The sequence below is a fragment of the Actinomadura sp. NPDC048394 genome, assembly GCF_040651755.1.
GTDB classification, from domain to species: Bacteria; Actinomycetota; Actinomycetes; order Streptosporangiales; family Streptosporangiaceae; genus Spirillospora; species Spirillospora montaniterrae.
Genome location: NZ_JBEZJL010000081.1, coordinates 1 through 51,203, shown reverse-complemented (window position 1 = coordinate 51,203; position 51,203 = coordinate 1). Strand labels below are relative to the sequence as shown.

Sequence of the window (51,203 nt, the reverse complement as noted above, 5' to 3'; positions counted from 1 at the left end):
GCCCCCCACATCGGGGGTCCGGGGGTCGCCCCCCCGGGTCAACACAAAGAGGGAGTGGCAGGCCCGCGCTTTCCGCGGGCACACCACTCCCCACTCGATCGTGGGCGATACTGGGATTGAACCAGTGACCTCTACCGTGTCAAGGTAGCGCTCTCCCACTGAGCTAATCGCCCGTGCACGTGGTCTCCGGGGGGAGTCACGGCGGTTGAGGTGGAGACGGGATTTGAACCCGTGTACACGGCTTTGCAGGCCGTTGCCTCGCCTCTCGGCCACTCCACCAGAAGAGACCTTCTGGGTCACAGCCTGAAAGGCCCCTCAGAGCGGAAGACGGGATTTGAACCCGCGACCCTCACCTTGGCAAGGTGATGCTCTACCCCTGAGCCACTTCCGCCTGTGCTGCTCGGTGCCTTGCGGCCCCTTGCGGCGACGGGGAAAACATTAGCGCGTCCGGGGCCGTTCCCCAAACCGGGTTTCCCGGCGGGGCGTGCCGCGGATGCTTCGGTGCCGGTCGAAGGGTGCGGCGCCTAGGGTCGAGGTATGGCGGAACTTGCTGTTACTTCGGACATCGCCCCGGTGGCGGCGCTGCTGGCGGATCGGGCGCGGGCGGCGATGCTGACGGCTCTGCTGGACGGGCGTCCGCTGGCGGCGGGGGAGTTGGCGCGGACGGCGGGGGTGAGCGCGCCGACGGCGAGCGCGCATCTGGCGAGGTTGCTGGAGGCGGGGTTCGTCACGGCGGTGAAGCAGGGGCGGCATCGCTATTACCGGTTGCAGAACGCCGAGGTGGCGCAGGTGATCGAGGCGCTGTCGCGGATCAGTCCGCCGGTGGAGGTGCGGAGTCTGCGGCAGTCGCGGGACGCGCGGCGGTTGCATGAGGCGCGGACGTGTTACGACCATCTGGCGGGTGAGGCGGGGGTGGCGTTGTTCGCGGCGCTGCTGGACGGCGGTCTGATCGAGCGGGACGGCGAGGAGTCGTACGAGGTCACGGAGAAGGGCGAGGACCGGCTGGGGGCGCTGGGTCTGGATGTGCCGGCGTTGCGGCGGGCGCGCCGCAGGTTCGCGTGGCATTGCCTGGACTGGACGGAGCGGCGGCCGCATCTGAACGGGGCGCTGGGTGCGGCGCTGACGGACCGGATGATCGAACTGGGCTGGTTCGAGCGGGGGGCGACGCGGCGGGCGCTGCGGGTGACGGACGACGGCCTGAGGGGGCTGGCGGATTCGTTCGGCTGCGTGCTCGTCTGAGAACGGGCGGCGCGAAGCGCAGTCTCGCGGCCGCGTCTGGAAGTGTTCGCCATGCCGGTTCGTCCTGCTTCGGCAAGATCTGCGGTGAGGCCCGGGGCGCCGGTCCGGGCGGATGAACTCGAAACCCGTGCCCTGGGGGTCGTACTGTGGGGCCATCGGCCGGGTGGACGCGGAACGGTGCGAGGCCGGGCTGGAGGCGCCCGGCCATGGGGAGGTGGCTTCGGGTGACGGGGCAGGCCCACGACGGGCGGGCCAGGATCTGGCTGAACGGCGAGATGGTCGATCCGGAGCGGGCCGTGGTGTCGGTGTTCGACCACGGCATGCTGGTGGGCGACGGGGTCTTCGAGACGGTGAAGGCCGCGCACGGGGAGCCGTTCGCGCTGACCCGGCATCTGCGGCGGCTGGCGGCGTCGGCGGCGGGGCTCGGGTTGCCGGAGCCGGATCACGACGCGCTCGCGCAGGGGGTGCTGGAGGTGCTGGCGGCGGCGCCGAGGTGGCCGCTGGCGCGGATCCGGATCACGTTCACGAGCGGTCCGGGGCCGCTGGGCTCGGCCCGCGGCGACGCGGGCCCGACGGTGTCGATCATCGTGGACGAGCAGGCGCCGTTCCCGGCGGCGGGTGATGTCACGGTGGTGCCGTGGCCGCGCAACGAGCGGGGCGCGCTGTCCGGCCTGAAGACGACGTCGTACGCGGACAACGCGCTGGCGCTGGCGTACGCGAAGGAGCGCGGCGGCGGTGAGGCGATCTTCGGGAACCTCGCGGGGAACCTGTGCGAGGGGACGGGCAGCAACATCTTCGTCGTCCTCGGCGGGCGGCTGGTGACGCCGCCGCTGTCGTCGGGCTGCCTGGCGGGGGTGACGCGCGCGCTGGTGCTGGAGTGGTGCGGCGGCGAGGAGGAGGACGTCCCGCTGGAGGAGCTGTACCGGGCGGAGGAGGCGTTCCTGACGTCGACGACCCGGGACGTGCAGCCGATCCGGGCGGTGGACGGAACGGTCCTGCCGGAGGCCCCGGGCCCGATCACCGCGAAGGCGATGGAGGCGTTCGCGGCCCGCTCCGCCGAGCTGATGGACCCCTGACGAAGAAAACGATCTCCTGGGTCTTTACGTGATCGCCTTCTTCGGTGACGTTAAGTGGTGACGCTGTAGGAGGTCACCCGTGGTCAGCTCCCGTAGGGACTTCTCCAGAAGGCGGATCGGCGCGGCGGCCGCGCTCGTGCTGGCGGGCGCGGCGCTCGCCGGCTGCGGCGGCGGCGGATCGTCGACCGATCCGAATCGCGGCAAGGACGCCAAGAGCTTCACCCTCACCATCACCCGGAACGCCATCGCGGGCGGCAAGAACGCCGGCGAGGCCGAGTGGCTCACCAAGACCGTCATCCCGAGGTTCGTGGCCGCCGAGAAGGCGAAGGGGATCACCGCGAAGGTGACCTTCCGCGGCCAGGGCGTGGACGACGAGGCCTACAAGACCAAGCTCGCCCTGGACCTGAAGTCGCGGTCCGGGGCCGACGTCATGGACATCGACGGCATCTGGGTGGGGGAGTTCGCCCAGGCCGGGTACATCACGCCGCTCAGCGAGGGGGTGGGCGCCAAGGCGGACGCCTGGGACGGCTGGGCGCAGATCCCTGGATCGGTCCAACAGCTGGCGCTGTTCGACGGGAAGAAGTACGGCATCCCGTCCGGCACCGACGGGCGCCTCCTGTACTTCAACAAGAAGCTGTTCGCGCAGGCGGGCCTGCCGGCCGACTGGCAGCCGAAGAGCTGGCAGGACATCATCGCGGCCGGCCGCGCGCTCAAGAAGCTGCCGGGCGTGACCCCGATCCAGCTGGACGCGGGCACCGCGATGGGCGAGGCGACGAGCATGCAGGGCGTGCTGCCGCTGCTGGCGGGCGCGGGCGCGCAGATCTACCAGGACGGCAAGTGGACCGGCGGCGGGCAGGCGCTCAAGAGCGTCCTCGGCCTGTACGCGCAGATCTACGGGTCCGAGAAGCTCGGCGACCCGAAGCTCCAGGAGGAGGCGAAGGGCCGCGACAAGTCGTTCGAGGAGTTCGCCGCCGGCAAGATCGGGATCCTGGCGGAGGGCGACTACCTCTGGCGCGACGTGCTGAACCCCAAGGACGGCGTCGCGAAGATGAGGACCCGCGACACCGACGTGGGGTTCGCGCTGATCCCGGCGGTCTCGCCGGGCAAGGGCGTGCGGGGCCAGTCGTTCGTGAGCATGTCGGGCGGCCCGCTGACCGTGATGAACCCGAACACCAAGTACCCGCAGCAGGCGTTCGAGTTCATGGAGTTCATGAACTCCGCGGACATGGTCAAGGCGCGCACCGCGGGCACCCCCGAGATCACGTCCCGGACGGACGTGAACAAGCAGATCCTCGCGGGCGACCCGCTGCTGACGTTCGTCTCGGAGAAGGTCCTGCCGGTGACGTCCTACCGTCCGGGCCTGGCGGTGTATCCGCAGGTGTCGACGGCGTTGCAGGAGGCCACGGCGGCGATCGTCTCGGGCAAGAGCCCCGACGAGGCCGCCGCGCAGTACACCAAGAAGCTGGAAGGGATCGTCGGTGGCCCCTCTCACGTCTCCGCCCAGTGAGGCGGCGCGCCGCGGCGGCGCGGCGCCCGCCGGCGGGGACGCGGCGGGGCTCGGACGCGGGCGCGCGGCGGCGTTCGTCGCGCCCGCGCTGGTCCTCATCGCGGTGTTCCTCGTCTTCCCGGCGCTCTGGACGCTCTACCTCGGCACGACCGACTACCGGCTGACGGGGATCGCCGCCAGCGAGCCGAAGTTCGTCGGCGTGCGCAACTACGGCGACGTGCTCGGCGACGGCGACTTCCACCATTCGCTGTGGCTGACGCTGCAGTTCGTGCTCGGCTCGGCGGTGATCGGGCAGACCCTGCTCGGGTTCGCGATCGCGTGGGTGATGCGCGACCGGAAGGGGATCGTCCGGCGGGTCGTCGAGGCGCTGGTGCTGCTGGCGTGGATCCTGCCGGGGTCGGTGATCGCCTTCCTGTGGATCGCGCTGCTGGACCGCGACGGCGGCACGCTGAACGCGCTGCTCGGCACGCCCGGCACGGCGTGGCTGATCGACCATCCGATGGCGTGCGTGATCGTGTTCAACGTCTGGCACGGCACCGCGTTCTCGATGATGCTGTACGGCGCCGCGCTCGGGAACGTTCCACCGTCGCATCTGGAGACCGCCCGGCTGGCCGGCGCGTCCACGCTCCAGACGCTGCGGGACGCGGTGCTGCCGCGCATCCGCGGGCACGTGCTGACCAGCCTGCTGCTGATCAGCCTGTGGACGTTCAACGACTTCACCCCGTTCCTCATCACGGCCGGTGGGCCGGACCGGCGGTCGGAGATCATGTCGGTGTACGTGTACCGGACCGCGCTCGGCGACGGCCGGCTCGGCTTCGGCGCCGCCATCTCGCTGGTCATGATCCTGATCAACCTCGTGATCGCCCTGGTCTACCTGCGCGCGCTGCGCGAGCGGGGGCGCCGCGAGCGGGGCCGGGGCGAGCGGGGCCGGGGCGAGCCGCGAGAGGCGGTGGCGGCGTGAACACGGTCGTCCGCGAGACGCTGCGCAGGATCGGCCTGGCCACGTTCGTGTCGGCCGTCCTCGGGTTCTTCGCGCTGCCGCTGCTGTGGCTCGCGTTCACGCCGTTCGACGCGAACCCCGGCATCGCGGCGTCCCTGCCCGACTTCACCCTGCACAACTTCAAGATCCTGATGGACAACCCGTACGCGCTGGAGTCGATGCGCAACTCGGTGCTGCTGGCCGCCGGGACGGCGCTGCTCGTGGTCGTGTGCGCGGCGCTCGCGGCGTACGCGCTGAGCCGCGTCCGGGTGCCGGGACGGGACGCGCTGCTGTACGTGCTGCTCCTGCTGTCGTCCATCATCACCGGGACGGCGGCGATGGTGCCGATCTTCCTGCTGGCCTTCAACCTGCACCTGATCGACTCCCGGCTCGGCGTGATCCTGGTGCTGACCGGCGGGCTGCTCCCGGCCGCGATCTTCCTGCTGAAGGACTTCACGGACGCGACGCCGACGTCCTACGAGGAGGCCGCGCGGGTGTTCGGCGCGTCCCCGCTGCAGATCCTGCGGCACGTGGTCGTCCCGGTGATCCGCCCCGGCCTCGCCACGGTCGGGGTGTGGACGGTCGCGCAGGTGTGGGGCGACTTCCTGATGCCGTTCCTGCTGCTGCGCAACCCGGACAAGGCGCCCGCGTCCGTGATCATGTACACGTTCTACACCGAGGGCGGCCAGCCCGACCTGCCCCTGATCTCCACGTTCTCGCTGCTGTACTCCCTGCCGGTCGTGGTCATGTACCTGTTCGTGAGCCGCCGGTACGGGTTCCGCTTCCACGGAGGGATCAAGCGCTGATGGCGGCCATCACCATTCGGGAGCTGACCAAGGTCTATCCGGGCGGCGTGCGGGCCCTGGACGCGCTCGACCTCGACGTGGCGGACGGCGAGTTCTTCGCGCTGCTCGGCCCGTCCGGCTGCGGCAAGACCACGCTGCTGCGGACCGTCGCGGGGCTGGAGTCGGCGACGTCCGGGACGGTCGCGCTCGGCGGCGCCGACGTCACCCGGCTGCCGCCGGGCCGCCGCGACGTCGGCATGGTGTTCCAGGACTACGCGCTCTTCCCGCACATGAGCGTCCTGGACAACATCGCCTACCCGCTGAAGATCAAGAAGCGGGGCAAGGCCGACCGGCACGCGCGCGCCGCCGAGGCCGCCGACTATCTGGGCCTGGAAGGGCTCGGGAAGCGGCGTCCCGGCGAGTTGTCGGGCGGCCAGCAGCAGCGGGTCGCGCTGGCCCGCGCGCTCGTCGCCGAACCGCGGATCTTCCTGCTGGACGAGCCGCTGTCCAACCTGGACGCCCGGCTGCGCCTGGAGGCCCGCACCTTCCTCAAGCGGCTGCAGAAGGAACTGGCCGTGACCACCGTGTTCGTCACCCACGACCAGGCGGAGGCGCTCGCGCTCGCCGACCGGATCGCGGTGATGGAGAAGGGCCGGATCCGGCAGCTCGGCACGCCCACCGAGGTGTTCCGGCGCCCCGCGAACCTGTTCGTCGCGTCGTTCATCGGCTCCACGCCGATGAACCTGCTGCCCGGACGCGTCGAGGGGGAGCACGTCGTCGCGGCCGGCGCCCTTCTGCCCCTGCCGGACGAAGCGCGCGCGCTCGCGGCGGGGGAGGAGATCGTCTGCGGGGTACGACCCGAGTACCTCGACTACACCGACCTGCCCGCCGACGGCGCGTTCGCCGGGCGGGTGTCGGTGGTCGAGCACCTGGGCGGCAGTGCCCTGGTGACGCTGGACGTGGAGGGCGAACCGGTGCACGTCGTCGTGGGGGAGGGGCGCGAGCCCGCGCCCGGCGACGAGGGCTGGGCGCTGCCCCGGCCCGGCCGCGTCCTGCTGTACCGGGACGGCGAGCTGGTGGCCGCGCCCGACGAGTCCGATGTGCCCGAACCGAGGATGGCCCCGACCGGGAAGGAGAACGGATGACCGTTCATCGGGGGAGATGGACCCTGGAAGACCGCCTCGAGCAGGGGCTGCGGGAACTGCCGTTCGACGTCCCGGCCGGGACGGCCGCGGTCACGGTGGAGCTGTCGTTCGACGGCGGCGTCATCGACCTTGGCTGCGGCGGGCCCGGCGGGTTCCGCGGCTGGTCCGGCGGCGCCCGCCGCACCTACACGGTCGCCGCGGACTGGGCGACGCCCGGCTACCTGCCGGGCGAGCTGGAACCCGGCACCTGGCACGTCTGGCTGGGCCTGCACCGGATCCCGCCCGAGGGCGTCCCGTACGAGGTCACGGTGACAACGTCGTCGTCGCTGCCGCCGCGTCCGGACGTCCCGGCGCCGCCGCCCCGTCCGGAACGCCCGCCGCGCCGCGACCTGCCCGCCCCGTCCGGAATGCGATGGCTCGCCGGGGACCTGCACTCCCACACCGTGCACAGCGACGGGACGCTCACCGTCCACGAGCTGGCCTGCCTCGCCGCGTCGCGCGGCCTGGACTACCTCGCGGTGACCGACCACAACACCGTCAGCCACCACCCCGAGCTGCCCGCCGCCGGCGCGCACGCGGGCGTCCTGCTGCTGCCCGGCCAGGAGGTCACCACCGACCTCGGCCACGCCAACGTGTTCGGCGACACCGGCTGGGTCGACTTCCGCCGCCCGAGCGCCGACTGGGCCGCGTTCGCGGACGCGCGCGGCGGCCTGATGTCGATCAACCATCCGCTCAGCGGCGACTGCGCGTGGCGCCGCCCGCTGCCACCCGAGTCCCGGCCGAGGTTCGCCGAGATCTGGCACCCGTCCTGGTGGGACCGGCGCTGGGGCGCCCCGCTGGCCTGGGCGGACGTGTGGCGGCCCACCGGGGTCGTCCCGCTCGGCGGCAGCGACTTCCACGACCCCGGGCAGTTCAAGAACCTCGGCGAGCCCGTCACCTGGGCGCTCGCCGAAGACGACCGGGTCCTCGACGCGCTCGCCGCCGGACGGGTGGCGATCTCCGCGGGTCCCGACGCCCCCGTCCTGCTGCGCGTCGAGGACGAGCTGATCGCGCTGGACGCCGACGGCACCGTCCTGTGCCGGCCGGACGGGCGGCGCGTCGCCGTCCGCGGCGACAAGGTCCGGATCCCGGCCGAGGGGCCGGGGATGCACCGCCTGGAATCGCACGAGAACGAGGTGATCGCACTGTGCGGCTGAACGACGGTGCGCGGCTGAACGACGGTGCGCGGACGGACGCCCCCGAGATCGTCGTCGTCCCCCACACCCACTGGGACCGCGAGTGGTACCTGCCGTTCCAGCGGTTCCGGCTGCGGCTGGTGTCGCTGATGGACGGCGTCGTCGACCGCATGGAGGCCGACCCGCGCTGGCGCTTCACCCTCGACGGCCAGATGGCCGCCGTCGACGACTACCTGGAGATCCGCCCCGAGCGGCGCGAGCGGGTCGCCGCGCTGGTCCGGGACGGGCGCCTCGCCGTCGGGCCATGGCAGATCCTGCACGACGAGTTCCTGTGCTCGGGGGAGAACATCGTCCGCAACCTGGAGCTCGGCATGCGCCGGGCCGAGGAGCTGGGCGCGGCGATGATGGTCGGCTACCTGCCCGACCAGTTCGGGCATTGCGCGCAGACGCCGCAGATCCTCCGGCTCGCGGGAATCGAGCACGCGTGCGTGTGGCGCGGCGTCCCCGACCGCGTCCGGACCAGGTCGTTCGCGTGGGAGGCGCCGGACGGCACCGCGATCCGCACCCAATACCTGCCCGAAGGCGGCTACGGCAACGCCGCGTCGATGTTCGAGGACTTCGCGGACGGCGCGTCGCTGCTGCCCGGCCGCGCCGCCGGGTTCGCCGAGGCGATGGGCCGCTGGTACCCCGACGGCGGCCCGCTGCTGGCGATGTACGGCGCCGACCACACCGCGCCCGCCGCCGACCTCGCCGACCGCGTGGGCGGCGCCGGCGTCGAGATGCGGCTGGACACCCTCGCCGGGTACTTCGCCGAGCAGGACCCGTCCACCGACGGTCTGCCGCGGGTGCGCGGGGAGCTGCGCTCGCACGCCCGCGCCAACATCCTGCCCGGCGTGATCTCGGTGCGGCCCCGGCTGAAGCAGCTGATGGGACGCGCCGAGCGGCTCGTCGAACGGTACGCCGAACCGCTCGCCGCGCTCTGGTACGCGGACGACGCGCAGCGGTTCCTGGACCTGGCGTGGCGGCGGCTCATCGAGGTCAGCTGCCACGACTCGGTCACCGGCTGCGGCAGCGACGAGACCGCCGAGCAGGTCGCCGCCCGGATGGCGGAGGCCGAGCAGCTCGGGCGGGCCGTCTGCGACCTGGTGACCGCCGAGTGCGCCGCGGCCGTCCCGCTCGGCGCGCACCTGGTCTTCAACCCGACCCCCGACGTCCGGGCCGGTCTGGTGTTCCTCGACGTCCCCGGCGACGGCGGGGCCGGGCTGGAGACGGGCGACGGGCGCCCGGTGCCCGTCCAGGTCCTGGAGACGGCGCCGACCGTGCTGGACGACGCCGTCCACCCCGCGTCCGCCCTGCCCGTCCTGCTGGAACGGGTGTACGGGCGGGTGCTGTTCGGGCAGGAGATCCGCGACTGGTCGGTGTCGCGGGACGACCGGACGCTCACCTTCCACGTCACGGCCCGCGCGGCCACCCCGTTCGACATCGGCGACGTGCGGGCGGCGCTGGACGGCGCCGACGGCGAGTGGCGGGTCCGGATCCTGGCCGACCCGCGCCGGACGGTCGCCGCGCTCGTCGAGGCGCCGCCGCTGGGGCTCGTGACCGTCCGCCCCGGCGGGCCCGCCGCGTCCCCCGACACCCCGGTCACCGCTGACGGGAACGCCCTGGACAACGGGCTGCTGCGCGCCGAGGTCCGCGACGACGGCACGGTCAGGCTGCGCACACCAGGCGGCGTCGTGGTCGAGGGCGTCGGCCGGATCGTGGACGGCGGCGACCTCGGCGACTCCTACAATCACGCCCCGCCCGCCGCCGACCGCCTCGTCGGCGACCCGGTGTCGGTGCGCGTCGACCCGGTCTGGGACGGGCCGCTCGCCGCCGCGCTCGACATCGTCCGGACGTACCGCTGGCCCGCGTCCGGCGACGTCGCCGCCGACGCCCGGTCCGCGGAGGAGGAGGACGTCACCGTCGTCACCCGCGCCGAGCTGCGCGCCGGCGAGCCGTTCCTGCGGCTGCGCGTCACCTTCGACAACCGGTGCGCGGACCACCGCGTCCGGCTCCACACGCCGCTGCCCCGGCAGGCGGAGTCGTCGTTCGCCGAAGGGCAGTTCGCCATCGTCGAGCGCGGGCTGACCGCCGAGGGCGGGTTCGGGGAACGGCCGCTGCCGACCTACCCCGCGAACGGTTTCGCCGCCGCGGGCGGCCTGGCCGTCCTGCTGGAGCACGTCACCGAGTACGAGGTCACCGGCGGCGGGCGCGAGATGGCGCTCACGCTGATGCGTTCGATCGGCTACCTGTCCCGCGACCGCAACGCCTACCGCGACCAGCCCGCCGGACCGCAGCTGCCGACGCCGGGCGCCCAGTCCCGCGGCGAGCGGACGGTCGGGCTGGCGATCATGCCCTACGACGGCGACCGGCCCGGCGACGACGTCGTCGCGGCCGCCGAACGCTACCGGCACGACCTGCTCGCGGCCGCCGGCTACGGCCCCGCGGACGCGCCCGCCCCGCCCTCGCGGGACGGCATCGCGATCACCGGCCCCGGCGTCGCCATGACCTCCCTGCGTCCCCGCGGCGACGGCTGGGTCGAGGCCCGGATGGTCGCCGAGACACCCGAACCCACCACCGCGGTGCTGCGCGGGACGTTCACCGAGGCCGCCCGCACCGACCTGCGCGGACGCCCCGGCCTGCCGCTCGACGTGCACGACGGCACCGCCACCCTCGCGCTGCGCCCCTGGGAGATCGCGACCGTCCGCCTCCGGCTGCGTTGACCGGCGGCGAGTCGTCGTTACGGCGTCGGCCGCAACGACGACTCGCCGCGGCTCACCGGGTGATCGGATGCGCGGCGGCCGCGGCCATCGCCGCGCCGACGATCCCGGCGTTGTTCACCAGCCGCGCCGGGACGATCGGCGCCCGCACGCCCTCGATCAGCGGGACGAACCGGTCCGCCTTCTTGCTCACCCCGCCGCCCACGATGATCAGCGACGGCGAGATCAGCGCCTCCAGGCGCGCCATGTACTCGCTCAGCCGCCTCGCCCACCGCTCCCAGCCGAGGTCGTGCTCCTCGCGGGCCTTCGCCGACGCCCGCACCTCGGCGTCCTTCCCGCGGATCTCGATGTGCCCGAACTCGGTGTTCGGCACCAGCACCCCGTCGGTGAACAGCGCGCTGCCGATGCCCGTCCCGAGCGTCAGCACCACCACCGTCCCCTTGCGGCCGCGGCCCGCGCCGAGCCGCATCTCCGCCACCCCGGCCGCGTCCGCGTCGTTGAGCAGGGTGATCTCCCGCCCGGTCGCGTCCGCGATCAGCGCCGCCGCGTCCAGCCCCACCCAGTGCTCCGACACGTTCGCCGCCGACAGCGTCACCCCGTCGATCACCACGCCCGGGTAGGTGACGCCGACCGGACCGTCCCACCCGAAGTGCTCCACCACCTCCGCGAGCACCTTCGCGACCGCGTCGGGCCTGGACGGCTGCGGCGTCGCGACCCGGTACCGGTCCGCGGTGAACTCCCCGGTGGACAGGTCGACCGGCGCGCCCTTGATCCCCGACCCGCCGATGTCGATTCCCAGCATCCGCATCCTCATGACCTACCCCTGCCCCCGGCTCATGACCGGTCTGTGCCCGCTCGACGGCCAGGGTAGGCCGTGAAGATCATGATTCGTCCGCGGGAAACCCTTATGCCGGGCGCGCGCCCCGGTCAGACTGGGGACGTGAATGACTTCGATCTCCTCGTCCTCGGTTCGGGGCCCGGCGGGCAGCGCGCGGCCATCGCCGCCGCCAAACTCGGCCGGAAGGTGGCCGTCGTCGATCGCCGCGAGATGCTCGGCGGGGTCTGCATCAACACCGGGACGATCCCGTCCAAGACCCTCCGCGAGGCCGTCCTGTACCTCACCGGCCTCAACCAGCGCGAGCTGTACGGCCAGAGCTACCGGGTCAAGGACGACATCACGGTCGCCGACCTCGGCATGCGGACCCAGCACGTCATCGGCCGCGAGATCGACGTGATCCGCAGCCAGCTGGCCCGCAACCACGTCACCGTGCTGCCCGGCACCGGCCGGTTCGTCGAGCCGAACGCCGTCGCCGTCTCCGGCGGGCGCGAGCCGGGCGGGCGGGAGCAGAAGGTCACCGCCGACAGGATCGTGATCGCGACCGGCACCCGCCCGGCGCGGCCGGAGAGCGTCGCGTTCGACGAGAAGACGATCATCGACTCGGACGGCATCATCCACCTCGACCACGTCCCCGAGACGATGGTCGTGGTCGGCGCCGGGGTGATCGGCATCGAGTACGCCTCGATGTTCGCCGCGCTCGGCACCAAGGTCACCGTGGTCGAGCGGCGCGACCGGATGCTCGAGTTCTGCGACCTGGAGATCGTCGAGGCCCTCAAGTACCACCTGCGCGACCTCGCGGTCACCTTCCGGTTCGGCGAGACCGTCGCGTCCGTCGAGCGGATGGCGCGCGGCGCGATCACCGTCCTTGAGAGCGGCAAGCGCATCCCCGCCGACACCGTGATGTACTCCGCGGGACGCCAGGGCATGACGGACGACCTGCAGTTGGAGGCCGCCGGGCTCGCCGCCGACCACCGGGGCCGGATCAAGGTGGACGAGCACTACCGCACGGAGGTCCCGCACATCTACGCGGTCGGCGACGTGATCGGCTTCCCGTCCCTCGCCGCCACCTCGATGGAGCAGGGGCGCCTCGCGGCCCACCACGCGTGCGGCGAGCCGGTGTCCGACATCATCGACCTGCAGCCGATCGGGATCTACACCATCCCGGAGATCAGCTTCGTCGGCCGGACCGAGGACGCCCTGACCGAGGCCAAGGTGCCGTTCGAGGTGGGAGTGTCGCGCTACCGGGAGCTGGCCCGCGGCCAGATCATCGGCGACTCCTACGGGATGCTGAAGCTGCTGGTCTCCCCGGAGGACCGCAGGCTCCTCGGCGTGCACGTGTTCGGCACCGGGGCCACCGAACTGGTGCACATCGGGCAGACGGTCATGGGCCTGGGCGGCACCGTCGACTACCTGGTCAACGCGGTGTTCAACTACCCGACCCTGGCCGAGTCCTACAAGGTCGCCGCCCTGGACGCGATGAACAAGATGCGCCACATGGCCCGGCTGAGCGAGTGATCACGACGGCCAGAGCAGGTTCTCCAGCTCGTCGTCGATGTCGATGAACTCGCTCTCCTCACCGGCCGGGACGGCCTGGTAGGTGCGGTGCAGGAAGTCGGCCAGCGGCGGGAGCGGCACCTCGAACAGGGCGTTGCCGAACGGCGACGACAACGCGATGTTCAGCGTGCCGTCGTCCCGGGCCGGCCAGACCTCGACGTCCCCGTCCCCGACCTTGCGCACGATCCCCACGGTGAGCAGCTCCCGTGCGAAGATCCACTCCACCGGCTCGTCGTCGCCCACGTAGAACGCCATCCGGATCGCGTACGGGTCGTCGGCCGCGTACTCCAGCCCGGCGAGCAGGGGGACGCTCGTGCGGTCGGGGACGACGAGACGAAGGCCCAGCTCCGCTGAGACTGTGGTACTGCTGTTCATGGCCATTCCCTCTTACGTCGGTCCCGCTGGCTCGCGGGGTGCTCCGGTGAGTGCTTCTCCCTCACACGGATGTCCCCCCGATCTATGACGCCTAACTGCCGCGGCGCGGTCCGACATTCCAAGCCCCCCGGCCATTGTGATCCATCTCACTCTCGCAAAACCGCCTTCTGACCTGCGCAAAAGCCGATCTTCGCCAGAAGATCGACTTCTGCCGGCGGCCCGCTCGGGGCGGGTAGGCTCGCAGGGTGAGGCGGCGATCTCCTGGCCAAGGGTAAAACTGTGACAATTAATGACGAAAAGGATGCTCCACCCGGCGAACTCGGCCCCGTGAAGCGCTTCCGCGAGTCCATCCGGCGCAACCCGATCCTCAACACCGCCTGGCGCGCGGGCGTCTTCGCCGTCGGCGCGACCGTCCTCGCCGGCGGCCTCGTCATGATGGTCACCCCGGGGCCCGGCATCGTCGGGATCATCCTCGGCCTGGCCATCCTCGCCACCGAGTTCGCCTGGGCCCAGACCGCCCTCCACCGCGCCAAGGCCGCCGCCGAACGCGCCAAGGAGAAGGCCCTCGACCCCCGCAAGCGCCGCCGCAACACCGTCCTCGGCGCCACCGGAGGCGTCCTCGCCGGCGCCCTCGTCGTCGGCTACCTCGCCGCCTACGGCTTCGCCCTGCCGTGGAACGTCGAGGACCTCACCTTCTGGAACTGACCGCCGATCACCTAGCGTGATCACATGGATCACGCCCGACACCGGACGGCCCGCGAGCACTGGACGGCCTTCCGGGAGTCCCCGTTCCTCCCCGCCGTCGTCCTGCTGTTCATCCTCGCCGCCGCCGCGGGCCTGTTCGCCGGCTCCTACTGCTACGCCATGGCCAACCCGGCCCCGCGCCACATCCCCGTGGCCGTCACCGGCCACGGGGAGTCCGCCCACCTCGTCCAGGCCCTCGACGCCGGCCTCGACACCTCCCTGTCCGTCCGCCACTACGCCGCCTACGCCTCCGCCCGCGCCGCCGTCGAGGAGCAGCGCGAGTTCGCCATCCTCGTCCTCCAAGGCGACCGGGCCCAGCTGGACGTCGCGGCCGCCGCCGGCGCGTCCGTCTCCCGCCTCCTCGCCCAGGCCGCCCCGATCGCCGGCAAGAAGACCGGCGTGCCCCTCACCGTCCTCGACATCAAGCCGCTCCAGCCCACCGACCCCCAAGGCCTGGCGATCTTCTACATCTCCCTCGCCTCGGTGATCATCGGCTTCGTCGGCGCGATCCAGCTCTCCGTGCACGCCCGCGCCCTCAACGCCGGCGAGCGCATCTGCTTCATCGCCGCCTACGCCGTCCTCGGCGGCTTCGCGATCTGCGCCGTCGTCGACTGGCTCCTCGGCGTCCTCGACCTGCCCTTCCGAGAATCCTGGGCCATCTGCGCGCTCACCATGTTCACCAGCGGCATGGTCTTCACGATGTTCAACACCCTCGTCGGCCGCTGGGCCATGATCCCCACCTGGGGCCTGATGGTCCTGATCGGCAACCCGTCGTCCGGCGGCGCCGTCTCCTGGCCCCTCCTGCCGTCCCCGCTCGGCGTGATCGGCCGCTGGCTCCCGCCCGGCGCGTCCGTGAACGCCCAGCACACGGCGATCTACTTCCACGCCCACCAGCACGCCCTGCCGTTCATCGTCCTGGCCGCCTGGTCCCTCGCCGCCACCGCCGTCTTCCTCATCTGGCGCCACCGCCACCCCGGCGGCCGCGACACCACCCCCGCCCACGCCCGCTGACCGCGCCGCTCGAGGAGCGAGCACCCCCCGACATGCGCTAGAGTTTCCGACGTCGGAACACCCCACACCACGTTCCGCCGGGGCGATTAGCTCAGTGGGAGAGCGCTTCGTTCACACCGAAGAGGTCACTGGTTCGAACCCAGTATCGCCCACAAAACCCCACCTCAGAGGCATGCTCTCACCGAGAGCATGCCTCTTCGTGCATCCAGCCCCCGCCGAAGAGGTCACACGTTGTCCACGCGCTTTTTGCCCTGGTGTCATGGGCTCGCGGGTGCCGCCGGACGTGTTCGTGCTCGTGGTGGGAGGGATCTGGGAGATCACCTACCTCCCACACGCAAGTGAGGTCACAAGTTCCCTTCAACGTCGTTGCTGTCCGTGGTCGTCACCGTAGGTCCCATGTCCCGCTCCGGCTGTGGCCGGCTCCGCGTTATTTGCGATCGATCCCGTGCTTGCTGGAAGGACGTGTTGGCCCTATGGCTCGGGCGCTGGGTGGATGCGGTGCGCCACGCCGTGGCCGCGGGACTATTCGCTTTTGTCCACATCCTCTGGACTAGTCCTACGAGTTGTGCGAAGAGCTCGAGGGAGGCGAGGTGAGATTGAGAGCTACGGAGTTGATCGTGAGGCCGCTGTTGCGGATGTGGTGATGAGTGACGGACGCGGGACCGCAGGCCTGGATGAGCCAGCCGCGCTTTAAGTGCCTGTTCGAAAACCCGCTGCTGGTTGAGGGGTCTGGCGGTCAGGGCAGGGTGAGCGGGAAGGATGCGCGGAGGTTGTGCCCAGGGGTGCGGGCAGCCGTTGCCGGCGCGGCTCGCAAAGATCGGCCGGACCCACCACACGCGGGCGCTCGTCGCGACGGCGCTTGAGCAGGTGATTCCGCTGGCGGTGCCCTCGACGGCGCTCACGCTGGCGTGGGCGCAGGCTCCCCCGGTCGGACGGCAGACCCTGGCCACTCTCGTGGAACAGCGCATCACGCTCTCATTCGCCACGACGTACCCGCCGCCGGCGTCGTCGGCGAGCTCCTCGAACGCTCCTCTGGCCCGCCCGATCTGGTCGCCGCTCACGTCGCCGTGATCGCCGCTGATCGCGGCTGGCCGGTGGTCACCGATCGCGGCCCGAAACTGCGCGCCCTCACGCCCGCCCTCGACGTGGGGTCCCTCCCCTGAGCTCACAGGTTGTTGTGGGTGTCGTGCCTCGGGCGGGTGGGGGTGGCCGGGGCGTTTGCGGTGGGGTTGCTGGGCGGCCGGTGGGGAGTGCGGCGGGAGAGCGGGATGTAGAGGAGCATCAGTGCTCCTGCGGCGAGGAGGGTCAGGCCGGATGGAAGGAGGAAGGCGAAGCGGAGGCCGACGGAGGCGTGGATGTCGAGGCCGGGGGAGCCGTCCAAGCGCATCACTGCGACGGACCAGGTGCCGTGTGTCTTGTTCCAGTTCAGCGTCCGGACGCCTGGTCCTGAGGACGCCGCTACCCAGAACGTCTGGTGCGAGGGTTCGGATACCGCGCGGGGGGCGCCGGGGTGCCGGGTGAAGGCCGCCCGGAACGGAGACAGGTCCGCGGAGGCGAACTCGTCGTGCGCGACGGTGCGCAGGTAGGCCTCGACCTCCTGCTTCGGTCCGATGCCGACGAACAGCCGGGTGCGCGGGTCGGTGGGACGCACGACGATTCGGACCTGCGCCAGTTCTCCCACGTCGGGATTGGGATCCGCCGGACGGGCCGTGTCCGCACTGACATCGATCTCGTCGGTCTTCAGGGCCGCGGTCGGCGTGGTGAAGCGGTGTTCGGCGGTGCCGAAGCGGCCGCCTGAGTCCGCTTGGAACGCGCCGCCGGTGGTGAGGGCGGCGCCGGCCGGCACGGCTATGGCGGCGGTGATGGCGAGTGTGATGCGGACGGGGCGCGAGCCCGCGGGGAGACGAGCCATGCTCTTCCTCCTTTGAGTAGCACAGTCGTGCTAATCGCAAAGTAGCACGACTGTGCTAGAAAGGGGAGATGGTGAAGATGGGTCCCGAACAGCGCAAGGCCGATGTGGTGGAGGCGGTGTGGCGAGTCGTCCGTCGCGACGGTTTGCCGGCGGCCTCGGTCCGCAACGTGGCGCAGGAGGCCGGCCTGTCGATGGGATCGCTGCGGCACTACTTCGCGTCCCAGGCGGAGTTGCTGTCCTTCACCCTGTGTGCGGTCATCGAACGGATCGAGGCGCGGATCGCGGCACTGCCGTCAGAACCCGATCCGCGCCGCCGCGCCGAGCGCGTCCTATTGGAACTGCTGCCGCTGGATCCCGAACGCGCCGCCGAGAACGAGGTGTGGCTGGCCTTCACAGCGCGCGCGCAGGTGGACCCCAAGTTGCGCGCCGTCCATGACCGGGGCTACGACGTCTTACGGAGCGGGTGCCGCCGGCTGGTCGAGGGGCTCGCCGGACAGGTGACGGGTCTGGACGTGGAACTCGAGACCGACCGCCTCCACACGCTGCTCGACGGCCTCGCGGTGCACATCGCCATGCGGCCCGACGCCCTCACGCCCGACCGGGCGAGGCTGATCGTCGCGCGCCACCTGGACGAGCTGATACGGTGAGCGCGCTAAGACCGATCTCTCTCCTCGGTTCCTCGCCGCCCCAGCCCACATCGCCGGCCACGTCCCGGCCAACGATGGCGTGCTGACCTGTACCGGCGCCCCCGCCGCCGTCCTGTAGCAGCGTCTCCGAGGGCAAGAAGATTCGGAGCGCACGGCCGCTTCGCGGCCCGAACACCGGAAGCTCCGCGGCAGCCGATTCCCTCAGCCCGCGACCGGGCCCGGCCACGCCGGGAATCGTCAGGGCTCCACCCCGCACGCGCCCTACCGTAGGACACCGCTCCGTGCTCGGCTCTCCGCGCTTGATCTGCGCGCCTGCGTCGGCGGTCGCGGAATGGCCTAACGCCGGATGATGTCACCCAGCGGGTTCAATACGCAGAACGGCGGTGGTGTCCACGATCTTTACGACCTTGAGGCTCATGGCCTGGTTGATGGTCGCGGCGGGTCCCTCGCCGCAGCTGAGCTCGACACCGCCTCCTTCGTTCGACGACACGCCGCCGCCACCGGAACAGCCCGAAACGCTGTAGCCCGACCCCGTCAGCGGCGCGGCCATCTCGACCCTGCCGTCGGTGATCGCCGTTACCTTGATCGGCCCCAGACCGTCCTTCCCGGCACCATCACCACGTCCCCCACGGCGACCTTGATCTCGCACGTCCCGTCAGCGCACGACCCGGTCGGCGAGGGCGACGCTGACCCGGAACCAGACCCGCCGGGCGCCCGGCCCCTGGCGGGGGACCCGTCCGAAGAATCCGAGGAACACGACGTGACAGCGGCGAACACGCAAGCGGCAACGACGGCGACGACGGCGGTGGATGACGTTCCGGTACGCATCATGGTCGCCATTGAACCCCGCCATCCGCCACGCAGTTGGCACAACGACGCTCCGCGCGAGGCGCCACAGCTTTTCGGTCAGGGACACCTCGAGCATCCGCACCGTGCCCCACTACACCGCCCAGCCTCGTCGACGGCCGCCGCCGCTTGTCCACCTGCTCCAGCGCGACCCGGTCCACGGGCGACCTGAAGACCGGCTGTTGTATCCCGCCCCGCCTCCACCATTACGGGACAGCCTTGGGACCGTCATCTGGAGGTGAGCGCCCGCACTTGATGGCGCCCGCTGCGGTCGCAGAAGTCGATGTCAGCAGGTTCGGGGAACGCGTCAGTTTTCACCGGTCGCGGTGTCTGCGGCGGTGGTGGCGGTGAAGGCGCGGATCAGAGGGTTGGTGTTGGTGGTGTGCCAGGCGAGGGCGAAGCGGGCGGGTGGGGCGTCGCGGACGGGGCGGTAGACCAGGTTGGGCCATGGGTAGAAGTCGGCGTTCTCGGCGGCGAGGGGGATGACGGCCTGTCCGCTGCTGACCACTCTGAGTATGTCGTACCAGCTGGCGACGGTCGGGCCGCGGGGGATCAGGCGGCCCGACGGGGTGCGGAAGGGCTGGAAGGTCTCCTCCATGGACGCCGGAAGTGGCGATGGGGTGGCCATGAAGGTCAGGTCGCCGTAGTCCTCCATGCTGATCGATTCGCGGTCGGCGTACGGGTGGGTGGCGGCCATGGCGAGGACCATTGGTGAGGTGTGGGTGACCGGACCGACGCTGATGTCGGGTTCGCGGACCGGAAGCCACAGGTGGGCCACGTCGATCTCACCGTCGCGTAGCGGGGTGAGCGGGTCGACGGGGTTGAGGTCGCGGTGAACGAGTTCGGCCGCCGGGCGGCGGGCCTGGAACCGTTCGATGATGTCGTTGATCATCCAGGCCTGCGGGCCCATGGTGCCGAGGACGAGGGTGCCGGCGGTCTCACCGGCGGCGGTCGAGACCTTCTCGATCCCGTCGATGATCTCTTGGTAGGCCGGCCGCAGGGCCTGGTAGAGCTGCTCGCCGGCGGGCGCGAGGCGCACGGTGCGGGAGGTGCGCTCGAACAGCGGCGCGCCGATGCGGCGTTCCTGCTGCTTGATGGCGTGGCTGACCCGCGACCGGGTGACGTGCAGCCGTTCCGCGGTGCGTCCGAAGTGCAGCTCCTCGGCCAGCGCCAAGAAGATCTCGATGTCTCGAAGCTCCATCACCCCTCCCTGGTTCGTCAACCTATATGTCACCTGTGGGGTGCCCAAACGCGCACCGGTGGCCTCCTGGTCACCGCTGTGTTGCCGACATCGCCGTTGTTCGGCGGGAGCGGTGCGGCCAGGCTGAAGCCGCTGAACTTCCACCAGGAACGAGGAACCTCCGAACGACCGAGGTTCATAGAAGGGCCCGCCATGCGAATCGACGTACACGCCCATCTGTGGACGGACGGGTACCTCGACCTGCTCGACTCCTATGGCCGCACCGACACCGCCACCCAACGCGGCACCGGCGCCGGTGCCACCGCCCAGGAGCTGGAGGCCCGGTTCGAGCTGAACGACTCGGCCGCCATCACCCATCAGATCCTCTCGATCTCGCCCCAGGTCCCCCATTTCGAGGAACGTGCGCACGCGGTCCATGCCGCCGCCTACGCCAACGATCTGTACGCCGGTGTTGTCGCCGACCATCCCGACCGGTTCTCCGCGTTCGCCGCGCTACCGCTTCCGCATGTCGACGCCGCTTTGACCGAACTCGCCCGTGCCCTCGACGACCTCGACATGGCCGGCGCCGCGGTCACCACCGACGTGCTCGGCGCCAGCCTGGCCGACCCGGCCTTCACCTCGCTGTTCGAAGAACTCGACCGGCGTCACGCCGTCCTGTACGTACACCCTTCCGGCCACGACGCGGGCACCCCGCTCATCGCCGACCACCACATGCGGTGGATGGTCGGCGCCCCGATGGAAGACACCATCGCCGTCATGCACCTCATCCTGGCCGGCATCCCATCCCGCTACCCCAACGTGAGGATCATCAACTCGCATCTGGGGGGAGCACTGCCGATGCTGCTCCGGCGTGCCGACGACCAATACCAGTGGGAGTCGCCCCAAACGCCCGACAAGCCCAGCGCCGCCGCCCGCCGCATGTGGTACGACACCGTCTCCCACGGCCACCTCCCCGCGATTCGCGCCGCCGCCGAAACCTACGGACCCGACCGCCTCCTGCTCGGCACCGACTTCCCCTACCAGAACGGCGACCTGCTCCGCCGCGCCGTCACCTCCATCCACGACGCCCTCCCCGGCCAGGACGCCACCACCGTCCTCGACCGCAACGCCACCGCTCTCCTCAACAAGGCGTAGGGCCTTAGGCGCCCTTGACGAGCAGGCCGAGGTTCGAGTTCTCCCGGGTGTTCGTGGGCGTGAACTAGCACCGCCAGAGGCCAGTCCACCGCCCCCGCCGCCACGCGGGCGGGGTCCCCTACGCCGGGTCGCTGAAGGTCACCGCTCAACCAGCTAGGAGAAACCATGTCGCCACGCCCTCATGCCGTGCTGCCCTGGGTTGTTCGCCGGACTAGGCTGCCTCTGCTGTCGCTGCGATGCGTGGACTGCGGATCGAAGTCGGCCACCACCGGCGACGGCAGGTTCCGCGTCAACGCCAACGGCAAGCTGCTGGACGTGTGGCTGCTGGTCCGCTGCCTGTCCTGCGATCGAACCGGCAAGCTCACCGTGCACGAGCGAACACCGGTCAGATCCCTCGCCCCCGCCGCGCTCGGCGGCTACCACGCAGGCGACCCGGAACTGGTCGCGACCACGCTGCTCGATCCGCTGCTCGCCCGGCGCAACCGCTTCACCCTGGACTGGACAGGCGCCTGGCGGCTGCACACCCCATCGGCATGGCCCGACCAGCCGTGGCCCGTCGAGGTGGAGGTCGTCTTCGACGATCCGGTGCCGGTGCGCCCGGACCGGCTCATCGCGCAAGGGCTCGGCCTCAGCAGGAACGGCGTACGGCACCGCATCAAGAGCGACACCCCGCTGCACCGCCCAACCAGCGCGAGATTCACTTTCACCGTGCTGCCTGGCGCACCAACCGGTTTGGCCCTCGCCGGGTAGTTTGCGGCACCGATGTGGCCAGAGCATCTCGGCTTGATCCCGGGTCAGCAACCCCATGCACCGATCGCATAGCGCACCGATCACCGATGTAGCTGAACGTGAGTAATTCGTTTCCTCTTCGAACTCGGGCTCGCCGATCGGCGCCTTCGCAGTGGTGCGGCCGTATTAATCGCCACTGACAAAGGCCTCGTAAATGACGACTTCGAAGTTTTTCCTGGTAGGCGACGGTCCATCGCGGCCGTCGGCGTGCAGGGCGTCCTACGACAATTGAGGGGGACTGATGGTCACTGTGGATGACAGATTCCGTCGAGCTGAGCCGCCCCGGTCCGATCCCGTGCGGCCGACGAGGCCCGTTTGGTGGACGGTGCGGGCGGTCGTCAGTGTGCACGCGGTCGCGATCTTCGGTCAGCCCGTGTTCGCCGGGGTATTCCTGAGCGGCGACTACGACGGGCTACGCCTGCATGAGGCAGGCGCCAACCTCACCACCTCCCTCGGCTGCATACAGCTGATCGTGGCGATCGTGGTCTGGGTCCGGCTTCGCCTGGTCCAGCCGTTCCTGGCCACGCTGGCCGTGGTGGTGGCCGAGACGGTGCAGTACTTCGCCGGGATGGCAGGCGCGTTGTGGCTGCACCTCCCGCTGGGTGTGGCGACGGTGACCGGGGTCGTCGTGCAGTTCATCTCGGTGTGGCGGCGCTCGCCCTCGCCGCGAACGATGCGGGCCCTGGGAGAGGAGGTCGGCGATGCCTGAGCAGGGCTTGACCAGGCGCCGGGTACTGGGTGTCGGCGGGACGCTCGGCGCGGTGGCGGTGACCGGGCTGGCGGCCTCGGCCAAGCTGTCGCGGCACCCGGCGACGACCGGTGAACAGTTGCGCAGCGGCGTGCCGCTGCCGCCCGCGTTCCAGGTGCCGCTGCCGGTCCCCGCGGTGGCGAAGCCGGTCAGCACGTCGGGGGGTGTGGACCGCTACGAGATCGCCCAGCGTGAGATGACCCTGGAGATACTGCCCGGCGTCAGGACCTCGGCGTGGACCTATGGTGGAACGTTCCCGGGACCGACGATCGAAGCGCGCCGCGGCCGGCCGGTCACCGTGACGCACCGCAACGAGCTGCCCGTGCCGACCGTCGTGCACCTGCACGGCGGACACACCCCGGCGGTCTCCGACGGCTACCCCACCGACCTCGTCCTTCCCGACGGCTGGCGGGAACCAGCCCCCATGACGCACGGCATGGCGGGGATGGGCGGGATGGACGATCCGCGGGCGGTGAAGTCCACGCTGACGCGCGACTACACCTTCCCGATGAACCAGCGGCCGACGCTGCTGTGGTACCACGACCACCGGATGGACTTCACCGCTCCCGCGATCTGGCGCGGCCTGGCCGGACTGCACATCATCCGCGACGACGCCGAGGCATCGCTCGGCCTGCCCGCCGGGTCACGCGAGCTGCCGCTGATGATCACCGACCGGGCGTTCGACGAACACGGCGAGCTCACCTACCCCGCGCTCGACGGCACGTTGCGCGAACATCCCGGCGTCCGCGCGGCCTATCTGGGCGGCGTCCTGGGTGACGTGATCCTGGTCAACGGCGCGCCCTGGCCCGTCCATGAGGTCGAAGGCGCCCGCTACCGGCTGCGGATCCTCAACGCCTCCAACGCCCGCCACTACGACCTCCAAGCGATCACCGACGAAGGGCGGCAGCTCGACCTCGTTCAGGTCGGCGCCGACCAGGGCCTGCTGGCCGCGCCCGTCACCCACCGGAGCCTGCCGATGGGACCGGCCGAACGCTACGACGTGGTCATCGACTTCGCGAAGATCCCCGTCGGCGGCCGCGTCCGCATCGTCAACCGGCTCGGCACGGGCCGCACCCGCGACGTCATGGCCTTCCGCGTCACGCGCAAGACCACCGACGACACCCGCATCCCCCGCAGGCTCTCGACCGATCTGCCGGACTGGCGCCGCTCGGACGCCGTCCGGACGCGTGATCTCTCCTTCCGCGCCGGCCGGACGCACGGCCGGCACGGCTGGCTGATCGGCGGGAAGGCGTTCGACCCGGACCGCGCCGACGTCACCACCCGGCTCGGGGACGTCGAGGTCTGGCGGCTGATCGCCGACGTCCACCACCCCGTCCACCTGCACCTGGTCGGCTTCCGGGTGCTGTCGCGCGGCGGCAAGGCCCCGCGGCCCCACGACGCGGGTCTCAAAGACACCATCTCGCTACGGCCCGGCGAAGCGGCCGAGATCATCACCCGTTTCGACGGCTACCGGGGCCGCTACCTGTTCCACTGCCACAACGCCGAACACGAGGACATGGGAATGATGGCCAACATCGAGGTCATCTGACCACACTAAATGAAAGGAATGGATCGCGATGTCCAAGCAATGCGAGGCGGACGAAACCGACCTCAGAAAGCATATGGACAGGCTAGTGCAAGGTGTCCAGGGCAAAGGGTATCGAGAGCCTGAGGCGGCTCTACGCCACGGATGTCGTCTCCCTCGACGTCGAGCCGCCGCAGGTCACCGTGGGCGGGGATGTGGCGTTCGGGTATTGCTTCGGCCGACATCCCGAGCGGCAATGGAGTCACCGACCTCCGGCCCTGGCCGATCCCGGAGACCTCGGAACACCCCTGCCGGCGCGCGGTGTCGACCACGACGCCGCGCGCCAGCAGGCGCAAGCGGCCAGAAGCGACAAAATGACTACCACGGCCGGCGTCGGCGACTACGCCTCCGGCCCGGCCCGACCCGGATCGGCTTCGCCGCACGGCACACCACCGGCCCCCTGGCTCGCGGTCCTCGCCGCCATCCACCCGCCACGGTACGGAAGGGCTCAATGTGTGATGTAGACCACGTCCTGTCACGTGGCCGCGATCCCCGGTGTCCTGAGGGCATGACTCAACACAACGCACTTCACAAGGTCGTGGTCATCGGCGGCGGGTACGCGGGAACGGTCGCGGCCAACCACCTGCGGTTGCGCGACGACGTCGACATCACCCTGGTCAACTCCCGTCCGACATTCGTCGAACGGATCCGGCTGCACCAGTTCGTGGCCGGCGATTACGACGCCTCGGTCGACTACGGCACCCTGCTCGGCGACGGCATCAAGCTGGTGGTCGACAACGCCACCCGTATCGACACCGCCTCCCGCACGGTGGAGCTGGCCTCGGGCGCTGCGCTGGACTACGACTACGTCGTCTACGCGGTCGGCAGCACCGGCGCGGTCCCCTCCTCCGTGCCGGGCGCGGCCGAATTCGCCTACTCCATCGCCGAGCTCGAGTCCGCCGAGCGGCTGCGCGCCAGGCTGGCGGAGCTGCCGGCCGATGCCGCGATCACCGTGGTCGGCGGCGGGCTGACCGGCATCGAGACTGCCGCGGAGCTCGCCGAACAAGGGCGCAAGGTCACTCTGGTCGCCGGGCGAACCCTGGCCCCGACCCTCAGCGCTCCTGGCCGCCGATCCATCGCGACGTGGCTGTCGGAGAACGGTGTCACTGTGGAGTACAGCGCGGTGGCTGAGGTCCGGCGAGACGCGGTCGTCCTCACCGATAGAGCGGTACGGCACAGCGCCCTCACCATCTGGACGGCGGGCTTCGGCGTCCCGGCCCTGGCGGCGGCCAGCGGATTGCGCGTGGACGAGCTGGGTCGGCTGCTCACCGACGAAGCGCTCGCCAGCGTCGATGACGACCGCATCGTCGCGGCGGGTGACGCCGGTTCACCGTCGGGCCGGCCGCTGCGGATGAGCTGCCAGGCCGCGATACCGCTCGGCGTGCAGGCCGCCGACACCGTGCTGAGCCGCATCGCGGGAACCGCGCCGCCGGTGCTCGACCAGGGCTTCAAAGGAGTGCTCATCAGCCTGGGCCGGCATGCCGGTATAAGGCAGCTCGTCCAAGCGGATGACACCCCCTTGGACACCTACGTCGACGGGCACGAGGGCGCGCAGATGAAGGAGGAGCAGTGCCGCCAGACGGTGATGGGCATCGGCATGGAGGCACGCAACCCGGGCACCATCGTGTGGTACAAGCCGGGACCGCGGCTCGAGCAGATGGCGACGGCCCGATGACCACCGACGAGCATGCCGAGCGGTTCACCCTGCTGCGGCCGCTGCTGTTCACCATCGCCTACGAGATCCTCGGTTCGGCGACCGAATCCGACGACGTGCTGCAGGACAGCTACCTGCGGTGGGCCAAGGTGGACCTCGCGACGGTCCGGGACACCAGGTCGTACCTGGCGCGCCTGGTAACCCGTCAGGCGCTCAACGCCCTGCGTGCCAGCGCGCGCCGGCGCGAGGAGTACGTCGGCTCCTGGCTGCCCGAGCCGCTGCTACTGGAGGAGAACGACGCGTCGGCCGATGTGGTGCTCGCCGAGTCGGTGTCGATGGCGATGCTGGTGCTGCTCGAAACGCTCACCCCCGACGAGCGCGCGGTTTTCGTGCTACGCGAGGTGTTCGGGTTCGACTACGACGAGATCGCCGCAGCGGTGGGCAAGTCCGCGGTTACGGTGCGCCAGATGGCGCACCGCGCCCGCGGGCACGTACACGCGCGGCGCAGGCGTTTCGCCCCCGTCGGCGCTGGGACGACCACGCGGATCACCGAGCAGTTCATGTCCGCGGCGGCGACCGGTGACCTGCAGGAGCTGCTCTCGCTGCTCGCGCCGGACGCAACCTGGACCGCCGACGGCGGCGGCAAGGTCACCGCGGTGCGCCAGCCGGTGGTGGGCGCGGCAAAAGTGGCCGCGCTCGCCATGGAACTGTTCCGCGCGGGACGAGTGCCGGACTTGCGGATCGAGATGGTCAACTGCAACAACACACCCGCGATGGCCGCCTACAGCGGCGACCGCCTGGAGGGCGTCTTCCTGGCCGACGTCGTCGACGAGAAGATCACCCACTTCTACGCCATCCGCAACCCGGACAAACTCCTCGCACTGACTTCGCCACGTCAGATCAGCCGGTAGGAGTCGGCAAAGCCGCAGCGCAGTAGGCAGATCCGCGCGGGGGACCTCGTCCCGGACATTCATCGAGAACGCCACAACACACTGCTCCGGCATAGGCCCCTCCAACGAAAACAAATGAACAGCCGGCTGAGCGCGCAGGGTAATAGTCGGGTTCCTGATGCTGAACAGCGGCCCTCGACTCCAGGGCCTGGGAGCGGTGCGACCGGGCCCCAGGGGCCAATTCACTGCTCTGTCCGTCGCGCCCTCCGGCAGCCCCGACCGGCCGTATCAGACGACCCGCGCCCATGTGCTCGAGGTGCTCCCCGACAAGGCGCCGAACGCGCACAAGGCGTTCCTGTGGCTGGGCATCTCATGCGTCATCGCCGGCGGCGACGAGCCGAGCGTGGTCATCGCCCCGGCCGCCGACGGCTCCGCTGAGGCCCCGACGCTGTTCGAGAGGGCCGGCCGCACCGCCGGCGACCCGCGCGACTTCAGACTGCAGACGGCCGAGGCCCAGGACGGCGGCAGCGTGGGGTGCGTGCGGTACGCGGTCATGACGATCCTGAACGAGACCTACACCCTGTCCAACTCTTCCAGCGGTGCAACGCCGCCGGATCCGGGTGTGGGCCGACATCGCGCGGGTCAAGGAGCTGATCGGCGTGCTGCCCGACTGGCTGTCCATGCCCGAACGGCTGACCGGTTGCGAACTGTTGCGCTTCACCGGCCTGTTGCGCGACATGGATCTCCGCAGTCTCGGCGGCGTTTCCCAGGACCGGCATCGAGTAAGGGTTATAGAGCTACTATGATCATTACCTGGAGGTGTCGTGAAGATTCCCATTGATGACTACAGCTGGGGGATGGTGGTCGCCAACGACCTGGTCGCCACCTCACCCACCGTGCGGACCAGCGGAGACGCGCTGCCCGATCCGATCGCGCTGGTGGCCTTCCTCGCCGAGCACCGGCTGCGACACGACGGCCCGCTCACCGATGAGGACGTCCGGCAGGTGCACTTCCTGCGCCGTGAGGTGCGGGGGATCATCGAGACCGAGACCGCCGACCAGGCGGTCGCGGGCGCGACCGTGCTGATCCGCCGCGCCGGGCTGGCCCCGACGCTGGAACGGCGGGACACGGGCCGTTGGGAATGGCTGATCCCCATCGCGCCGGGAGCCGGCCTAGCCGACGAACTCGCCACGCTTGTCGCCATCGGCATTATGGGCGTCGTGCGAACGCTGGGGCACGGGCGTTTCCGTTCGTGTGCGGCCCCTGGCTGCCGAGGGGTGTTCGTCGACATCAGCCGGGCCGGAAGGCGCCTCTACTGCATGCCCGACCTGTGCGGCAACCGCGTCAACGTCGCCAACCACCGCGCACGCCACCATGAAAGGGGCCTGATCCGATGAGCACTTCCCTGCTGCAGGGGGCCGTCCGCCTGCCCGACGGCACCTACATCCGCGGCCGCGGCCTGCGCCGTCCGCTGCCCGAAGGGCCCACGCCCGACGTCGGCCTCTACCTCGGGTCCGGCCGGTTGCGCGGCCGCCACGAGGCCGCGCTGTCCTGGCCCCACGTCTGGATCGACTGGCCCGACTTCCTGCTGCCCCGCGACTCCGACGTGGCAGTCCGGCAGATCCATCACCTGCATGAACAGGCGCGTTCCGGTCTGTCGGCCGAGGTCGCGTGCGGCGGCGGCGTCGGCCGCACGGGCACGGTCATCGCCTGCCTGGCCATCCTGTCCGGGGTGGACGCCGCCGTCGCGACCGACTGGGCCCGCGCGCACCATCACCCCAAAGCCGTGGAAACCCCCTGGCAGCGCCGATGGGTGAGCCGTTTCCCGCAGGTCGTCCCCGACCGCTGACAAGGCCTCGGCCACGGTCCGCGTTTCCGGGCCCGGGCGGCAAACAGGCGCGCCGCTCCGGTCTGTTCGCCCTCGGATCCGAGCGTGCTGCAGGACGACGGCTGGGGCTCCGGTGCATGTCAGCGTGCCATCGTCAGGCCCGCATGGGACCGGGGATGCGGGCCGTCCGAAAATGCCCGCCGAAGACCTGTCGCCCCCAGCGCCCTCGGCCCCCCGGGCGACCGGCTCTGGCAAGTGCCTGACGGATCGGAAAGTAGAAAGTCTTTCTCGATCGGAAAGTACTTCTTGAGGAGGCAGGCCTCCCATGAGCGACCAGTACACCGACGCCGCCGAGGCCCTCGCCGCGATCGAGCGGACCCGGCAGCGCGCCTACGCTGACCGGCGGCTGCTGGTCTGGTACGTCCCGGGCGTCATCGGTCTGGGCACGGCGTCCGCGGTCAGCACCGAGCTGGACGGCGCCGCCCAGGCCGGCCTCGCCTCCGCCGCGGTCGCCGGGCTGCTCGGTCTCGTCGCCGCGGTGTCCGCCCGCACCCGCAGCAAGTCCGGCCGCGCATCTGGACGCCAAAGGCCGGTGCGCTGATGGCGCTGTGGATCGCCTCGATCTTCATGGTCTGGGGCGTCGCCCCGCCCCTGGTCGGCCTGGTCACCGACTCGGGAGTCTGGCAGAAGGCCGTCGCGGGCGCCGTCGCCGCCGTCTACAGCGCGGCGACCCACCGCCGGGCGGAGACCATGGTGTTCGCGCGGCTCTCCGGAAAGGTCGCCCGATGAACCTGGACCCGGTGATCCACACCCGCGCGCGGCTGCAGATGGTCTCCCGGCTGGCGACGGTGACCGAGGCCGAGTTCGGCTTCATCCGCGACGGCCTCGGGCTGAGCGGCTCGGTGGTGTCCAAACACGCGAGCGCGCTGGAGACGGCCGGCTACGTCGAGATCCGCAAAGGCTACGTCGGCAAGTGCCCCCGCGCCTGGTTCAAGCTCACCCGCCAGGGCCGCCGCGCGTTCGACGAGTACGTCGCCGCGCTCCAGCAGATCGTCGGCCGGCCCCTCGCCGACACCCCGGCCGAGAACGACCACTGATCGTGCGGGCGGGCCGGGGAATCTGGCCCGCCCGAGACAGCTGAGGTTCGCAGGATTCAGGAGCAGATCAGGGGAGAGGTTCGGGTGCGCAGTGCGGCGTCAAGCGCCAAGAGCGCGGCGGCGTTGCGCTCACCGAGGTGACCCTGGTCGCGCTCGGCCCGCGCGTCATCACCCGCACGACCCCGACGAGCTCCAGGACCAGCGGCGACGAGCACGCCGGCGGGCCCGACCGCCCATGGCCCCGACGAGCAGGAGCGGCCCCCGCCCTGCCACCGGGTGACCCGCACCTTGACCCCGTGCACCACCCGGGGCCGGGTGACGCCCCCGCGCGCATGGTCGGTGAGCTCGGCAAGTGCGTCCTCCCGGACATGCAGCCGCCACGGTCGACCACCGGTGCCGTAACCGAGCAGGCGGTGCGTTCACAGTCGTCCGCCGATCCGAACGGCCCATCGATTCGCAGGCGAGGGGCGGACATCGCCGCCGGTTCGATCCGCACCCTTGAAATGGTCAATATGAACGGGGATGTGGAAAACCGCAGCCCGACGGGGTTGCGCACCCCATTCCGGGCCTGCACGAGCGGGCCTAGCGTCAGGGCGCGTGACGGAGAAATCGCTCGACGCACCACGCCGCGTACTCGCCGGCGTTCTCGGATTGCCGGCCCTCGGGGTGGTCATGTTCGCCGCGACGATGGCGGACGGCCCACCGCGTCCGCTGCCCGTGGACGCTCGGCCGGAGGAGTTCAGTGCCGCGCGGACCCTCGGCCGCCTCGGCCGGTTCGCCACCGAGCCGCGGTAGCGAGCTGTGGGGCCGCGTCACCGGGGCGCTCAAGGGTCGCCCTGCCGTGGGGGTCACCTCGGAAGCATGCGAATCGGGAGGGCTTGGAGGCCGCGCAAGACGAGGCGGTCCCGGCGAGTCCGCGGTGTCTCGGGAACGGAGGAGATCGTCGGGAAGCGGGTGAGGAGGCGGGGGAGGGCGATGGCGGCTTCGAGGCGTGCCAGGCTGTTGCCGAGGCAGATGTGCGGGCCGGCGCCGAAGCTGAGGGGTTTGATGTCGGGTCGTGCCGGGTCGAAACGGTCGGGGTCGTGGTAGCGGGCGGGGTCGCGGTTGGCTGCGCCGATGAGCAGGACCACGTTGCCGCCAGGCGGGATGGGCATGCCGTCGATGGTGAGGCCGTCGGTGCGTGCCGTTCGGGTGGTGACCTGGACCGGTGCGTCGTGGCGCAGGACCTCTTCGATGAATCCTGAGATCGCGATCTGGCCGGTCCGCAGCCCTGCCATGACGTCGGGGTGGTCGAGGAGGGCTGCGAGGCCGTTGCCGAGGAGGTTGGCGGTGGTCTCGAATCCGGCGACGAGCAGCAGGATGAGGTTGGCGAGGAGTTCCTGGTCCGACAGGCGCCCGTCACCGGTGTCGCGGGCCGCCACCAGGGCGCTGAGGAGGTCGCCGCGCGGGGACGTGCGGCGTTCGTCGATCAGTTGGGTGAAGTATTCGGCCAGTTCGCGGGCGGCCGCGCCGATCGGGCTGTTCGGGTCGAGGGCGGCGGGTGGGGAGGTCAGAGCCGAGAGTTCGAGTGCTTGGGTCAGGTCGGCGGCCAGTGGACGGAAACGGTCGCGGTCGGCCACCGGGACCCCTGCCAGTTCGCAGATCACGGTGATGGGCAGGGGGAAGGCGAACCGGTCCATGAAGTCGGCCGGACGTCCGTCCGCGGCGGCCAGGGCGAGTCCGTCGAGCAGGCCATCGACTGTTTCCTCGATCGCCGGTCGCAGTGCGGCGACCCGCCGGGCGGTGAACACCCGGGAGATCAGCGAGCGCATCCGTCCGTGATCGGGCGGGTTGGCCCACAGGATCGACCGGCTCATCGACGGCAGGTCGCCGGTCATGCCGTCGGGGTCTTGGCGCTGGCGTTCGGCCGGTCCGAAATCCGGGTTGCGCAGTACCTGGTCGACGGCTGCGTAGCCGCAGGCCAGGAACCAGCCGCCGGTGATCGTCGAGACCGGTCCCGCCTCGTGGGCCTGGGCGTAGAGGGGGAACGGGTCGGCGCGGCCTTCGGGCGTCATCAGGGCGCTGAGGATCGCTGCGGCTTGCGAGCCGGGTTGCATCGGCTTCCAGGTGACGGCCAGCGCGTCGCGGCGGCCGATGACGTGCAGGCGACCGGCGATGGAGTCCTGGAGTCGCCGCAGGGATCGTTGGTCTTCGGCTTCGGCGTGGAGCCTTAGTTCCTGGCCGTCCGCCTGTAGAGTGCAGCGGCCCCAACCGAAGTCGATAAGGCCTTCGGCGTCGGAGTAGGTGATCTGCCGCGCCGCAGGGGGAAGGCCGGCGCCGTCATGGTGACCGTTGTCGCGGCCTTTGATGTGGTCGGCGCTGTCCCCGTGCCGGAAGGGGAACGCGATCATCTGGTTACCGTGCTCGCAGAGCTGCTTGAGGTAGCGGCCCGCGCGATCAGTGCGGATCCGGGCTTGGGAAGCGAACATGGCGGTGGTCCTTCCGGGTCAGGGCCTCAGAGGCGGGTGCAGACCGCCAGCCAGGCGGTGACGCCGTCGGCGTGGATGTTGGAGGCGGACACCGCGGCCTGGACGAAGTCGAGGGCCCAGCCGTCAGCGAACGCTGACTCGAGGTCTTCGCGGGAGAGCTTGTGCGGGACGTCGGGCTCAGCGGTGTGCAGGTTGCTGTAGCACAGGAGGAGCAACCGGCCCCCGGGTCGCAGAACCGAGCGCAGCCCGTCCAGGTAGGCGGCGCGGTCGGCGGGGGTGAAGGCGTGCAGGACCAGCGAGTCCAGCGCGGTGTCGAAGGATTCGCCGAGGTCGGCCACTCGCAGGGCGTCCAGGCGCAGGAACCGGGCGGTCAAGCCCCGTTCCTGCGCCTTGCTTTCGGCCATGCGCAGGGCGCCGTCGGCGAGGTCGATCCCGGTGGCGTCCAGCCCGTGGGCGGCGGCCAGCAGTGTGTGTTCCCCGGTTCCGCAGCCGATGTCCAGGACGCGTCCGCGCATCGCTCCGGTTTGAGCAAGGGCAGCGAAAGCCGGTTGCGGTGCACCGATATCCCAAGGCGGGCCACCGGCGTACATCTCGTCCGGCTGGCAGCTCCTGTGGTGAGAGCCACCTGTAGGTGCCTCAGACATCGCGGCGGCCGGTGAGGAAGAAGCCAGCGGCCAGGGCCGCCGCGGCGTAGATGCAGAACACACCGAAGCCGGTCCACGGGCCGAGGCTGGCCGCTTCGCGATGGGCGGCGACATAGATCTGGTCGCCTGCTTGCATCGGAATGTAGGGCCCGACGGTGTCCTTCCAGGATCCCGGCAGCAGATTCAGCAACAGCGGGGGGATGAACAGCAGCCCGAACAGGGTGGCGATCGCGCCCGCCGAAGAGCGCAGCACTGCGCCGAGGCCGAGGCCGAGGAGGCCGAGCGCAGTCAGGTACAGCCCGCCCCCGGCCACCGCACGGGTCACACCGGGGTCGGTCAGCGACGTCCTCGTCAGCGTGTGCGCCGGCAGAGTGGCCTGGAAGACCAGGTAGGCGGCGAATGTGGACACCGTGGAGGCGACCAGCGTCACGCCGGCGAAGACCAGGGCCTTCGCGGCGAGCACGGCACGCCGCCGCGGAACGGCGGCCAGCGTCGTGCGGATCATGCCGTTCCCGTACTCGCCGGTGATGACGAGGGCGCCGAGCACTCCGAAGGCGACCTGGGACAGGTGCAGACCTGCCAGCGCGAGCTGGACGACGTCGACGCGGGCGCGCTCACCGGTGCCGAGCCGGGGCGCCAGGACCGTCGCGGTCAGGACGGCGAACCCGATGTTGGACGCGAAGGCGACCAACAGGACCCAGTAAGTGGAGCGGACGGTGCGGAGCTTGCACATCTCCGCCCGCAGCACGTTGATGAAGTCGCCGCCTCGCTCCCAGGACCGGCCGACCGAGGACGGGGAAGATGCAGTGGTGACGGTCATGGCAACGTCCTTCAGTTCACGGGGATCGTCGAGGTCGGCGCCGCATCGGCGGACCGGTACTCGGCGGCGTCGCGGGTGAGTTCCATGTAGCGCTGCTCCAGCGACGCCTGCTGCGGCGATAGCTCCAGCAGGCCGAACCCGCGGCCGCGGGCGAGGTCGCCGATCTGGTCGGCGGTGACGCCCGTGACCCGCAGCGCGCCGTCCGGTTCCCGCCCGACGCTGGCGCCATGCTCCGTGAGCAGGCGCGCCAGGTCGTCGGCCTCGGCGGAGCGGACCCTGATGTGGTTGCCGCCGCCCTCGGCGAGCAGACCGGAGACGGTGGTCTCGGCGATCAGCCGGCCGCGCCCGATGATGACGAGCCGGTCGGCGGTCAATGCCATCTCGCTCATCAGATGGCTGGACAGGAACACCGTGCGTCCCTGCGCGGCCAGCGACCTCAGCAGCGTGCGAATCCAGGCGACGCCGTCGGGGTCCAGGCCGTTGACCGGCTCGTCGAACATCAACACCGGCGGATCGCCCAGCAGCGCGGCAGCGATCCCGAGCCGCTGCGCCATGCCCAGGGAGAAGCCGCCGACGTTCTTGCGTGCCGCCGAGGCAAGACCGACCTGTTCGAGGACCTCGTCCACCCGCGACCGGGGGATGCCGTTGCTCAGCGCGAGCCACATCAGGTGGTTGCGTGCGGACCGTCCGCCGGCCACCGCCTTGGCGTCCAGCAGCGCCCCGACCTCGCGCAACGGACGGCAGTACCCGGTGTAGGGACGGCCGTTGACCGTGACCGATCCCGCAGTGGGCGCGTCCAGCCCGAGGATCATCCGCATCGTCGTCGACTTCCCAGCACCGTTCGGCCCGAGGAACCCTGTCACCGAACCTGACGGAGCGGTGAACGACAGGCCGTCCACCGCTGTGACGTCCCCATAGCGCTTGACGAGCGCTTCGGCCTCGATCATCAGTGCTCTCCCATGCTGATGACGCCGGTCAGGTGCAGGACGACGACCAGGACGACCACGGCGACGGCGAGGGCGATGGCGAGCAGTCGGCGGCGGCGCGATCCCCCGGCGATCGCAGGTTCGCCCTGCTGGTCTGTCTCAGGATGCGAAGGAAGATCGGGCATCGAGCTCTCCCTGGATGTTCTGGGTGGGTGTGCCTCAGTACGAGCACCGGCACTCAGTTTTTAGAGACAGAGTGTCTATGTCAAGTCATGATGTGTCTTCAGGTGTCAAGATGTATTGGTAACTGTTGCCGAGTGACGGTTGGTATCGGGGCACGGGAAGGGATGCTCGCTGGTGCTCCGCGCTCGGGGGGCGAGGATTCGCGGCATAGTGCCGCTATTGGAGGCAGGTGTCTGCACCAGAGGCACGGCGTACCATGGCCGACATGCCGAGGATCTGGAGCCAGACGATCGAGGCACACCGCGACGCCGTCCGGGCGGCGACCCTCGACGCCACCGCGGCCCTGGTGGCCGAACGCGGGCTGACCGGCGTGACGATGTCGCAGATCGCTAAGGACACCGGCATCGGCCGCGCGACGCTGTACAAGTACTTCCCCGATGTCGGGTCCATCCTGCGCGCCTGGCACGACCGCCAGGTCGACCACCATCTGCAGGAACTGCTCCGGATCCGCGACGAGGCCACTGGCGCAGCCGAGCGACTGGAAGCGGTCCTCACCGCCTACGCCCAGATGATCTTCCATCGCCGCCACCACGACGGCGACCTCGCCGGGCAACTCCACACCGGCGAACACGTCGCTGCAGCCCACCAGCGACTGCGCGACTTCCTCGGTGATCTGATCGACGACGCCGCGGCGGCAGGGACGGTGCGCCGCGACGTCCCCGCCACCGAACTCGCCCTCTACTGCCTGCACGCCCTGACCGCCGCGAGCGGACTGGACGAACCCGAAGCGCTCCACCGCCTCGTCAAGACCATCCTCACCGCGCTCGGTCCCATGGCAAGCACCGGCTGGACCACCGACAAAGCTGAAGACACGGACGCCTGGCGACCAACGGGCTAAACGTCGAAAGTCATCAGCGAGGAATGCTCTGGACGGTGGCTGCACCGGCCTGTGTCGCAATGGCGGCCAAGATGCGGCACAGGGCGGTGGTGGTCGCCGAGGTGGGGAGAGAGCCGCGCCCGCAGCGGGAGCGAGATGCCGACCAGAATAATCCGCGGTTCGGCCGGATTTGCAGGTGGAGTCCGTCCATAAATGCAGAATCTGGAACCTTCGCGCTAGGTCTGCGGTCTCATGGATGGCCCTGGGCATCGCTGACAAAGCCCCGGTCGGAGCGCCCCGGGTGAGCGCGCGCATCGACGCCGTCCGCACCGGCCTGGCCGCCGGAGGCGGAGCCGGTGCGGCCGTCGGGTTGATGCTGGCCTTTCGTCGTCAACGTCACCAGGAGATCGCCACTGCGCTGAGCGACCACGACGCCGGCGAACGCCGCATCACCGACCTCTACACCAAGGCCGCCGACCAACTGGGCAGCGATAGAGCACTCGTCCGTCTAGCGGGCCTCTACGCCCTCGAACGCCTCAGGCCGCCCGGCGCGGTCTGGCCCTCGCGTCGACCCCTCCGGCACCCGATGCCAACGAGGAACGCCAAGTGCGGCTCGCCGCCCAACGCATCCTTGGCGCTCACGTTCAGCCGAAGCAGGCCGCCCAGTTCTGGTACGACATGCAACTCGACCTCAACGGCGCAGTGCTCATCGATTTCCGGATGCGCGGCTGCTCCGTCGGAAACGCGACGTTCAGTGGCGTGTCGTTCTCCGGCGATTCCACGCGAACTTCGTCGGCGTGACCTTCTCTGGTAGCGCTGACTTTGGCGGCGCTACCTTCTCCAGCTATGGCGCCTTTGACCGAGTGACCTTCTTGGGTGATCCCATCTTCAGGGAGATAACCCTCAAGGGCCTTTCCGGAGAGGGGGCACTTTCCTGTTCGCCTCCTTCCATGGAAGGGTTGACTTCGAGGGGCATCGCGGCCACCCGAACTGTGGCGGGGCGGACGCGAGAGCTCACGTTGCGGACATCGGCCTGCCGCACATCTGGCCAGAGAACTGGACAGCGGAACGACGGGGCCAGGTGCGGCCGGTCGGCTGACTCACGCGAGGGTTGAGCGCTCCGCGAGTTGAAACCTCAGTGAGTGCCGACGCCACTGAGCGCAGAAGACTCTGTGAGCTCGGCGTTGTTCCGGCAGACGGCAAGGGAGATGGCCTGACCATGAGTGCTGACTTCGCCATCGGCGAGTGGCGCAAGAGCAGCCGCGGCAACTCCGAGCAGGACTGCGTCGAGGTCGCGCAGGTGCCGGCCGCCATCGGCATCCGCGACAGCAAGAACCCGCAGGGCGGCCACCTGACCCTCGACCGAGCCGCGTTCAGCAGTCTGCTCGACCGCGCGAAGGCCGGCATCCTGGACCTCTGACACTGCGACGGCGGCGATTCCGGGCATCAAACAGAGTTACCGGGCCTGCTGTTTGTCGATCGGCTCGTCCCCAGGTGCACGGCATTGCTGTCCGTGCAAGCAAATGACGTGATCGGCGGCGGAGTGGTATGCCGCCGCCGCTCACGTAGGTAGGCGACAACACCAGCCGTCGGATCGGCCGGCTGCCCTACTCTCTACCTTCCTGGCCATACCTGTTCGGCGGTCCTGGCGGGTCACGGCAGCTCCGCAGTCTCCGACCCGCTACAGGCGGAGGCTCTACGCCCAGGTGTGGCGGGCGGTGATCTTGCCGTCTCCTTTGGGCGGGGAGATCGGCGTGGCCGGCGCGGGACGTCCCATGGCCAGATCGGTGGTGGTCGGGAAGCGTTCCGCGCACGCGGTGCTAATCCGGTAGAAGTGAATGTGCCGTGCTGATCGACCAGGACGAACCGGACTTTGGCCAGGGCCTTGAGCCGGGGGGCGCGGCTGGCCGCGCTTACCCGGTGGGCGGCTGGGGCGGGGTGCGGTGGTGCCGGACCAGCCATCGTCCTGCCAGGCCGATGGCGAACATGATCAAGCCGGCCGCGACCGACGGCCAGGGCAGGGTGGTGACCAGGGTGAGGCATCCGGCGGCGCCGAGCAGGTTGAGCGGGCGGGGCCAGCGGCGGTCGGACGGCGGTTGGGTGAACGCCGAGGCGTTGGCGATGGCGTAGTAGATCAGGACGCCGAAGGAGGAGAAGCCGATCACGCCGCGCAGGTCGACGGTGGCCGCCAGGGCGCTGACCGCGACCGCCAAGGCGATCTCGGCGCGGTGCGGTACCCGGTGGCGAGGATGGACGGCGGCGAGCCGGCCCGGCAGGTCGCGTCGGCGGGCCATGGCCAGGCCAGTGCGTCCGACCCCGGCGATCAGCGCCAGCAGCGCGCCGAGCGCCGCCAGCGCCCCGCCCGCTCGCACGACCGGCGCCAGGCCGCCGGCGCCTGCGGCGTCGACGGCGGTGGTCAGCGGCGCGGTCGCGGAGGCGAGCCGGTCCGGTCCGGCGGCCAGCAGCGCCGCGACCCCGACGACCAGGTAGACCGCCACGGTGATGAGCAGCGCGATCGGGATCGCCCGGGGAATCGTGCGGCGCGGGTCGCGGACCTCCTCGCCCATGGTGGCGATGCGCGCATAGCCCGCGAAGGCGAAGAACAGCAGGCCGGCGGCCTGAAGGATGCCGTAGGCACCGCCGCTGCCCAGCGACGACCAGCCGCCCAGGCGCGCGGTACCGGCGTGACCGCCTGCCGCGATGCCCGCGACCACGACGGCCAGGGCGATCAGGCTGGTGGTGACGAGGAGGCGGGTGAGCAGGGCGGTCTTGGTCACTCCGTGGTAGTTGAGCGCAGTCAGGCCCAGCACCGCCGCGACCGCGACAGCGCGTTGCGCCCACCAGGGTCCGGGAACCGCGTAGGAGGCGAAGGTGAGCGCCATGGCGGCGCACGAGGCGGTCTTGCCGACCACGAACCCCCACCCGGCGGCGAAGCCCCACCAGTCGCCGAGGCGTTCGCGGCCGTAGATGTAGGTGCCGCCGGACGTCGGGTAGGCCGCCGCCAGCTGCGCGGAGGCCACCGCGTTGCAGTAGGCGATCACCGCGGCGATCACTAGCCCGATCAGGAGCCCCGTCCCGGCGGCGCGCGCGGCCGGGCCGAACGCAGAGAACACCCCCGCCCCGATCATCGACCCGAGCCCGATCACCACCGCGTCCCCGGTCCCCAGCCGGCGCGCCAGAGCGCCGCCGGGCGCGGGCGCCGCCGTCCCGGGAGCCCTGGATCCGGAGCGTGGTTCAGACGGCATCGCCGGCCCTCCGCCCGCTATTCCATCAAACCGGTTTGATGTATCGTCCCGAGTGTGGTGTCACCGAGTCAAGCCACCTCGAGCAGCGGCACACGCGACGTGCCGGAGTTCGTGCGCCTGGCCGCCCATCCGGTGCGCTGGCGGCTGCTGACCGCCCTCGCGGGTGGTGACCTGCGGGTCCGGGAACTCATCGCGCTGGTCGACGCGCCGCAGAACCTGGTGTCCTACCATCTGCGGCTGCTGCGCGACGGCGGCCTGGTCACCGCCGCCCGCAGCAGTTTCGACGGGCGCGACAGCTACTACCGCCTCGATCTGGACCGCTGCGCGCAGACCCTCGCCGCGACCGGAACCGCCCTGCACCCGGCCCTTCGCGGCATCACCGCACCCCCGGCAGCCCCGGACGGCGGGCGACACTGGCCTCGGCACGGGGTGCTGTTGGTGTGCACGGGCAACAGCGCCCGCTCACCGATCGCCGAAGCGCTGTTGCGCCACCACTCCGCCGGACAGGTGACCGCGATCAGTGCCGGCACCCGTCCCAAACCCGCCCTGCATCCCCGTGCGGTGCAGGTCCTCGGCGAGCGGTATGGCATCGACATCGGCGGACAGCGGCCCCGTCACCTGGACACCCTGCACGGCCGCCGCTTCGACTACGTGATCACCCTGTGCGACAGGGCCCGGGAAGCCTGCCCGGAGTTCCCCGGCGACGCCCGGCGGATCCACTGGAGCATTCCCGACCCCGCCACCCCGTCGGATCTCACCACTCCGTCCGACCCCACCGGCCCGGACGGCCGCGGACGCAAGGCCGAGGAGGCCGCCTTCATCCGGACGGCCGCCGACATCGACACGCGCGTCCGCTACCTGCTGCCCGTCCTCACTCTCCTACCGGAGGCTCACCCATGACGGCACCCGACCAGCACGCCGGCGTCCGCTACCTCGTCGACGACGTTCAAGCAGCCATCGACTTCTACACCACACACCTCGGCTTCACCCTCAACCACGATGCCGCGCCCGCCTTCGCTGACGTGGTCCGCGGACCGCTGCGGCTACTGCTGTCCGGCCCCGCCAGTTCCGGTACCCGCGCCACTCCCGCCGACGCCGCCGGCGCCGGCCGCAACCGCAACCACCTGATCGTCGACGACCTGGACACCGAGATCACCCGCCTGCGCGCGGCGGGCGCCGCCTTCCGCAGCGACACCGTCTCCGGCCCGGGCGGTCGCCAGATCCTGCTCGCCGACCCCGCCGGCAACCTCATCGAGATATTCCAGCCCACGTCCCGGCCCTAGCTCGACCGCTGCCGTTCCTTCCGGCAGAAAGGTTCCGTCTTCCTTCACGACTTCAACGCATCGTCAAGAACAGGGATGGTGGCTCCAGCGGGCCACTCGTGCGCCGTGGCTGCGCCGTTACTGCCTTCCTAGCCTGGGCGGCGGGCGGTTCCGTGCACCGGGTCCGTCCTCTCACGAGACAACTGCGGTGGTGTGCTGCGCCGGCACTGGTCAGCGGGGACGAGAGCGTGGGAGGTTAGGGAGAAGTTGCTGCGTCTCGGGCTCGGGATCGGCGTCGAGGTCGTCGAGGTGGCGGGACAGGAGCTGACAGGTGCGTTTGACCGCATCGCGGTTGCCGAGGCGGGCCTCTAGCTTCATGAGTGAGCGGTAGTGAGGCTCCGCGCAGGGATCAAGGCGGATGGCGTGTTCCAGTGCTGGGATGGCCTTGTCCGGATGTTCTTCGAGGCGTTGCGCGAGACGGGCTAGAGCGTTGATGGTGGCGCGGCGCAGATGTTCGCGATGGTTCGCCGCCCATTCATGAGTGAGGCCGTCGGCGAAGTCGGCGGTATAGAGATCGACGACGGTGTCGATTGCCCGGGCGTGCTCAGCGTCGTCCTCTGTCTGCCGAGCCCCCTGCAGGCTGGCACTGAGGCGCCAGGGTCGACGTCGATGAGGTTCGGGTCGAGCTGGTAGCGGCCGCCGGTCAGGATGATGGACATGGGCTCGGTGAGTCCGGTGGCGGTCCGCAGGACTTTGCGGATCTACCACGCCCGCCACGTCCTCCTCCTTCCCAGTCCCGGCGAACAGCGACGCCCCGCGCCCGGCCCGGGCGCCGCTGCCCCGGCGCCCGCTCACGCGCCTGCTGGGGGCGCAGCGCCGGCGAAGCGTTCGCTCGCCAGGACCCGGTGCTGCAGGCGCCCACGATCGCTGTGTCCGGAGCGTGGAACATTGCCGTGCAGGTGGGCGGTCGGGCTACGCCGCGTGTTCTGACGCGAAGCGCTCCTACTGCTTCCGCTCTTGCACTTCTTGCACGATCTGCGGGCGGCGCATGTTCGACAAGACCCGCCGACAGATCGCCTGCTATGCCCGCCAGCCTCCTGCGGTGGATCGCCCGCAAAGACCATCGGAAGAGTCTGCGGGTTCGTGAGGAAGATCTTCTGGCTGGTTGCCGCTGGTGCGGGCGGAACAAGGAGTCGGGACCTTGGGCCCTAACAGGGCACACGCGCGCTCTTGCACCCTGGAATCATGCAATTCGATCGCAGTGGTCTGGAGATCCTCGGGCCCGGCGAGTGCCGGGATCTGCTGCGGCATGCCGAGGTCGGCCGGATCGTCTTCACCCACAACGCCCTGCCGGCGATCCAACCGGTCAATTACGTCCTCGACGGCGAGGACATCGTCTTCCGGACGTCGCGGACCTCCCGGCTGGCCACCGCTGCGACCGGGACCATCGTCGCCTTCGAGATCGACGAGTTCGATGTCGACACGCGCACGGGCTGGTCCGTGGTCGCGGTCGGTCCGGCGCGGCGGGTCTCCGCGCCAGGCGAGGTCGCGTTGCTGCAGGGGATCGAACTGCGCACCTGGGCGCCGGGGCAACGGGACCTGCTCATCAGGGTCCGTCCTGAAATGCTCTCCGGGCGTCGCATTCCGGACGGGGTGGACGTTGCTCTGGGCGATGACGCCATGGCCCTCGGCATGCAGTACGGAGGGGACAACGGCGCCGCACTCGGCTGACCGGAGCCGGCCCGGTCAATCCGCGCCAATGCGGCCTAGTTGTACTGACCATGAGTGTTGTTGATAGTGGGTGGAATGGTTTGTGTCCTTTGCTTTGGGCTGTGGCGCGGCTCTTGTGGGGACGAGTAGGGCGCCCATGATGGCGGCGCCTGCCCACATGGCCTGCTGCCAGCCGTCGATGAAGGACTGGTGGGCTGCATGGAGCAGGTCCTGTGCGTGGGGGCCGGTGCTGCCGGCCGCCTGGACGGCGTTGGCGACGCCTTGCCGGGCGGTGTCTGCGGCGTCTTGGGGGATGTCGTGCAGCTTGTCGTCGATGGCGTTGCGGTAGCCGGCGGATACGAGTGCGCCGAGCAAGGCGACGCCGAGGTCAAGGTCGCTTGCGAGGTCACCTTGGCGCACCCGGTGACCGCCCTGTCGAACGCTTCGCACGCGGCGCGCCTGATCGTCGTGGGCGCCCGTACGCGGTCGGGGGGCCGCAGCCCTCGCGCCGGCTGCGGGCGAGAGCGGTGCGATCGACCTGCCCAGTAGGGATCGGGACGCGGAAGGCGCGCTCGGTGTCCGGTCGGCTTTGATCGCGGGCTTCGCCGCGACCTGCGGTCTGGCGGCGGAGCGCTTCGGCCTTCCCTGGGCGGGGCTGATCAGCGGCGACCGGCGCGCGGCGGATCTCCAGATGCTGCTGAGCCGCGGCGAGGAAGTCGTCGCGGTACTCGTCGAGGTCGACGGCGGTGTCGATGCGAAGGCCGTGCAGGACGTGCGGACGGCGATGGCAGAGGTTCGCTCCGCCAGGGCTCCCCCAGGGTCGGCATCCGCCTGACCGGCACGGACCTGGCGCTGCGAGCGTTCAGGTCTCGCCACGCACTCGACCGTGCGGGGCTTGCGCAACGTGAGGATCTACGCCGATGCCCAGGCGGACCGGTCGGCTTCGGACGCATCGAGGACGTCCGCCATACCGATCGACGGGTGGCTGATCGACGCCGTTCGCGGCGCGCTCGCGGGCGGCGGTTTCGAGATGATCTCGCAACTCGTCGACCAGCACGGCGCTGCGGTCCGCGCCTCGTGGCCGAAGACGGGGACGCTGCCGGCGGGCAAGCAGGTGTTCCGTGGCGAGCGGGGTGACTTCCTGGTGGTCAGAGGCGAAAGGTGCCCCGCCGGTCACACCGCCCTGCTGGAGGCGGTCATGCTCGCCGGCCATATCCTCAAGTCAGGCCAGCCCGTGTCATCGGCGCGAGCCCGGTGCCGCACCGATCTCCTCCGGCTCCGCCGCCGCGTGGTCGCGGCGAACGGCGCGGCTCCGCCGGTCCCCCAAGCTCAGCCCAGACTGCGGGAACTGCGGGATCGCGTCGCGAGAAACGTGCCGGCCGCTCGCCGTCCTGCCCGGATCTGATTCGCACCATCCGCCGGCATGAGAGTGCGCTTGCGACGCCGCGCGACCAGAGTGCAGTGACGGTCATGGCCTGCGCGCTGCCGGTGTTCCGTAAGGACCCGCGTCACGGGACCAACGTCCCTATTTGCGGTCGGCCGATTTCAACAGTGTGGTCTCGACGCGAATCGATCACGGTTCACGGGCTGAGGTCGGGTACGCGCCGTGCACGAAGCGCGGCATCGAATGATCGAGGGGGGTGTAGGCGATGGGTGGTTCGAGAGAGGGGACCGACTCGCGCGAGCGTGCCGGCCGCGGCGAGTGGTGGATCGCGCTCGATAGTGATGCTGGTGCTGGTCACGGTGGGATTCGCGCTGAACTTCTGGGCGTGGGCGCTACTGGTCCTCGGCACCATCGCGGAAGCGTGCACCGTCGTCGGGCTGGCGATCCTGATCTAGCGGCGCCGGACCGTTGGACCGGTGTTCTCCGCCACCACCCGCAACGACAAGCTGATGTACGCAGTGCTCGCGGTGACCATCGTCCTCGGCCTGTCCGCCACCGTCGTCGCCAACATGCTCGGCGGCGGCTACGACTACCGCACGACCGTTTCGGTCTGGTTCCGTTCCGTCTTCTACCTCGACCCGCACGCCGGTCTGATGAGCGACGTGCCGATCCTGTTCAAGCTGCACGCGATCAGCGCCATGGTGTTGTTCTGCATCTGGCCGTTCACCCGGCTGGTGCACATGCTCACCGCCCCGGTCGGCTACCTGACCCGTCCCTACATCGTCTACCGCTCCCGCGACGACCGGCTGGGCGCGGTCCCGGTCCGCCGCGGATGGGAACGGACCTGACCAGCGTCCCCGATCAGGAGCGCAGCGTGGCGGAGTGGTCGGGGACCTGGGTCTGCATCTCGCGCGGCGACCGCTCATAGCCCTTGGGCGCGGGGCGGGGAGGCAGTTCGAGCGCTGGCCGCTCCACCTCGTGGTACGGGATGGTCGACAGCAGGTGCGCGATCATGTTGATCCGCGCCCGCCGCTTGTCCTCGCTCTCCACGACGTACCACGGCGCTTCGGGGATGTCGGTGTGGACGAACATCTCGTCCTTGGCCCGCGAGTAGTCCTCCCACCTGGTGATCGACTCCAGGTCCATGCGGGACAGCTTCCAGCGCCGCATCGGGTCTTCCAGCCGGCTCCGGAAGCGCCGTTCCTGCTCGGCGTCGCTCACGGAGAACCAGTACTTGCGCAGCAGGACGCCGTCCTCGACGAGCAGCCGCTCGAAGATCGGGCACTGGTGCAGGAAGCGCGTGTACTCCTGCTGGGTGCAGAAGCCCATGACCCGCTCGACGCCCGCCCGGTTGTACCAGGACCGGTCGAACAGCACGATCTCGCCGGCCGCGGGCAGGTGCTCGACGTAGCGCTGGAAGTACCACTGGGTGCGTTCGCGGTCGGTCGGGGCGGGCAGCGCCACGATCCGGGCCACCCGGGGGTTGAGGTACTCGGTGACCCGCTTGATCGTGCTGCCCTTGCCGGCCGCGTCCCGTCCCTCGAACACCACCACGACGCGGGCGCCCTCGGCGCGCACCCACTCCTGCAGCGTCACCAGCTCCGCCTGGAGCCGGGCCAGCTCACGCTCGTAGACGTCACGGGGCAGCCGCTTGACCTTGCCCGATCCCTTGCTCATGGCGGCCCTCCCGTCTCGGCGTGCTCGGGCCAAGTAGATCACGACGCTCCCGGCCGCCGGCTACGACCGTCGCGCCGCCCCTGTCCGGGACCCTCGCATCGGGGGCATGTGACCTTCGGCCCTGCCGTGCGCGGCCCGTCCCGTGATGCGCTGAGATCAGCGATCTCAAGGAGGAACGGTGACGTCCACGACAACGCCGAGCGGCCCGCCGACCGACGCCGACTTCGGGTCGATCGACGCCTACTGGAGAGCGGCTAACTACCTGTCGGCCGGGCAGATCTACCTGCTGGACAATCCGCTGCTGCGCGAGCCGCTGCGTCCGGAGCACATCAAGCCCCGGCTCCTGGGGCATTGGGGCACCTCGCCCGGGCTCAACTTCTGCTACGTCCACCTGAACCGGGTCATCAGGGCTCGCGATCTGGACGCCATCTACGTCATGGGCCCGGGCCATGGCGGTCCCTCCGCGGTCGCCAACGCCTGGCTGGAGGGCACCTACAGCGAGGTCTATCCCGCGGTGTCCCAGGACGCCGAGGGGATGAGGGCGCTGTTCCGGCAGTTCTCCTTCCCCGGCGGGATCCCGAGCCATGTGGCGCCGGAGACGCCGGGCTCGATCCACGAGGGCGGCGAGCTCGGCTACTCCCTCGCGCACGCCTACGGCGCCGCGTTCGACAACCCCGGCCTGGTCGTGGCGTGCATCGTCGGGGACGGCGAGGCCGAGACCGGGCCGCTGGCGACCAGCTGGCATTCCACCAAGTTCCTCGACCCGGTGAACGACGGCGCGGTGCTGCCAATCCTCCACCTGAACGGCTACAAGATCGCCAATCCGGCGGTGCTCGCCCGCATCCCCGAGGAAGAGCTGGTCACGCTGTTCGAGGGGTACGGGTACGCGCCGATCGTGGTCTCCGGCGACGATCCGGCGACGATGCACCGGGACATGGCGGCGGCGCTCGACCGGGCGCTGGACGAGATCGCCGGCATTCAGCTCGCCGCCCGCGACGAGGGCGCGACCGGCCGTCCCCGCTGGCCGATGATCATTCTCCGGACGCCGAAGGGGTGGACGGGCCCGAAACAGGTCGACGGGCTGCCGGTCGAGGGGACGTGGCGCGCACACCAGGTGCCGCTCGCGGGCGTCCGCGACAACCCGGAGCATCTAGCCCAGCTGGAGGCATGGCTGCGCTCCTACCGTCCGGACGAACTCTTCGACGGCGCCGGACGGCCGGTCGCCGCACTGCGCGACCTCGCGCCGACAGGGAACCGGCGGATGAGCGCCAACCCGCACGCCAACGGCGGGCTCTTGCTGCGCCCCCTTGACCTGCCCGACCTTCGCGCCTACGGGGTGCCGGTGGACAAGCACGGCAACGCCACCGCCGAGGCCACCCGCGTCCTCGGCGGGTACCTGCGCGACGTCGTCACCGCGAACCCGCACAACTTCCGGATCATGGGGCCCGACGAGACGGCCTCCAACCGGCTCGGCGCCGTCTTCGACGTCACCGACCGCGTGTTCGAAGGCGACCAGCGCGACACCGACGAGCACCTGGCCCGCACCGGCCGCGTCATGGAGGTGCTCAGCGAGCACCTGTGCCAGGGCTGGCTGGAGGGCTACCTCCTCACCGGGCGGCACGGCCTGTTCAACAGCTACGAGGCGTTCATCCACATCGTCGACGCCATGTTCAACCAGCACGCCAAATGGCTGAAGGTCACCCGGCACCTGCCCTGGCGGCGATCCATCGCCTCGCTGAACTACCTGCTGTCCTCGCACGTGTGGCGGCAGGACCACAACGGCTTCACCCACCAGGACCCCGGCTTCCTGGACGTGGTGCTCAACAAGAAGGCCGAGATCACCCGCGTCTACCTGCCGCCGGACGCCAACACCCTGCTCTCGGTCGCCGACCACTGCCTGCGCTCCCGCGACTACGTCAACGTCATCGTCGCCGGCAAGCAGCCCGCCCCGGTGTGGCTGCCGATGGACGAGGCGATCGCGCACTGCACGCGCGGCATCGGGATCTGGGATTGGGCATCGACGGACGGCGGTGCCGACCCCGACGTGGTTCTGGCTTGCGCCGGGGACGTGCCCACCCTGGAGACCCTCGCGGCGGCGGACCTGCTGCGGCGCTTCTTCCCGGACCTGCGGGTCCGCGTCGTCAACGTCGTCGACCTCATGCGCCTGCAGCCCGTCGAGGAGCACCCGCACGGACTGCCCGACGTCGAGTTCGACGCCCTGTTCACCACCGACAAGCCCGTCATCTTCGCCTTCCACGGCTACCCGTACCTGATCCACCGGCTCGCCTACCGCCGCCACGGACACCACAACCTGCACGTCCGCGGCTACAAGGAGGAGGGCACCACGACCACGCCGTTCGACATGGTGATGCTGAACGACCTGGACCGCTTCCACCTCGTCATGGACGTCATCGACCGCGTCCCGTCTCTCGGTGGCCGGGTCGCGAACGTCCGGCAGCGCATGGCGGACGAGCGGCTGCGGCTGCGCGCGTACACCCGCGAACACGGCGAGGACGCCCCGGAAGTCCGCGACTGGACCTGGCCGTACTGAGCAAGGGGTGTGAAGGAGCGCGACATGCGAGTGCTCACCGTCAACCCCGGCTCCAGCAGCGTCAAGCTGAGCCTCCTGGAAGCCGACGACACCACGAGCGCCCACATCGAACTGCCGACCGGCGGAGCCGACCGCCAGGCCGAGCGCGTCATCGCCTCCGTCGCGCGCCTGCCGCGTCCCGACGCGGTCGGCATCCGCTTCGTGCACGGCGGCCGCGACCACACCCACCCGGTCCTGATCGACGACGAGGTCACCAAACGGCTGTACCACCTTGTCGACCTGGCGCCGCTGCACCAGCCGCTGTCGCTGTACGCGCTGGGGGAGATCCGCAGAGTTCTCCCGGACGTACCGGCGGTGGCCTGCTTCGACACCGCCTTTCACGCCACCCTGCCGGACGCCGCCGCGACCTACGCCCTGCCAGCCGAATGGCGCGAGCGGTACGGCATCCGCCGCTACGGCTTCCACGGCCTGTCGCACGCCTACGCCTCCCGCCGCGCGGCCCAGCTCCTGGATGCCGACCCCGCCGTCCTGCGCCTCGTGGTGTGCCATCTCGGATCGGGCGCCTCCCTCGCGGCGGTGGCGAACGGACGGTCGGTCGACACCACCATGGGCTTCACCCCGCAGGAGGGCATCGTCATGGCCACCCGCGCGGGCAGCATCGACCCCGGCATCCCGCTGTGGCTGCTGGCGCACGGCGTCCCCGCCGGCGAGATCGCCGACGCCCTCGAACACCGCTCCGGGCTGCGGGCTCTCGCCGGCACCGGAGACATGCGCAGGCTGCGCTCCCGCGCAGCCGCCGGAGACGACGTGGCGGAAGCCGCGCTGGCCGTCTACCACCACCGGCTGCGGGCCTGCGCGGCGGCGATGGCCGCGGCCCTCGGCGGCCTGGACGCGCTGGTGTTCACCGGCGGCGTCGGTGAACACGACCCCGTGACCAGGCGGCGGCTGGCCGCCGACCTGGGCTTCCTCGGCGTCGAGGTCGATCCAGATCGCAACGCCGTCACCTGCGGAGACGCCGTGATCAGCCCGCCCGACGCAGCCGTGGCGTCGTTGGTGGTCGTCGCCCGCGAGGACCTCGAGATCGCCGCGGCCACCCGCGCCGTCCTCAAGGAGAGCGGGTGATCAAGAGAGGGCTGGGCTCGCGCGTCAGCCCGCTGGGCCCTCGGTCCCGGCGCGGCGCAGCGGCATGACGTGCCCGGTGATCTCCTCGGCCGCCATCCGCACGAACCGGCGATGGGGGACGCGGGCCCAGGCGGCGAGCGGGTGCTGCTCCAGCGACCGGACCTTGCCGCGGTCGGTGATGATCTCGGGACGCCCGCTGAGCAGCACGCTCCATCCCTCGTCCGAGGCGGGGCCCGTGCCGTCCGCTTCGAAGGTCAGCCGGCTCCGGGAGCGGACCGCCTCGAACAGGTGGCCGCCGGCCGCGGTGAGGAACACGATTCCGGGGCCGTCGATGACGAAGTTCACCGGGACGAGCACGGCGCGCCCGCCGCAGCCCGCCCACGCCACGCGTCCGACGACCGCGTGCGTCAGCCGCCACAGGCAGTCGGGGCGGTCGAGCGGGCGGAGCCCGCAGGACTCATTGGTGATCATTGTTCAGGTCTCGCGCGCCGGTCATGGCCGGAGGGGGCCGGTGCGCCGCCGTCACCACGCGACGGCCGCGGGTGCCGTCCGCGACGCGATTCCCAGTCGCGCGCGGAGCGCTCCATCTGGGCCGTGAGCCGGTCCGCGGTCGCGGCGATGGCCTCGTGCAGCGACGCGGCCTCGGCGTGCGCGTGGAGGAGCCGGCCGTTGATGTCGGCCTGCACCGACGCCTCCGCCGTCGAGGCCCTGCCGTGCGAGGGCACGAGGGTCAGGGTCGCCCGGACCGACAGGACCGGTTCGTGAGCGTGCGCCAGCACCCGGGAGAACACCGTGCGGGCCCGCTGCACCTGGCCGGCGTTGACGTCGCCGGACAGGACGAAGGACATCGGCAGTGCCGGGGGCGCCTCCGTCGGCGACCCGGTGGCCGTTTCTGGGGTGGACCAGGCCTGATGTGGCATGGCTTCTCCTGGAGCACTCGGGGTGGGCGGCCTGCCCCGGTCGCCCGGGGGAGACCGTCCTGTTTCGGTCTGCTCCTCCACGATGGCCCCGCTGATCACAACCGCCCCAGGGACCTTGGTCCTTCGACCGAGGGGCCTTCGGTCCGCAAGGCCGGTGAACGCCTTGGGACCTTCGGCCCGTGGACCGGGACCTCCCTCCCTACCGGACCCCGCCGCCGGCGGGGAGCGTGGAAGTGCGTGACGACGACCCTGGCCGGCACGGCGTTTCGCTGGGGGACGACCGGCACATCGCCACGGACGGAGAAGAACATGAGCGCGACAGCCGCGAGTGCGGCCACCCTTGAGGACGTCCTGCGAGAACGTCATCGCCGCTGCCTGCCCGCGCTGGGCAGGCTGAAGCTGCTGGCAAGGAACGGCAGGGGCACCGGGAGGGACGTCCGGGCCGCCACCGCCGAAGTGCTGGGCGAGCTGGACGCCGCCGAGGCGGTTCTGCTCGACGCGCTCTCGGGAAGCGTGCGGCGCGAGGCCCTCGCGCACTTCCTGGGCTGCCGCGTCAACCGCCTGAGGATCGTCGCCGAGCACGCCGCCGCGACCGCGGACGCCGGTGACCTCCCCGTCCTGCGTCGCCTGCTCTACCAGTTCCACGCTCTGGCCGAGGCGATGTGGAAGGTTCAACTAGGGCTGCAGATTCGCGACCCGCGCTCCGTCGTCGGCGGGACGTAAGGCCCTTCCTCCGGGACGTTGGGCACTGCCCGGCCCTCGCCGCCGCCGAAAAAGCTGGAGGAACGGGAAACCGAGCAACGGAGGAGGCCCCCAATGCGCGCGCTGGTGTATCACGGTCCGGGCAGCAAGGCTTGGGAAGAGGTCCCGAAGCCGCAGGTCGTCGACGACGGCGACGCGGTGGTGCGGGTCGACGCGGTGACGATCTGCGGAACGGACCTGCACATCCTGAAGGGCGACGTCCCGGCCGTCACCGACGGCCGGATCCTGGGCCACGAGGCCGTCGGAACCGTCGAGACCACCGGACCCGGCGTCCGGACGGTCAGGCCGGGTGACAAGGTACTGGTCTCCTGCATCACCTCCTGCGGGACCTGCCGGTTCTGCCGCGAGGGCAGGTACGGGCAGTGCCTCGGCGGAGGCGGATGGATCCTCGGCCACAAGATCGACGGAACGCAGGCCGAATACGTCCGCGTGCCCTTCGCCGACACCTCCGTGCACCGGCTGCCGGACGGCGTCCCGGCCGAGGACGTGCTGATGCTGGCCGACATCCTCCCCACCGGGTACGAGGTCGGCGTCCTGAACGGACACGTGGCACCCGGCGACGTCATCGCGGTCGTCGGCGCCGGCCCGATCGGCCTGTCCACGATCATGGGCGCCCGGCTGTTCAGCCCGAGCCGGATCATCGCCGTCGACCTGGCCGACAGCCGTCTCGAGGCGGCCAAGCAGTTCGGCGCGGACGTCCTGGTGAACAACTCCCGCGAGGACCCGGCCGAGATCGTCCGCGAGCTGACCGGCGGGCTCGGCGCGGACGTGACGATCGAGGCCGTCGGCGTCCCGGACGCCTTCGAGCTCGCGGTCGCGCTGGCCCGCCCCGGCGGCCGCATCGCCAACATCGGCGTGCACGGCAAGCCCGCGACGCTGCACCTGGAAGAGCAGTGGATCCGGGACGTCACGATCACCACCGGGCTGGTCGACACCTTCTCGACGCCCACGCTGCTGCGGCTGCTCGCCGGTGGGCAGCTCGACGCCGGACGGTTCGTCACGCACCGCTTCGGCCTCGACGACTTCCCGAAGGCCTACGAGGTCTTCGCCGACGCCGCCCATACAGGCGCTCTCAAGGTCGTCCTGACCCGCTGAGGCCGGAAGCCGAGGAGCCGCGGCCGTCCCCCCCCGGCG

Annotated in this window: 57 protein-coding genes, 4 tRNA genes and 1 pseudogene; 41 read left to right on the top strand and 21 right to left on the bottom strand. The window is 70.7% G+C overall.

Annotation, left to right across the window (positions count from 1 at the left end; all coding sequences use genetic code 11):
- Positions 1–101: 101 nt before the first annotated feature.
- The 3 genes from AB0C78_RS41025 to AB0C78_RS41015 all read right to left on the bottom strand — a co-directional run bounded on the left by AB0C78_RS41025 (position 102) and on the right by AB0C78_RS41015 (position 391).
- Positions 102–173: transfer RNA gene (locus tag AB0C78_RS41025), tRNA-Val, on the bottom strand.
- 35 nt (positions 174–208) lie between these two features.
- Positions 209–279: transfer RNA gene (locus tag AB0C78_RS41020), tRNA-Cys, on the bottom strand.
- Between the two features lie 40 nt (positions 280–319).
- Positions 320–391 (bottom strand) — tRNA-Gly (locus AB0C78_RS41015).
- 146 nt (positions 392–537) lie between these two features.
- Between AB0C78_RS41015 and AB0C78_RS41010 the strand changes: the two genes are divergently transcribed.
- The 8 genes from AB0C78_RS41010 to AB0C78_RS40975 all read left to right on the top strand — a co-directional run bounded on the left by AB0C78_RS41010 (position 538) and on the right by AB0C78_RS40975 (position 10,668).
- The gene (locus AB0C78_RS41010; protein ID WP_360758988.1) at positions 538–1,239 is read left to right on the top strand and encodes a helix-turn-helix domain-containing protein; all 702 of its coding nucleotides are present in this window, start codon (positions 538–540) and stop codon (positions 1,237–1,239) included.
- Between the two features lie 275 nt (positions 1,240–1,514).
- Positions 1,515–2,315, top strand: a complete 801-nt coding sequence (locus AB0C78_RS41005) for an aminodeoxychorismate lyase (RefSeq protein WP_360758990.1) — start codon at positions 1,515–1,517, stop codon at positions 2,313–2,315.
- Between the two features lie 79 nt (positions 2,316–2,394).
- Positions 2,395–3,822, top strand: a complete 1,428-nt coding sequence (locus AB0C78_RS41000) for an extracellular solute-binding protein (protein ID WP_360758986.1) — start codon at positions 2,395–2,397, stop codon at positions 3,820–3,822.
- A complete protein-coding gene (locus AB0C78_RS40995) occupies positions 3,794–4,783 on the top strand; it encodes a sugar ABC transporter permease (RefSeq protein WP_360758984.1) in 990 nt (329 codons plus the stop codon). The genes AB0C78_RS41000 and AB0C78_RS40995 overlap by 29 nt, the downstream gene beginning before the upstream one ends.
- Complete coding sequence (locus tag AB0C78_RS40990) at positions 4,780–5,607, top strand: carbohydrate ABC transporter permease (RefSeq protein WP_360758983.1); 828 nt, start codon at positions 4,780–4,782, stop codon at positions 5,605–5,607. Before AB0C78_RS40995 ends, AB0C78_RS40990 begins: the two co-directional genes overlap by 4 nt.
- On the top strand, positions 5,607–6,731 hold the full coding sequence (locus tag AB0C78_RS40985) for an ABC transporter ATP-binding protein (protein ID WP_360758981.1): 1,125 nt from the start codon (positions 5,607–5,609) through the stop codon (positions 6,729–6,731). The genes AB0C78_RS40990 and AB0C78_RS40985 overlap by 1 nt, the downstream gene beginning before the upstream one ends.
- Positions 6,728–7,927: a CehA/McbA family metallohydrolase gene (locus AB0C78_RS40980; RefSeq protein WP_360758979.1), complete on the top strand. Its 1,200-nt coding sequence runs from the start codon at positions 6,728–6,730 to the stop codon at positions 7,925–7,927. Before AB0C78_RS40985 ends, AB0C78_RS40980 begins: the two co-directional genes overlap by 4 nt.
- Positions 7,918–10,668, top strand: coding sequence for an alpha-mannosidase (locus AB0C78_RS40975; protein WP_360758977.1), 2,751 nt, complete (start codon positions 7,918–7,920; stop codon positions 10,666–10,668). The genes AB0C78_RS40980 and AB0C78_RS40975 overlap by 10 nt, the downstream gene beginning before the upstream one ends.
- A 52-nt stretch (positions 10,669–10,720) precedes the next feature.
- On the opposite strand, the gene ppgK is transcribed toward AB0C78_RS40975, so the two are convergent.
- Positions 10,721–11,473, bottom strand: a complete 753-nt coding sequence (gene ppgK, locus AB0C78_RS40970; RefSeq protein WP_360758975.1) for a polyphosphate--glucose phosphotransferase — start codon at positions 11,471–11,473, stop codon at positions 10,721–10,723.
- A gap of 132 nt (positions 11,474–11,605) precedes the next feature.
- On the opposite strand from ppgK, the gene sthA reads away from it, so the two are divergent.
- Positions 11,606–13,018: a Si-specific NAD(P)(+) transhydrogenase gene (gene sthA / locus AB0C78_RS40965; RefSeq protein ID WP_360758973.1), complete on the top strand. Its 1,413-nt coding sequence runs from the start codon at positions 11,606–11,608 to the stop codon at positions 13,016–13,018.
- Here the strand turns inward: sthA and AB0C78_RS40960 are convergent, their stop codons facing one another.
- Entirely contained in the window at positions 13,019–13,432 is a 414-nt protein-coding gene (locus AB0C78_RS40960; protein WP_151541842.1) for an SsgA family sporulation/cell division regulator, read from the bottom strand.
- A gap of 327 nt (positions 13,433–13,759) precedes the next feature.
- Between AB0C78_RS40960 and AB0C78_RS40955 the strand changes: the two genes are divergently transcribed.
- The 4 genes from AB0C78_RS40955 to AB0C78_RS40940 all read left to right on the top strand — a co-directional run bounded on the left by AB0C78_RS40955 (position 13,760) and on the right by AB0C78_RS40940 (position 16,258).
- A complete protein-coding gene (locus AB0C78_RS40955) occupies positions 13,760–14,137 on the top strand; it encodes a PGPGW domain-containing protein (protein ID WP_225991816.1) in 378 nt (125 codons plus the stop codon).
- 24 nt (positions 14,138–14,161) lie between these two features.
- A complete protein-coding gene (locus AB0C78_RS40950) occupies positions 14,162–15,187 on the top strand; it encodes an ABC transporter permease (protein ID WP_360758971.1) in 1,026 nt (341 codons plus the stop codon).
- 80 nt (positions 15,188–15,267) lie between these two features.
- Positions 15,268–15,339, top strand: a tRNA-Val gene (locus AB0C78_RS40945).
- Between the two features lie 643 nt (positions 15,340–15,982).
- Positions 15,983–16,258, top strand: coding sequence for a hypothetical protein (locus AB0C78_RS40940; RefSeq protein ID WP_360758969.1), 276 nt, complete (start codon positions 15,983–15,985; stop codon positions 16,256–16,258).
- Positions 16,259–16,352: 94 nt separating this feature from the next.
- Here AB0C78_RS40940 and AB0C78_RS40935 read toward each other — a convergent pair whose 3' ends face one another.
- Entirely contained in the window at positions 16,353–17,099 is a 747-nt protein-coding gene (locus tag AB0C78_RS40935; protein WP_360758967.1) for a hypothetical protein, read from the bottom strand.
- Between the two features lie 68 nt (positions 17,100–17,167).
- Between AB0C78_RS40935 and AB0C78_RS40930 the strand changes: the two genes are divergently transcribed.
- The gene (locus AB0C78_RS40930) at positions 17,168–17,746 is read left to right on the top strand and encodes a TetR family transcriptional regulator C-terminal domain-containing protein (protein ID WP_360758965.1); all 579 of its coding nucleotides are present in this window, start codon (positions 17,168–17,170) and stop codon (positions 17,744–17,746) included.
- 352 nt (positions 17,747–18,098) lie between these two features.
- On the opposite strand, the gene AB0C78_RS40925 is transcribed toward AB0C78_RS40930, so the two are convergent.
- The 3 genes from AB0C78_RS40925 to AB0C78_RS40915 form a co-directional block, all read right to left on the bottom strand.
- On the bottom strand, positions 18,099–18,296 hold the full coding sequence (locus tag AB0C78_RS40925) for a hypothetical protein (RefSeq protein ID WP_360758963.1): 198 nt from the start codon (positions 18,294–18,296) through the stop codon (positions 18,099–18,101).
- Between the two features lie 105 nt (positions 18,297–18,401).
- Positions 18,402–18,677, bottom strand: a complete 276-nt coding sequence (locus AB0C78_RS40920; protein ID WP_360758961.1) for a hypothetical protein — start codon at positions 18,675–18,677, stop codon at positions 18,402–18,404.
- Between the two features lie 222 nt (positions 18,678–18,899).
- On the bottom strand, positions 18,900–19,793 hold the full coding sequence (locus tag AB0C78_RS40915) for a LysR family transcriptional regulator (RefSeq protein WP_360758959.1): 894 nt from the start codon (positions 19,791–19,793) through the stop codon (positions 18,900–18,902).
- A gap of 192 nt (positions 19,794–19,985) precedes the next feature.
- Between AB0C78_RS40915 and AB0C78_RS40910 the strand changes: the two genes are divergently transcribed.
- The 13 genes from AB0C78_RS40910 (at position 19,986) to AB0C78_RS40850 (ending at position 30,313) form a co-directional block, all read left to right on the top strand.
- Entirely contained in the window at positions 19,986–20,927 is a 942-nt protein-coding gene (locus AB0C78_RS40910; RefSeq protein ID WP_360758957.1) for an amidohydrolase family protein, read from the top strand.
- Between the two features lie 240 nt (positions 20,928–21,167).
- The gene (locus AB0C78_RS40905) at positions 21,168–21,677 is read left to right on the top strand and encodes a DUF1062 domain-containing protein (RefSeq protein ID WP_360758955.1); all 510 of its coding nucleotides are present in this window, start codon (positions 21,168–21,170) and stop codon (positions 21,675–21,677) included.
- 364 nt (positions 21,678–22,041) lie between these two features.
- Complete coding sequence (locus tag AB0C78_RS40900) at positions 22,042–22,425, top strand: hypothetical protein (protein ID WP_360758953.1); 384 nt, start codon at positions 22,042–22,044, stop codon at positions 22,423–22,425.
- Positions 22,418–24,013, top strand: a complete 1,596-nt coding sequence (locus AB0C78_RS40895; RefSeq protein ID WP_360758951.1) for a multicopper oxidase family protein — start codon at positions 22,418–22,420, stop codon at positions 24,011–24,013. The genes AB0C78_RS40900 and AB0C78_RS40895 overlap by 8 nt, the downstream gene beginning before the upstream one ends.
- Positions 24,014–24,557: 544 nt before the next feature.
- Positions 24,558–25,724 carry an FAD-dependent oxidoreductase gene (locus AB0C78_RS40890; RefSeq protein ID WP_360758949.1) on the top strand — a complete coding sequence of 389 codons (1,167 nt, stop codon included), beginning with the start codon at positions 24,558–24,560 and terminating at the stop codon, positions 25,722–25,724.
- Positions 25,721–26,614 (top strand): RNA polymerase sigma factor SigJ, encoded by an 894-nt coding sequence (gene sigJ / locus AB0C78_RS40885; RefSeq protein WP_360758947.1) that lies wholly within the window; start codon positions 25,721–25,723, stop codon positions 26,612–26,614. Before AB0C78_RS40890 ends, sigJ begins: the two co-directional genes overlap by 4 nt.
- A 578-nt stretch (positions 26,615–27,192) precedes the next feature.
- Positions 27,193–27,399 (top strand): hypothetical protein, encoded by a 207-nt coding sequence (locus AB0C78_RS40880; RefSeq protein WP_360758945.1) that lies wholly within the window; start codon positions 27,193–27,195, stop codon positions 27,397–27,399.
- Positions 27,400–27,417: 18 nt separating this feature from the next.
- Entirely contained in the window at positions 27,418–27,990 is a 573-nt protein-coding gene (locus AB0C78_RS40875; RefSeq protein ID WP_360758943.1) for a CGNR zinc finger domain-containing protein, read from the top strand.
- Positions 27,987–28,442: a protein-tyrosine phosphatase family protein gene (locus tag AB0C78_RS40870; protein ID WP_360758941.1), complete on the top strand. Its 456-nt coding sequence runs from the start codon at positions 27,987–27,989 to the stop codon at positions 28,440–28,442. Before AB0C78_RS40875 ends, AB0C78_RS40870 begins: the two co-directional genes overlap by 4 nt.
- A 304-nt stretch (positions 28,443–28,746) precedes the next feature.
- On the top strand, positions 28,747–29,022 hold the full coding sequence (locus AB0C78_RS40865) for a hypothetical protein (RefSeq protein WP_360758939.1): 276 nt from the start codon (positions 28,747–28,749) through the stop codon (positions 29,020–29,022).
- Positions 29,022–29,210 (top strand): hypothetical protein, encoded by a 189-nt coding sequence (locus tag AB0C78_RS40860; protein WP_360758938.1) that lies wholly within the window; start codon positions 29,022–29,024, stop codon positions 29,208–29,210. Before AB0C78_RS40865 ends, AB0C78_RS40860 begins: the two co-directional genes overlap by 1 nt.
- Positions 29,207–29,518 (top strand): transcriptional regulator, encoded by a 312-nt coding sequence (locus tag AB0C78_RS40855; protein ID WP_360758936.1) that lies wholly within the window; start codon positions 29,207–29,209, stop codon positions 29,516–29,518. Before AB0C78_RS40860 ends, AB0C78_RS40855 begins: the two co-directional genes overlap by 4 nt.
- A 597-nt stretch (positions 29,519–30,115) precedes the next feature.
- Positions 30,116–30,313 (top strand): hypothetical protein, encoded by a 198-nt coding sequence (locus AB0C78_RS40850; protein ID WP_360758934.1) that lies wholly within the window; start codon positions 30,116–30,118, stop codon positions 30,311–30,313.
- A 53-nt stretch (positions 30,314–30,366) separates the two neighbouring features.
- On the opposite strand, the gene AB0C78_RS40845 is transcribed toward AB0C78_RS40850, so the two are convergent.
- The 5 genes from AB0C78_RS40845 to AB0C78_RS40825 are packed head-to-tail and all read right to left on the bottom strand — an operon-like array spanning position 30,367 to position 34,561.
- Positions 30,367–31,986: a cytochrome P450 gene (locus AB0C78_RS40845; RefSeq protein ID WP_360758932.1), complete on the bottom strand. Its 1,620-nt coding sequence runs from the start codon at positions 31,984–31,986 to the stop codon at positions 30,367–30,369.
- Between the two features lie 26 nt (positions 31,987–32,012).
- A complete protein-coding gene (locus AB0C78_RS40840; RefSeq protein WP_360758930.1) occupies positions 32,013–32,576 on the bottom strand; it encodes a class I SAM-dependent methyltransferase in 564 nt (187 codons plus the stop codon).
- A 46-nt stretch (positions 32,577–32,622) separates the two neighbouring features.
- The gene (locus tag AB0C78_RS40835; protein ID WP_360758928.1) at positions 32,623–33,450 is read right to left on the bottom strand and encodes an ABC transporter permease; all 828 of its coding nucleotides are present in this window, start codon (positions 33,448–33,450) and stop codon (positions 32,623–32,625) included.
- An 11-nt stretch (positions 33,451–33,461) separates the two neighbouring features.
- Positions 33,462–34,397 (bottom strand): ABC transporter ATP-binding protein, encoded by a 936-nt coding sequence (locus AB0C78_RS40830; protein WP_360758926.1) that lies wholly within the window; start codon positions 34,395–34,397, stop codon positions 33,462–33,464.
- Complete coding sequence (locus AB0C78_RS40825; RefSeq protein ID WP_360758924.1) at positions 34,397–34,561, bottom strand: hypothetical protein; 165 nt, start codon at positions 34,559–34,561, stop codon at positions 34,397–34,399. Before AB0C78_RS40825 ends, AB0C78_RS40830 begins: the two co-directional genes overlap by 1 nt.
- Positions 34,562–34,824: 263 nt before the next feature.
- Between AB0C78_RS40825 and AB0C78_RS40820 the strand changes: the two genes are divergently transcribed.
- A complete protein-coding gene (locus AB0C78_RS40820) occupies positions 34,825–35,457 on the top strand; it encodes a TetR/AcrR family transcriptional regulator (protein WP_360758922.1) in 633 nt (210 codons plus the stop codon).
- Positions 35,458–35,686: 229 nt separating this feature from the next.
- On the opposite strand, the gene AB0C78_RS40815 is transcribed toward AB0C78_RS40820, so the two are convergent.
- The gene (locus tag AB0C78_RS40815) at positions 35,687–35,917 is read right to left on the bottom strand and encodes a hypothetical protein (protein ID WP_360758920.1); all 231 of its coding nucleotides are present in this window, start codon (positions 35,915–35,917) and stop codon (positions 35,687–35,689) included.
- 125 nt (positions 35,918–36,042) lie between these two features.
- Here AB0C78_RS40815 and AB0C78_RS40810 point away from each other — a divergent pair, with 125 nt between their 5' ends.
- The 3 genes from AB0C78_RS40810 to AB0C78_RS40800 all read left to right on the top strand — a co-directional run bounded on the left by AB0C78_RS40810 (position 36,043) and on the right by AB0C78_RS40800 (position 36,856).
- Positions 36,043–36,237 carry a hypothetical protein gene (locus AB0C78_RS40810; protein ID WP_360758918.1) on the top strand — a complete coding sequence of 65 codons (195 nt, stop codon included), beginning with the start codon at positions 36,043–36,045 and terminating at the stop codon, positions 36,235–36,237.
- Positions 36,234–36,551, top strand: coding sequence for a hypothetical protein (locus AB0C78_RS40805; RefSeq protein ID WP_360758916.1), 318 nt, complete (start codon positions 36,234–36,236; stop codon positions 36,549–36,551). The genes AB0C78_RS40810 and AB0C78_RS40805 overlap by 4 nt, the downstream gene beginning before the upstream one ends.
- Before the next feature lie 104 nt (positions 36,552–36,655).
- Positions 36,656–36,856: a DUF397 domain-containing protein gene (locus tag AB0C78_RS40800; protein WP_360758914.1), complete on the top strand. Its 201-nt coding sequence runs from the start codon at positions 36,656–36,658 to the stop codon at positions 36,854–36,856.
- A gap of 493 nt (positions 36,857–37,349) precedes the next feature.
- On the opposite strand, the gene AB0C78_RS40795 is transcribed toward AB0C78_RS40800, so the two are convergent.
- Entirely contained in the window at positions 37,350–38,681 is a 1,332-nt protein-coding gene (locus tag AB0C78_RS40795) for an APC family permease (RefSeq protein ID WP_360758912.1), read from the bottom strand.
- A 54-nt stretch (positions 38,682–38,735) separates the two neighbouring features.
- On the opposite strand from AB0C78_RS40795, the gene AB0C78_RS40790 reads away from it, so the two are divergent.
- Positions 38,736–39,581 carry an ArsR family transcriptional regulator gene (locus tag AB0C78_RS40790; RefSeq protein ID WP_360758910.1) on the top strand — a complete coding sequence of 282 codons (846 nt, stop codon included), beginning with the start codon at positions 38,736–38,738 and terminating at the stop codon, positions 39,579–39,581.
- Positions 39,578–39,964 carry a VOC family protein gene (locus tag AB0C78_RS40785; RefSeq protein WP_360758908.1) on the top strand — a complete coding sequence of 129 codons (387 nt, stop codon included), beginning with the start codon at positions 39,578–39,580 and terminating at the stop codon, positions 39,962–39,964. Before AB0C78_RS40790 ends, AB0C78_RS40785 begins: the two co-directional genes overlap by 4 nt.
- Before the next feature lie 210 nt (positions 39,965–40,174).
- On the opposite strand, the gene AB0C78_RS40780 is transcribed toward AB0C78_RS40785, so the two are convergent.
- Positions 40,175–40,720, bottom strand: coding sequence for a bacterial transcriptional activator domain-containing protein (locus tag AB0C78_RS40780; protein WP_360758906.1), 546 nt, complete (start codon positions 40,718–40,720; stop codon positions 40,175–40,177).
- Positions 40,721–41,188: 468 nt separating this feature from the next.
- Between AB0C78_RS40780 and AB0C78_RS40775 the strand changes: the two genes are divergently transcribed.
- Complete coding sequence (locus AB0C78_RS40775; RefSeq protein ID WP_360758905.1) at positions 41,189–41,674, top strand: pyridoxamine 5'-phosphate oxidase family protein; 486 nt, start codon at positions 41,189–41,191, stop codon at positions 41,672–41,674.
- A 15-nt stretch (positions 41,675–41,689) separates the two neighbouring features.
- Here the strand turns inward: AB0C78_RS40775 and AB0C78_RS40770 are convergent, their stop codons facing one another.
- The gene (locus AB0C78_RS40770; RefSeq protein WP_360758903.1) at positions 41,690–42,073 is read right to left on the bottom strand and encodes a hypothetical protein; all 384 of its coding nucleotides are present in this window, start codon (positions 42,071–42,073) and stop codon (positions 41,690–41,692) included.
- A 169-nt stretch (positions 42,074–42,242) separates the two neighbouring features.
- Here AB0C78_RS40770 and AB0C78_RS40765 point away from each other — a divergent pair, with 169 nt between their 5' ends.
- The 3 genes and pseudogenes from AB0C78_RS40765 to AB0C78_RS40755 all read left to right on the top strand — a co-directional run.
- Positions 42,243–42,488: a hypothetical protein gene (locus tag AB0C78_RS40765; RefSeq protein ID WP_360758901.1), complete on the top strand. Its 246-nt coding sequence runs from the start codon at positions 42,243–42,245 to the stop codon at positions 42,486–42,488.
- A gap of 60 nt (positions 42,489–42,548) precedes the next feature.
- Complete coding sequence (locus tag AB0C78_RS40760) at positions 42,549–43,058, top strand: hypothetical protein (RefSeq protein ID WP_360758899.1); 510 nt, start codon at positions 42,549–42,551, stop codon at positions 43,056–43,058.
- Between the two features lie 446 nt (positions 43,059–43,504).
- A pseudogene (locus AB0C78_RS40755) lies at positions 43,505–43,885 on the top strand (respiratory nitrate reductase subunit gamma); the annotation flags it as partial.
- 13 nt (positions 43,886–43,898) lie between these two features.
- Here AB0C78_RS40755 and ppk2 read toward each other — a convergent pair.
- Complete coding sequence (ppk2, locus tag AB0C78_RS40750) at positions 43,899–44,714, bottom strand: polyphosphate kinase 2 (RefSeq protein WP_360758897.1); 816 nt, start codon at positions 44,712–44,714, stop codon at positions 43,899–43,901.
- Between the two features lie 178 nt (positions 44,715–44,892).
- Between ppk2 and AB0C78_RS40745 the strand changes: the two genes are divergently transcribed.
- Entirely contained in the window at positions 44,893–47,265 is a 2,373-nt protein-coding gene (locus tag AB0C78_RS40745; RefSeq protein WP_360758895.1) for a phosphoketolase family protein, read from the top strand.
- Between the two features lie 24 nt (positions 47,266–47,289).
- Positions 47,290–48,387, top strand: coding sequence for an acetate/propionate family kinase (locus tag AB0C78_RS40740; RefSeq protein ID WP_360758893.1), 1,098 nt, complete (start codon positions 47,290–47,292; stop codon positions 48,385–48,387).
- A gap of 24 nt (positions 48,388–48,411) precedes the next feature.
- Here AB0C78_RS40740 and AB0C78_RS40735 read toward each other — a convergent pair whose 3' ends face one another.
- Both AB0C78_RS40735 and AB0C78_RS40730 read right to left on the bottom strand, forming a co-directional pair.
- On the bottom strand, positions 48,412–48,858 hold the full coding sequence (locus AB0C78_RS40735) for a pyridoxamine 5'-phosphate oxidase family protein (protein WP_360758891.1): 447 nt from the start codon (positions 48,856–48,858) through the stop codon (positions 48,412–48,414).
- Positions 48,855–49,307: an HPF/RaiA family ribosome-associated protein gene (locus tag AB0C78_RS40730; RefSeq protein WP_360758889.1), complete on the bottom strand. Its 453-nt coding sequence runs from the start codon at positions 49,305–49,307 to the stop codon at positions 48,855–48,857. The genes AB0C78_RS40735 and AB0C78_RS40730 overlap by 4 nt, the downstream gene beginning before the upstream one ends.
- A gap of 309 nt (positions 49,308–49,616) precedes the next feature.
- On the opposite strand from AB0C78_RS40730, the gene AB0C78_RS40725 reads away from it, so the two are divergent.
- Together AB0C78_RS40725 and AB0C78_RS40720 are read left to right on the top strand one after the other, a co-directional pair.
- On the top strand, positions 49,617–50,030 hold the full coding sequence (locus AB0C78_RS40725; RefSeq protein WP_360758887.1) for a hypothetical protein: 414 nt from the start codon (positions 49,617–49,619) through the stop codon (positions 50,028–50,030).
- A 93-nt stretch (positions 50,031–50,123) separates the two neighbouring features.
- A complete protein-coding gene (locus AB0C78_RS40720; RefSeq protein ID WP_360758885.1) occupies positions 50,124–51,164 on the top strand; it encodes a zinc-dependent alcohol dehydrogenase family protein in 1,041 nt (346 codons plus the stop codon).
- The last annotated feature ends 39 nt before the right edge of the window (positions 51,165–51,203 follow it).

Coding starts and splice junctions, on each gene's coding strand:
- AB0C78_RS41010 (WP_360758988.1), top strand. CDS start 538: ATGGCGGAACTTGCTGTTACTTCGGACATCGCCCCGGTGGCGGCGCTG.
- AB0C78_RS41005 (WP_360758990.1), top strand. CDS start 1,515: ATGGTCGATCCGGAGCGGGCCGTGGTGTCGGTGTTCGACCACGGCATG.
- AB0C78_RS40985 (WP_360758981.1), top strand. CDS start 5,607: ATGGCGGCCATCACCATTCGGGAGCTGACCAAGGTCTATCCGGGCGGC.
- AB0C78_RS40980 (WP_360758979.1), top strand. CDS start 6,728: ATGACCGTTCATCGGGGGAGATGGACCCTGGAAGACCGCCTCGAGCAG.
- ppgK (WP_360758975.1), bottom strand. CDS start 11,473: ATGCGGATGCTGGGAATCGACATCGGCGGGTCGGGGATCAAGGGCGCG.
- AB0C78_RS40960 (WP_151541842.1), bottom strand. CDS start 13,432: ATGAACAGCAGTACCACAGTCTCAGCGGAGCTGGGCCTTCGTCTCGTC.
- AB0C78_RS40950 (WP_360758971.1), top strand. CDS start 14,162: ATGGATCACGCCCGACACCGGACGGCCCGCGAGCACTGGACGGCCTTC.
- AB0C78_RS40935 (WP_360758967.1), bottom strand. CDS start 17,099: ATGGCTCGTCTCCCCGCGGGCTCGCGCCCCGTCCGCATCACACTCGCC.
- AB0C78_RS40930 (WP_360758965.1), top strand. CDS start 17,168: ATGGTGAAGATGGGTCCCGAACAGCGCAAGGCCGATGTGGTGGAGGCG.
- AB0C78_RS40925 (WP_360758963.1), bottom strand. CDS start 18,296: ATGGCCGCGCCGCTGACGGGGTCGGGCTACAGCGTTTCGGGCTGTTCC.
- AB0C78_RS40915 (WP_360758959.1), bottom strand. CDS start 19,793: ATGGAGCTTCGAGACATCGAGATCTTCTTGGCGCTGGCCGAGGAGCTG.
- AB0C78_RS40910 (WP_360758957.1), top strand. CDS start 19,986: ATGCGAATCGACGTACACGCCCATCTGTGGACGGACGGGTACCTCGAC.
- AB0C78_RS40895 (WP_360758951.1), top strand. CDS start 22,418: ATGCCTGAGCAGGGCTTGACCAGGCGCCGGGTACTGGGTGTCGGCGGG.
- AB0C78_RS40890 (WP_360758949.1), top strand. CDS start 24,558: ATGACTCAACACAACGCACTTCACAAGGTCGTGGTCATCGGCGGCGGG.
- sigJ (WP_360758947.1), top strand. CDS start 25,721: ATGACCACCGACGAGCATGCCGAGCGGTTCACCCTGCTGCGGCCGCTG.
- AB0C78_RS40870 (WP_360758941.1), top strand. CDS start 27,987: ATGAGCACTTCCCTGCTGCAGGGGGCCGTCCGCCTGCCCGACGGCACC.
- AB0C78_RS40865 (WP_360758939.1), top strand. CDS start 28,747: ATGAGCGACCAGTACACCGACGCCGCCGAGGCCCTCGCCGCGATCGAG.
- AB0C78_RS40860 (WP_360758938.1), top strand. CDS start 29,022: ATGGCGCTGTGGATCGCCTCGATCTTCATGGTCTGGGGCGTCGCCCCG.
- AB0C78_RS40855 (WP_360758936.1), top strand. CDS start 29,207: ATGAACCTGGACCCGGTGATCCACACCCGCGCGCGGCTGCAGATGGTC.
- AB0C78_RS40845 (WP_360758932.1), bottom strand. CDS start 31,986: ATGTTCGCTTCCCAAGCCCGGATCCGCACTGATCGCGCGGGCCGCTAC.
- AB0C78_RS40840 (WP_360758930.1), bottom strand. CDS start 32,576: ATGTACGCCGGTGGCCCGCCTTGGGATATCGGTGCACCGCAACCGGCT.
- AB0C78_RS40835 (WP_360758928.1), bottom strand. CDS start 33,450: ATGACCGTCACCACTGCATCTTCCCCGTCCTCGGTCGGCCGGTCCTGG.
- AB0C78_RS40830 (WP_360758926.1), bottom strand. CDS start 34,397: ATGATCGAGGCCGAAGCGCTCGTCAAGCGCTATGGGGACGTCACAGCG.
- AB0C78_RS40825 (WP_360758924.1), bottom strand. CDS start 34,561: ATGCCCGATCTTCCTTCGCATCCTGAGACAGACCAGCAGGGCGAACCT.
- AB0C78_RS40820 (WP_360758922.1), top strand. CDS start 34,825: ATGCCGAGGATCTGGAGCCAGACGATCGAGGCACACCGCGACGCCGTC.
- AB0C78_RS40800 (WP_360758914.1), top strand. CDS start 36,656: ATGAGTGCTGACTTCGCCATCGGCGAGTGGCGCAAGAGCAGCCGCGGC.
- AB0C78_RS40795 (WP_360758912.1), bottom strand. CDS start 38,681: ATGCCGTCTGAACCACGCTCCGGATCCAGGGCTCCCGGGACGGCGGCG.
- AB0C78_RS40785 (WP_360758908.1), top strand. CDS start 39,578: ATGACGGCACCCGACCAGCACGCCGGCGTCCGCTACCTCGTCGACGAC.
- AB0C78_RS40775 (WP_360758905.1), top strand. CDS start 41,189: ATGCAATTCGATCGCAGTGGTCTGGAGATCCTCGGGCCCGGCGAGTGC.
- ppk2 (WP_360758897.1), bottom strand. CDS start 44,714: ATGAGCAAGGGATCGGGCAAGGTCAAGCGGCTGCCCCGTGACGTCTAC.
- AB0C78_RS40740 (WP_360758893.1), top strand. CDS start 47,290: ATGCGAGTGCTCACCGTCAACCCCGGCTCCAGCAGCGTCAAGCTGAGC.
- AB0C78_RS40735 (WP_360758891.1), bottom strand. CDS start 48,858: ATGATCACCAATGAGTCCTGCGGGCTCCGCCCGCTCGACCGCCCCGAC.
- AB0C78_RS40730 (WP_360758889.1), bottom strand. CDS start 49,307: ATGCCACATCAGGCCTGGTCCACCCCAGAAACGGCCACCGGGTCGCCG.
- AB0C78_RS40725 (WP_360758887.1), top strand. CDS start 49,617: ATGAGCGCGACAGCCGCGAGTGCGGCCACCCTTGAGGACGTCCTGCGA.
- AB0C78_RS40720 (WP_360758885.1), top strand. CDS start 50,124: ATGCGCGCGCTGGTGTATCACGGTCCGGGCAGCAAGGCTTGGGAAGAG.